General features: G+C 71.7%; 41 protein-coding genes, 1 pseudogene and 1 riboswitch (2 of these 43 cut by a window edge). Of the genes and pseudogenes, 16 read left to right on the top strand and 26 right to left on the bottom strand.

What is annotated here, in order from left to right:
• Positions 1–177 carry the beginning of a bifunctional methylenetetrahydrofolate dehydrogenase/methenyltetrahydrofolate cyclohydrolase gene (locus ACIRQP_RS08120; RefSeq protein ID WP_403885137.1) on the bottom strand. Its footprint begins 687 nt before the window's first position, so only the first 177 of its 864 coding nucleotides appear in the window; it begins with the start codon at positions 175–177; its stop codon lies beyond the left edge, outside the window.
• Positions 178–447: 270 nt separating this feature from the next.
• On the opposite strand from ACIRQP_RS08120, the gene ACIRQP_RS08115 reads away from it, so the two are divergent.
• A complete protein-coding gene (locus tag ACIRQP_RS08115; RefSeq protein ID WP_403885134.1) occupies positions 448–1056 on the top strand; it encodes a hypothetical protein in 609 nt (202 codons plus the stop codon).
• Between the two features lie 153 nt (positions 1057–1209).
• Here the strand turns inward: ACIRQP_RS08115 and purH are convergent, their stop codons facing one another.
• On the bottom strand, positions 1210–2796 hold the full coding sequence (gene purH / locus ACIRQP_RS08110; RefSeq protein WP_403885131.1) for a bifunctional phosphoribosylaminoimidazolecarboxamide formyltransferase/IMP cyclohydrolase: 1587 nt from the start codon (positions 2794–2796) through the stop codon (positions 1210–1212).
• A complete protein-coding gene (purN, locus tag ACIRQP_RS08105; protein WP_403885128.1) occupies positions 2793–3428 on the bottom strand; it encodes a phosphoribosylglycinamide formyltransferase in 636 nt (211 codons plus the stop codon). Before purN ends, purH begins: the two co-directional genes overlap by 4 nt.
• Before the next feature lie 270 nt (positions 3429–3698).
• Between purN and ACIRQP_RS08100 the strand changes: the two genes are divergently transcribed.
• Positions 3699–4697: a hypothetical protein gene (locus ACIRQP_RS08100; protein WP_403885126.1), complete on the top strand. Its 999-nt coding sequence runs from the start codon at positions 3699–3701 to the stop codon at positions 4695–4697.
• On the opposite strand, the gene ACIRQP_RS08095 is transcribed toward ACIRQP_RS08100, so the two are convergent.
• Positions 4687–6633, bottom strand: a complete 1947-nt coding sequence (locus ACIRQP_RS08095) for a DUF6350 family protein (protein ID WP_403885123.1) — start codon at positions 6631–6633, stop codon at positions 4687–4689. The genes ACIRQP_RS08100 and ACIRQP_RS08095 overlap by 11 nt on opposite strands.
• A 117-nt stretch (positions 6634–6750) precedes the next feature.
• Here ACIRQP_RS08095 and ACIRQP_RS08090 point away from each other — a divergent pair.
• A pseudogene (locus ACIRQP_RS08090) lies at positions 6751–6903 on the top strand (helix-turn-helix domain-containing protein); the annotation flags it as partial.
• Between the two features lie 513 nt (positions 6904–7416).
• Positions 7417–8271, top strand: coding sequence for an RNA polymerase subunit sigma-70 (locus ACIRQP_RS08085; protein WP_403885409.1), 855 nt, complete (start codon positions 7417–7419; stop codon positions 8269–8271).
• Positions 8272–8362: 91 nt separating this feature from the next.
• On the opposite strand, the gene sucD is transcribed toward ACIRQP_RS08085, so the two are convergent.
• The 6 genes from sucD to ACIRQP_RS08055 all read right to left on the bottom strand — a co-directional run bounded on the left by sucD (position 8363) and on the right by ACIRQP_RS08055 (position 16105).
• Entirely contained in the window at positions 8363–9247 is an 885-nt protein-coding gene (sucD, locus tag ACIRQP_RS08080; protein WP_403885121.1) for a succinate--CoA ligase subunit alpha, read from the bottom strand.
• 20 nt (positions 9248–9267) lie between these two features.
• The gene (gene sucC, locus ACIRQP_RS08075) at positions 9268–10443 is read right to left on the bottom strand and encodes an ADP-forming succinate--CoA ligase subunit beta (RefSeq protein ID WP_403885119.1); all 1176 of its coding nucleotides are present in this window, start codon (positions 10441–10443) and stop codon (positions 9268–9270) included.
• A 252-nt stretch (positions 10444–10695) separates the two neighbouring features.
• Positions 10696–11934, bottom strand: a complete 1239-nt coding sequence (locus ACIRQP_RS08070; RefSeq protein WP_403885116.1) for a VWA domain-containing protein — start codon at positions 11932–11934, stop codon at positions 10696–10698.
• The gene (locus ACIRQP_RS08065; RefSeq protein ID WP_403885114.1) at positions 11931–14378 is read right to left on the bottom strand and encodes a DUF5682 family protein; all 2448 of its coding nucleotides are present in this window, start codon (positions 14376–14378) and stop codon (positions 11931–11933) included. The genes ACIRQP_RS08070 and ACIRQP_RS08065 overlap by 4 nt, the downstream gene beginning before the upstream one ends.
• Positions 14375–15490: an AAA family ATPase gene (locus tag ACIRQP_RS08060; protein ID WP_403885111.1), complete on the bottom strand. Its 1116-nt coding sequence runs from the start codon at positions 15488–15490 to the stop codon at positions 14375–14377. Before ACIRQP_RS08060 ends, ACIRQP_RS08065 begins: the two co-directional genes overlap by 4 nt.
• Before the next feature lie 180 nt (positions 15491–15670).
• Positions 15671–16105, bottom strand: a complete 435-nt coding sequence (locus tag ACIRQP_RS08055) for an MmpS family transport accessory protein (protein ID WP_403885108.1) — start codon at positions 16103–16105, stop codon at positions 15671–15673.
• Positions 16106–16236: 131 nt separating this feature from the next.
• Here ACIRQP_RS08055 and ACIRQP_RS08050 point away from each other — a divergent pair, with 131 nt between their 5' ends.
• On the top strand, positions 16237–17592 hold the full coding sequence (locus tag ACIRQP_RS08050; protein ID WP_403885105.1) for an SWIM zinc finger family protein: 1356 nt from the start codon (positions 16237–16239) through the stop codon (positions 17590–17592).
• Positions 17593–17655: 63 nt separating this feature from the next.
• Complete coding sequence (locus ACIRQP_RS08045; RefSeq protein ID WP_403885102.1) at positions 17656–19386, top strand: DUF5691 domain-containing protein; 1731 nt, start codon at positions 17656–17658, stop codon at positions 19384–19386.
• Between the two features lie 25 nt (positions 19387–19411).
• Here ACIRQP_RS08045 and ACIRQP_RS08040 read toward each other — a convergent pair whose 3' ends face one another.
• Positions 19412–19900, bottom strand: a complete 489-nt coding sequence (locus ACIRQP_RS08040) for a cobalamin B12-binding domain-containing protein (RefSeq protein WP_403885099.1) — start codon at positions 19898–19900, stop codon at positions 19412–19414.
• A gap of 411 nt (positions 19901–20311) precedes the next feature.
• Between ACIRQP_RS08040 and ACIRQP_RS08035 the strand changes: the two genes are divergently transcribed.
• Both ACIRQP_RS08035 and ACIRQP_RS08030 read left to right on the top strand, forming a co-directional pair.
• Positions 20312–21235, top strand: coding sequence for an esterase/lipase family protein (locus ACIRQP_RS08035; protein ID WP_403885096.1), 924 nt, complete (start codon positions 20312–20314; stop codon positions 21233–21235).
• 248 nt (positions 21236–21483) lie between these two features.
• Positions 21484–23217, top strand: coding sequence for a M23 family metallopeptidase (locus tag ACIRQP_RS08030; protein ID WP_403885093.1), 1734 nt, complete (start codon positions 21484–21486; stop codon positions 23215–23217).
• Between the two features lie 35 nt (positions 23218–23252).
• On the opposite strand, the gene ACIRQP_RS08025 is transcribed toward ACIRQP_RS08030, so the two are convergent.
• Positions 23253–25817 (bottom strand): ATP-dependent DNA helicase, encoded by a 2565-nt coding sequence (locus ACIRQP_RS08025; protein WP_403885090.1) that lies wholly within the window; start codon positions 25815–25817, stop codon positions 23253–23255.
• Positions 25818–26102: 285 nt separating this feature from the next.
• Positions 26103–26266: riboswitch (cyclic di-AMP (ydaO/yuaA leader) on the top strand.
• Here ACIRQP_RS08025 and ACIRQP_RS08020 point away from each other — a divergent pair.
• On the top strand, positions 26265–27500 hold the full coding sequence (locus ACIRQP_RS08020) for an NlpC/P60 family protein (protein ID WP_403885087.1): 1236 nt from the start codon (positions 26265–26267) through the stop codon (positions 27498–27500). Its footprint overlaps the riboswitch before it by 2 nt.
• 119 nt (positions 27501–27619) lie before the next feature.
• On the opposite strand, the gene ACIRQP_RS08015 is transcribed toward ACIRQP_RS08020, so the two are convergent.
• Positions 27620–27973: a hypothetical protein gene (locus tag ACIRQP_RS08015; RefSeq protein WP_403885084.1), complete on the bottom strand. Its 354-nt coding sequence runs from the start codon at positions 27971–27973 to the stop codon at positions 27620–27622.
• A 247-nt stretch (positions 27974–28220) separates the two neighbouring features.
• On the opposite strand from ACIRQP_RS08015, the gene ACIRQP_RS08010 reads away from it, so the two are divergent.
• The gene (locus tag ACIRQP_RS08010; RefSeq protein ID WP_403885081.1) at positions 28221–29261 is read left to right on the top strand and encodes an NlpC/P60 family protein; all 1041 of its coding nucleotides are present in this window, start codon (positions 28221–28223) and stop codon (positions 29259–29261) included.
• Positions 29262–29434: 173 nt separating this feature from the next.
• Positions 29435–29812, top strand: coding sequence for a hypothetical protein (locus tag ACIRQP_RS08005; RefSeq protein ID WP_403885079.1), 378 nt, complete (start codon positions 29435–29437; stop codon positions 29810–29812).
• Between the two features lie 19 nt (positions 29813–29831).
• Here the strand turns inward: ACIRQP_RS08005 and ACIRQP_RS08000 are convergent, their stop codons facing one another.
• Positions 29832–30554 carry a LuxR C-terminal-related transcriptional regulator gene (locus ACIRQP_RS08000; protein WP_403885076.1) on the bottom strand — a complete coding sequence of 241 codons (723 nt, stop codon included), beginning with the start codon at positions 30552–30554 and terminating at the stop codon, positions 29832–29834.
• Between the two features lie 176 nt (positions 30555–30730).
• Positions 30731–32026 carry a PspC domain-containing protein gene (locus tag ACIRQP_RS07995; RefSeq protein WP_403885073.1) on the bottom strand — a complete coding sequence of 432 codons (1296 nt, stop codon included), beginning with the start codon at positions 32024–32026 and terminating at the stop codon, positions 30731–30733.
• Between the two features lie 153 nt (positions 32027–32179).
• On the opposite strand from ACIRQP_RS07995, the gene ACIRQP_RS07990 reads away from it, so the two are divergent.
• The gene (locus ACIRQP_RS07990; RefSeq protein ID WP_403885070.1) at positions 32180–33511 is read left to right on the top strand and encodes a PspC domain-containing protein; all 1332 of its coding nucleotides are present in this window, start codon (positions 32180–32182) and stop codon (positions 33509–33511) included.
• A gap of 156 nt (positions 33512–33667) precedes the next feature.
• On the opposite strand, the gene ACIRQP_RS07985 is transcribed toward ACIRQP_RS07990, so the two are convergent.
• The 3 genes from ACIRQP_RS07985 to guaA all read right to left on the bottom strand — a co-directional run bounded on the left by ACIRQP_RS07985 (position 33668) and on the right by guaA (position 37436).
• Entirely contained in the window at positions 33668–34186 is a 519-nt protein-coding gene (locus tag ACIRQP_RS07985; RefSeq protein ID WP_403885067.1) for a DoxX family protein, read from the bottom strand.
• Positions 34187–34435: 249 nt separating this feature from the next.
• On the bottom strand, positions 34436–35701 hold the full coding sequence (locus ACIRQP_RS07980; RefSeq protein ID WP_403885385.1) for a hypothetical protein: 1266 nt from the start codon (positions 35699–35701) through the stop codon (positions 34436–34438).
• 148 nt (positions 35702–35849) lie between these two features.
• Positions 35850–37436, bottom strand: coding sequence for a glutamine-hydrolyzing GMP synthase (gene guaA / locus ACIRQP_RS07975; RefSeq protein ID WP_403885065.1), 1587 nt, complete (start codon positions 37434–37436; stop codon positions 35850–35852).
• A gap of 176 nt (positions 37437–37612) precedes the next feature.
• On the opposite strand from guaA, the gene ACIRQP_RS07970 reads away from it, so the two are divergent.
• Positions 37613–38044: a chorismate mutase gene (locus ACIRQP_RS07970; RefSeq protein ID WP_403885062.1), complete on the top strand. Its 432-nt coding sequence runs from the start codon at positions 37613–37615 to the stop codon at positions 38042–38044.
• 552 nt (positions 38045–38596) lie between these two features.
• On the opposite strand, the gene ACIRQP_RS07965 is transcribed toward ACIRQP_RS07970, so the two are convergent.
• The 6 genes from ACIRQP_RS07965 to ACIRQP_RS07940 form a co-directional block, all read right to left on the bottom strand.
• Entirely contained in the window at positions 38597–40474 is a 1878-nt protein-coding gene (locus tag ACIRQP_RS07965) for a GMC oxidoreductase (protein ID WP_403885060.1), read from the bottom strand.
• Between the two features lie 114 nt (positions 40475–40588).
• Positions 40589–42241 carry a succinic semialdehyde dehydrogenase gene (locus tag ACIRQP_RS07960; RefSeq protein ID WP_403885057.1) on the bottom strand — a complete coding sequence of 551 codons (1653 nt, stop codon included), beginning with the start codon at positions 42239–42241 and terminating at the stop codon, positions 40589–40591.
• A gap of 153 nt (positions 42242–42394) precedes the next feature.
• Positions 42395–44098 (bottom strand): serine/threonine-protein kinase, encoded by a 1704-nt coding sequence (locus ACIRQP_RS07955; RefSeq protein WP_403885054.1) that lies wholly within the window; start codon positions 44096–44098, stop codon positions 42395–42397.
• Positions 44099–44140: 42 nt separating this feature from the next.
• Positions 44141–45901, bottom strand: a complete 1761-nt coding sequence (locus tag ACIRQP_RS07950) for a protein kinase (protein WP_403885382.1) — start codon at positions 45899–45901, stop codon at positions 44141–44143.
• Positions 45902–46183: 282 nt separating this feature from the next.
• Positions 46184–49489 (bottom strand): serine/threonine protein kinase, encoded by a 3306-nt coding sequence (locus tag ACIRQP_RS07945; RefSeq protein ID WP_403885051.1) that lies wholly within the window; start codon positions 49487–49489, stop codon positions 46184–46186.
• A 419-nt stretch (positions 49490–49908) separates the two neighbouring features.
• A complete protein-coding gene (locus ACIRQP_RS07940; protein ID WP_403885048.1) occupies positions 49909–51837 on the bottom strand; it encodes a protein kinase in 1929 nt (642 codons plus the stop codon).
• 160 nt (positions 51838–51997) lie between these two features.
• On the opposite strand from ACIRQP_RS07940, the gene ACIRQP_RS07935 reads away from it, so the two are divergent.
• Complete coding sequence (locus ACIRQP_RS07935; RefSeq protein WP_403885045.1) at positions 51998–53176, top strand: serine hydrolase domain-containing protein; 1179 nt, start codon at positions 51998–52000, stop codon at positions 53174–53176.
• Between the two features lie 94 nt (positions 53177–53270).
• Here ACIRQP_RS07935 and ACIRQP_RS07930 read toward each other — a convergent pair whose 3' ends face one another.
• Entirely contained in the window at positions 53271–54977 is a 1707-nt protein-coding gene (locus ACIRQP_RS07930) for a glycerol-3-phosphate dehydrogenase/oxidase (RefSeq protein WP_403885042.1), read from the bottom strand.
• Between the two features lie 264 nt (positions 54978–55241).
• Here ACIRQP_RS07930 and ACIRQP_RS07925 point away from each other — a divergent pair, with 264 nt between their 5' ends.
• Both ACIRQP_RS07925 and ACIRQP_RS07920 read left to right on the top strand, forming a co-directional pair.
• Entirely contained in the window at positions 55242–56504 is a 1263-nt protein-coding gene (locus ACIRQP_RS07925) for a nucleotide sugar dehydrogenase (protein ID WP_403885039.1), read from the top strand.
• Between the two features lie 93 nt (positions 56505–56597).
• Positions 56598–57092, top strand: a complete 495-nt coding sequence (locus ACIRQP_RS07920; protein WP_403885036.1) for a hypothetical protein — start codon at positions 56598–56600, stop codon at positions 57090–57092.
• A 115-nt stretch (positions 57093–57207) separates the two neighbouring features.
• Here ACIRQP_RS07920 and ACIRQP_RS07915 read toward each other — a convergent pair whose 3' ends face one another.
• On the bottom strand, positions 57208–57671 hold the final stretch of the coding sequence (locus ACIRQP_RS07915) for a GuaB3 family IMP dehydrogenase-related protein (RefSeq protein WP_403885033.1). Its footprint extends 661 nt past the window's final position; the window shows 464 of its 1125 coding nt (coding positions 662–1125); the start codon falls outside the window, past its right edge; it ends in the stop codon at positions 57208–57210.

The following is a 57671-nucleotide window of genomic DNA, read 5'->3' as shown; positions in this document are numbered from 1 at the left end:
CTGGGCGCAGTCGCGGTGCTTACCGTTCACGTACCACCGGCTGCCGGGGTCGTCACCGACCAGCAGCGTGCCGAGGCCGGGCGTGACACCCCTCGCCTTGAGGGCCGCCACGCGGGAGGTCAGATCGGTCTTGATCACGGCTGCGGTGGCCTTGCCATCGAGAATCTGGGCGCTCATACCCCCATCCTCGCGGATGACCCCTCCCCGGTTCCAATTCGCTGCCCGTCCTGAGACGACCTGGGGGTTCGCCCGTCCCGTCGCGGGCGCCGCGCGAGGTTGCGCTTGCACAACGCCCGCCCATGGCGACTGGACAAAAGTAAGAGGTAGATAACACGATTACGGGCGCAGTACGCGGCCGTCGACGGGGGGCAGACCGCTCACCTCTGAGAAGTTCCTCCTCCACGTGGGTCGCACCGTCCCCGCATTACCCAACGGAGGAACCCCGCCATGAGCTTCGGCGACCCCAACAACCCGTATGGCCAGCCGGCCCAGCCCGGACCCGGCCAGCCCCAGGGCCAGCCGGGCTACGGCTACCCGCAGGGCCAGCCGCAGCAGCCCGGCTACGGCTACCCGCAGGCGCCGCCGGTCCAGCCGTACGGCGGCGGTGGCTTCCCGGGCGGGCCCGGCGGCCAGCTGGAAATGCCGGGCGGGGTGAAGGCCGCGCGCGTCATGCTGTGGGTCCTCTTCGGGCTCAGCCTGATCGGCACGTTCATCTTCGGCCTGGCCGCCGCGGCCGTCTCCGCCGCGAAGAACGACGAACAGCTCCAGGACGACGTCCAGTTCCAGCAGCTGGCCGACTACTCGGGCAGCCTGCTCTGGGGCATGACCGTCATCGCCCTGCTGACCGCCGTGATCTCGATCTTCCTCGCCGTGAAGTTCGCCAAGGGCGGCAGCGGTGTCCGCGTCATGGCCATCGTGTTCGGCGTGGTCGTCGCGATCCTCGGCATCTACCCGTTCGTCGGGTTCGGCCTGATCTACACGGTCATGGCCATCCTGATCGCCGTCTTCGCCGGGAAGTCCGACGGTGCCGCGTGGTTCAACCGCCCGCGCTACTGACGCCACGCCAGTGCGTCTCTTAGCTCGCCGCACCGAGCAGCGCGTCGAGCAGCGCAATGAGCAGGCATGAAGGCCGTAATACCCGTCCCCCAGCGGGTTTTTACGGCCTTCCTGCGTTTCTGCCGTCCTGCTGTCCGCCGGCCGCTGAAGGGCTCAGTGGAAGAAGTGGCGCGTCCCCGTGAAGTACATCGTCGCGCCCGCCTTCCGCGCCGCCTCGACGACCAGCTCGTCGCGGACCGAACCGCCCGGCTGCACCACCGCCTTGACGCCCGCGTTCAGCAGGATCTCCAGCCCGTCGGGGAACGGGAAGAACGCGTCGGACGCGGCGTACGAACCACGCGCCCGCTCCTCGCCCGCCCGCTCCACCGCGAGCTTCGCGGAGTCGACGCGGTTGACCTGGCCCATACCGACCCCCACCGACGCCCCGCCCTTGGCGAGCAGGATCGCGTTGGACTTGACCGCGCGGGACGCCCTCCAGGCGAAGGCCAGTTCGCGCAGCTCGGCCTCGGAGAGCGCCTCGCCGGTCGCGAGGGTCCAGTTCGCCGGGTCGTCGCCGTCGGCCTGGAGCCGGTCGGTGACCTGGAGCAGCGCGCCACCGTCGATCGGCTTGACCTCCACGGACGCGGACGGGGCCTCGGGACAGCGCAGCACACGGATGTTCTTCTTGCGTGCCAGCACCTCGACCGCGCCGTCCTCGTAACCGGGCGCCACGATGACCTCGGTGAAGATCTCGGCGACCTGCTCGGCCAGCGCCACGGAGACCGGACGGTTGACGGCGATCACCCCGCCGAACGCGGACAGCGGGTCACAGGCGTGCGCCTTGCGGTGCGCGTCGGCGACATCGTCACCGATCGCGATGCCGCACGGATTGGCGTGCTTGATGATCGCGACACAGGGCGCGGCGTGGTCGTACGCGGCACGGCGCGCGGCGTCCGTGTCCGTGTAGTTGTTGTACGACATCTCCTTGCCGTGCAGCTGCTCGGCCTCGGCGAGGCCGCCCTCGGCGCTGGTGTAGAGCGCGGCGGGCTGGTGCGGGTTCTCGCCGTACCGGAGCACGTTCTTCCGCGTGTACGTGGCGCCCAGGAACTCCGGGAGCCCCAAGTCGTCGGGTGCGGCGCCGTCTTCATCAGCGGCTCCGCCGCGGGCATCCGCGAACCAGGACGCCACGGCCACGTCGTACGCGGCCGTGTGCTGGAACGCCTCCCCCGCGAGCCGCTTGCGCGTCGTCAGGTCGAACCCGCCGTCCCGTACGGCACCGAGGACATCCCCGTACCGCCCCGGGCTGGTGACGACCGCGACCGAGGGGTGGTTCTTGGCGGCTGCGCGGACCATCGAGGGGCCGCCGATGTCGATCTGCTCCACGCACTCGTCGGGGGTGGCGCCGGAGGCGACCGTCTCGCGGAACGGGTAGAGGTTCACCACGACCAGGTCGAACGGCTCGATGCCCAGCTCGGCGAGCTGCTCGCGGTGCGAGTCGAGCCGCAGGTCGGCGAGGATGCCGGCGTGGACGCGCGGGTGCAGCGTCTTGACCCGGCCGTCCAGGCACTCGGGGAAGCCGGTCAGCTCCTCGACCTTGGTGACCGGTACCCCGGCGGCGGCGATCTTCGCGGCGGTGGAGCCGGTCGACACCAGGGTGACGCCGGCCTCGTGCAGCCCGCGGGCCAGCTCTTCCAGGCCCGTCTTGTCGTAGACGCTGACCAGCGCCCTGCGAATGGGGCGCTTCGTACCTTCGGCGGTCACTGGATCGTTACCTTTCGTCCCTCAATGCGATAGCCGTGCCGGGCCAGACGCCCCACGACCTCGACGAGCAGGCGTCGCTCGACTTCCTTGATGCGCTCATGGAGAGCGTCTTCATCGTCCTCGTCCCGTACCTCGACCACGCCCTGCGCGATGATCGGGCCGGTGTCGACACCGTCGTCGACGAAGTGGACTGTGCAGCCGGTGACCTTCGCTCCGTAGGCGAGCGCCTCGCGCACACCATGGGCACCGGGAAAGCTGGGGAGCAGCGCGGGATGGGTGTTGACGAACCGCCCGCCGAAGCGCGCGAGGAACTCCTTCCCCACGATCTTCATGAAGCCGGCCGAGATCACCAGATCCGGTTCGTACGCCGCGGTCGCCTCCGCGAGCGCCGCGTCCCAGTCGTCACGGCTCGGGTAGTCCTTCACCCGGCACACGAACGTGGGAAGCCCGGCGCGCTCGGCGCGCTCCAGACCCGCGATGGAGCCGCGGTCCGCGCCGACGGCCGCGATCCGCGCGCCGAAGGCCACCGGGTCGTCGCCGATCGCGTCGAGCAGGGCCTGCAGATTCGTACCGGATCCGGAGACCAGGACCACGAGCCGGGCCGGGCGGGCGGAGGAGGACGGGGAGGCCACGGCGGGCGCCTTTCTGGAGCGAGCACAGCCTGTGTGAGCGGCTGCTTGAATCGTCGTACGGTTTTGTGTGGTCGTACAAACGAATCACGTCCCCCGATACGGGGAACTCTACGAAGAAGCCGACCGTCAGCAACGATACCGGCACACCGAGCGGCCCCCACGGGACGGGGGCTTGGCCGGGAGGTAGCGTCTGGGGACAGGGTTCGTCTCCAGGCGGGCCATACGAGACAAGACCCCCGCGACTGGGTCTGAGGGGAAGACGTTCACCTGATGCCGGACCGACGCCGCCGCACGGCACTCCACCTCCCGCCGCCCTCTGGGCCGGTGCTGCTGCCGCGGGAACGCCAGTCCTCCTCCACCGGACCTTCTGAGACCTCCGGGCACTCCGGACAGTCCGGGACGGACGCCCCCGGGACCTCGGGGACCCCCGGGGCCTCAGGGACGCGGGAGCCGGAGTCCTCGGGCGCCGACTCGTCGGGCTCATCGGGCTCGTCCTCGTCGGGCTCCGCCGAGGACAATCCGTTCGCGCCGCCGCCCGCGGGCAGGCCCGACCAGCCCTGGCAGCCCCGCCGTCCCGAGCACGGCGGTGACTCGTCGAACGACGGCTCCGGCCCGGGGCGGGGTGGCTGGGGCAGGCAATGGAGCAGCCGTCAGCCCGGCCGCTCCCAGGGCGGCTTCGGCAGCCGTCCGGGGAGCCAGAACGGACAGAACGGCCAGGGCTCCGGCAAGGACGGGCCCGAAGGAGGCCGCAGCGGACTGCGCTGGGACCCGACGGACCCGGCCCAGCGCCGTGCCCGCTACGCCCTGCTCTCCGGGATGTGGGCCTTCTTCTTCGCGCTCTTCGACTTCCCGGAGATCGCGCTGCTGCTCGGGGCGCTGGCGCTGTACTGGGGCATCAGCTCGCTGCGCAACAAGTCCAGGGGGCCGTCGCCGGACGCCGACGGCACGGCGGTCGGTGACTCGTCCCCGGCAGCGGTGCGGTCCGGCGGTACCGCGACGGGACAGCCGGCACAGCCGGCACAGTTCGGCGGGCCCGCTCAGCCCGGAGCGCCCGTCCCGGCGTCGAGCAGGCCGCAGACCTCCGCGGCGGTGAGCGGGCTGGTGACGGCCGTCATCGCGCTGGCGATCGTGGCCACGACCTTCACCGTGCAGTTGGTCTACCGCGACTACTACTCGTGCGTGAACGACGCCCTGACGACGACGGGTCAGCTCTCCTGCAACGACCTGCTGCCCGATTCGCTGGTGCCGGTCTTCGGCGTCAAGGAGTAACCACCCCCGGATCCTCGTCCGCGTCGGAGCCGCCTTTCCTGAGCGAGGGCGGCTCCGGTGTGAGCGGACCTTTGGCGCGCCGCTCTACGGGCAGCGACGGCGTGGACGGGAAATCGGCCATCAAGCCACCCGACGCCTCCTTGAACGCCGCCCATCGCGTCTCTCGCGCACCGCGCTCGTGCCATGACTTGGCCGGCAGGAAGTCATACGGCTCGAAGGCGGGGTCGAGCGCTTCCGGCCCCCCGGCTCCCGCACCACCCGTACCACTCGTACGGCCCACACCCCCCGCACCGGCGCTCGCCCCCACCCCCGCCCTCGCGTCCGGCCCGGCCTCCGCCACACCCAGCGTGTCCGGGATCTGCCGGCCGCCGGTCGCCTTACCCCCCTCGGACGCGGCGGGCGGTCCCGGCGTCGCGGCGCCCCCACCACGCCGCCGTCCCTCAGGTCTCCGCCAGGGCGCCCGCCACCACGCCTTTTCCGGAACACCGGACTCCGCCCTTCCGGCCCTCGCCCCGGTCCCGATCGCGGCCCCCGCCCCGCTAGCAGCCCCGCTAGCCGCCCCGGCAGCGGTCCGCTCCCCAGCAGCGGTCCGCTCCCCCTTCCCGGTCAGGGGGAGCGGTTCGGCCGCCGGTACGTCCTTCGGGCGCCGCTCCCGGAGCCGCCAGAACCGCAGCAGCAGCGCTGTCGGTACGCCGAGCACCACGGTCCACGCCAGCGCCGCGGCGCCCGTCAGCCACCACACGGGGCCGAAGGCCGCCAGTCTGCCGTTCCCCAGCGGCCCGCCCGCGAGCCCCGCCAGGACGGCCGTCAGCCCCGCGCACACGACGCCCCCGAGCGCCGCAGTGAGCGCCGTCCCCCGCGCGCTCCACGCCTCCTCCCGCAGGGCGTAGGGGGGCGCGGCCACCCGTACCGTGAACCAGGCGACCGCCAGCCCCGCGACGGCCGCGACCCCGGCCGCGGCCCAGTTCAGCGGCGTGCCGGGACCGTCCGGCACGGCGGCGAGCAGCGGGAAGGACGGCAGCGCGGGGGTCCCGACGACCCCGAGCGGAGTGGCCGTCGCTGTCGTACCGACCGCGAAGCCGGGCCCCAGGCCGTACGCGGCGCCCCAGACCGCCGCGTTCGGCACCAGCGCCAGCCCCAGCAGCAGCACGGCGACCCGCCCCGACCAGTCCTCCGCGAGCCGGAAGAATGAGGTGTGTGCCGGATCTCCGTGCCATACCAGCGAGGCCCCGACCAGCAGCGCCCCGCCGCCCACCAGCAGCAGGCAGGCCGCCGCGCCCGAGCGCCCCGCGACGACGACCCCCCGGCGCCCGGCCGGCGCCCAGACCGTACGGGCCAGCAGTCTCCGTACCGCCCCGGGCAGCCGCTGTGGCAGCGGGAGGCGCGGGGATCCGTGCGCCGTCCATGCCCCGGCCGCCGCCGAGAGCACTGTCAGCACGGGCAGCGTGAGCACCGCGCGCAGCGGATGCGCGGTGAGCGAGCCGCCCCCCGTGTAGAGCACGGCAGCGGCGCCGACCAGCAGATATCCCGCCGACACAGTGCATACGGCGCCGAGTCCCGTGAGCTGGGGCCGTCCCTCGTCGGGTTCGAGGGCGTCGCGCGCGGCGCGGTATGCCAGCCAGGCCGGCAGACCCATTAGGAGCAGCGGTACGACTCCGATGGGCGCGGGGGTCCCGGAGAGGGTGTCCGGCCGGACGAGCTCGACGCCATGGCCCAGCAGCCAGAGCCCGGCCGCGATACGCAGAGCACCGCCCGCACCGCTGTCCGGGAACGGTGAGGTGATCCACATCGCCATCACCAGCATGGCCATCGCGCAGAGCCCGAGGCACGCGGCGATGACTCCACGGAGAACGGCGGAGGTGAGCGCCGCGGCCCTACCACGCTCAAGGGCCCCGGCCGAGGACAACGGCGCACTGTGTTCGGTCAATTGGGTCACGACGTCATGCTGCCCACGACATCCACCTAATTCGCGCAACAGGCGAATAGTCGCCGTGTCGCCCAATAATACTTTTATGTGCTTTTTTGCCGAGAACCGTGCTGCGGGGAGTCCCAGATGACGCAGAAGGCCACGCAGAGCACCGCACGAGGCGCCAGGGCCGGCGCCCCGTCGCTGCCCGCCCCCGAGGAGCGGCGCAGACTGCGCGAGTTCAGGCCCATGACCGAGAAACAGGCCGCCGCCGCGGTGGGTGTCACGCGGTCGACGCTCAGATCCTGGGAGACCGGGCGTACGGCTCCGCGCGGGCGCAAGGGGGAGCTGTACGTGAAGCTGCTGGCCGGGATCGCGGCGGAGCTCCGCGAGAAGGCGGCGCAGGAGGAACGGGCCAGGAGGGAGGCGGCGAGGGCGGCCGCCCAGCGGTCCGCGGCGCGGAACCGAAGCGCGTCCGCGTCCAGGAGACCCACGGGTACGGCGAGGGCCTGGGGTAATGCGAGGACAGCGGCGGCACCCACCGCCGGCGCCGCACCTCCACCCGCGCCCACCACCGCCGGACGTGGCCGTGCGAAGGCGAGCGGGGTGCCCGCGAGCGCGGCGACAGCGAACACGCCCGCGACGAACCGGGTCGGAAAGGGCACGACCGGAGCAAATGCGACGGGAGCGAACAGGACCGGAGCAAACACGACCGGAGCAAACACGACCGGAGCAAACAGGACCGGAGCAAACAGGACCGGAGCGAACACGACGGGAGCGAACACGACCGGAACGGGTGAGCCCGCCGCTGATGTGCGCAACGTCGACTGGCCCGACCCGCCCGCCGTCGGGACCGAGCCCCGCACACCCGACGAGGCCTTCGACGCCCTGTACGCGTTCACCGCGCCCTCCCTCGTGCGCCAGGCGTATCTGCTCACCGGGCGGCGGGTCATCTCCCAGAAGTCCGTCGAGCGCGCCTTCCATCTCGCGTGGGCGCGCTGGCCCGAGGTCGCGGTCGACCGGGACCCGGCGGGCTGGCTACGGGCCGCCGCCTACGAGTACGCGATGTCGCCCTGGCACCAGCTGCGCAGCCGGCGAGAGCGCCCCGATCCGGTCGCCCGCGAACAGGAAGGGCCCGAAGGGCGGGCGCTGCGCGAGACGTTGCTGAGTCTTCCCGTGTCGTACCGCCGTACGCTGCTGCTCTACGACGGGCTCGGCCTCGATCTGCCGGAGACGGCGGCCGAGACCGAGGCGAGCACTCCGGCCACCGCCAACCGGCTGCTGCACGCGCGCGAGGCGGTCGCCGCGCAGCTGCCCGAGCTGACCGACACGCAACTGCTTCAGCAGCGGCTCGGCGCGCTCATCCGGACGGTGACACCACCCCCGATCGCGGCGGCGCCCGCCATAAGGTCCGGCTGCGAGCGGCGGGCCCGGTTCTGGACGCGGGCGGCCATCGCCTTCACCGTGCTGATCGTCGGGGCGACGGGGTTCACCCTGGCCACCGCTCCGACGCAGTACCAGCCGCCGCTGTCGCCGGGCGAGCGGGTCGGCGGCGTTCCGGGTACCGGCGGTCCGCCGAGGCTGAGCAAGCAGGACATGATGCTGCGCGACAAGCTCCGCCGGGCACCGGCGACCGGCCCCCACCGGCTCGTACCGCAACCGCTCTGACCGGCCGGTCGGACACGCGCGTGGGCCCGCACCCGGGAGAGGGTGCGGGCCCACGCGCGTGGTGCCGTACGGGACTGCGGGAGGCGGAGGCTCAGCCGGCGAGGATGGCGCGGGCGAGCCCGGCCGTCTCGGTCGGCGTCTTGCCGACCTTCACGCCCGCGGCCTCCAGGGCCTCCTTCTTCGCCTGGGCGGTGCCGGAGGAGCCGGAGACGATGGCGCCGGCGTGGCCCATGGTCTTGCCCTCGGGCGCGGTGAAGCCCGCGACGTAGCCGACGACCGGCTTGGAGACGTTCTTGGCGATGAAGTCCGCCGCGCGCTCCTCGGCGTCGCCGCCGATCTCGCCGATCATCACGATCAGGTCGGTCTCGGGGTCGGCCTCGAACGCGGCGAGCGCGTCGATGTGCGTCGTACCGATGACCGGGTCGCCACCGATGCCGACGGCCGAGGAGAAGCCGATGTCACGGAGCTCGTACATCATCTGGTAAGTCAGCGTGCCGGACTTGGACACGAGACCGATCCGGCCGGGCTTGGTGATGTCGCCCGGGATGATGCCCGCGTTGGACTGGCCGGGGGTGATCAGGCCGGGGCAGTTCGGACCGATGATCCGGGTCTTGTTGCCCTTGCTGCCCGCGTAGGCCCAGAAGGCGGCGGAGTCGTGCACCGCGATGCCCTCGGTGATCACGACGGCCAGACCGATCTCGGCGTCGATCGCCTCGACGACGGCGGCCTTGGCGAAGGCCGGCGGCACGAAGACGACGGACACGTCGGCGCCGGTCTTCTCGATGGCCTCGGCGACGGAGCCGAAGACCGGTACGGAGGTGCCGTCGAAGTCGACGGACGTGCCGGCCTTGCGCGGGTTCACACCGCCGACGATGTTGGTGCCGTCTGCGAGCATGAGCTTGGTGTGCTTCATGCCGGTGGCGCCGGTCATCCCCTGGACGATGACCTTGCTTTCCTTGGTCAGGAAAATAGCCATGGTGTTGGAGTCCCTGTCCCTTACTTCGCAGCCGCGAGCTCGGCGGCCTTGTCGGCCGCGCCGTCCATGGTGTCCACGCGCTGCACGAGCGGGTGGTTGGCGTCGGACAGGATCTTGCGACCCAGCTCCGCGTTGTTGCCGTCCAGACGCACGACCAGCGGCTTCGTGACGTCCTCACCCTTGGTCTTGAGCAGCTCAAGAGCCTGGACGATGCCGTTGGCGACCTCGTCGCACGCGGTGATGCCACCGAAGACATTGACGAACACGGACTTGACGTCCGGGTCGCCGAGGATGATCTCCAGGCCGTTCGCCATGACCTCGGCGGAGGCGCCGCCGCCGATGTCGAGGAAGTTGGCGGGCTTCACGCCGTTGTGCGCCTCACCGGCGTACGCGACGACGTCGAGGGTCGACATGACCAGACCCGCGCCGTTGCCGATGATGCCGACCTCACCGTCGAGCTTGACGTAGTTGAGGTTCTTGGCCTTGGCCGCGGCCTCCAGCGGGTTGGCGGCCGCCTTGTCCTCCAGCGCCTCGTGCTCGGGCTGGCGGAAGTCGGCGTTCTCGTCGAGCGAGACCTTGCCGTCGAGCGCGATGATCTTGCCGTCACCGGACTTGATCAGCGGGTTGACCTCGACGAGGAGGGCGTCTTCCTTGATGAAGACGGTCCACAGCTGCTGCAGGACGTCGGCGACCTGGTCGGCGATCTCGGCCGGGAACTTCGCGGCGGCGACGATCTCGGCGGCCTTCGCGGGCGTGCAGCCCTCGTTGGCGTCGACCGGGATCTTGGCGAGCGCGTCCGGGTTCTCCTCCGCGACGACCTCGATCTCCACGCCGCCCTCGACGGAGGCCATGGCGAGGAAGGTGCGGTTGGTGCGGTCCAGCAGGAAGGAGACGTAGTACTCCTCCGCGATGTCCGCGGTCTGGGCCAGCATCACCTTGTGGACCGTGTGGCCCTTGATGTCCATGCCCAGGATCTGACCGGCCTTCTCGACGGCGTCCGCCGGGTCGGCGGCCAGCTTCACGCCACCCGCCTTGCCGCGCCCGCCGACCTTGACCTGCGCCTTGACGACAGCCTTGCCGCCCAGCCGCTCGGCCACCTCGCGAGCCGCGTCAGGCGTCGTGATGACTTCACCGGCCAGCACCGGTACACCGTGCTTGGCGAAGAGGTCCCTCGCCTGATACTCGAACAGGTCCACGCGTGTCCGTCCCTTTGTTTTTGAAACCGCAGCCTGGTGATCGCGGGTTCGTTGTCTGCGTGGGCGTGCCGCGAAGGGCAACGTGACTGCGCTGTCACAGAGGGTGGCGTACCCGCTGTCCGGTACGCGGCATGTCCGTCTCGCAGGCTATCCCCGTGGGCGGTAGGTCCCTAAATCGAGGATCACAGATGAGCGGTGATACCTGTCACAGAGCGGTGATACCTGTCACACCCGGCGCGAAAGCCCCCCGTGTCACCGGGAGATCGCCCTGTTCGGCAGTTCCTTGTCCGGTATGGGAAGGGGGCGTTTCTCGATCGCCGCCGCCATCACCTCGGGGAAGAGATCGGGGGTGCAGGCGAAGGCCGGCGCACCGAGCGCGGCGAGGGCCGCCGCGTGCTCGCGGTCGTACGCGGGCGCTCCCTCGTCGGACAGCGCGAGCAGCGTGACGAACTGCACGCCCGACGCCTTCATCGCCGCGACCCGCTTCAGCATCCCGTCCCGTATCCCGCCCTCGTAGAGGTCGCTGATCAGTACGACCACGGTGTCGGCGGGCCGGGTGATCCGCGACTGGCAGTAGCTGAGCGCGCGGTTGATGTCGGTGCCCCCGCCGAGCTGGGTGCCGAACAGGACGTCGACGGGGTCGTCGAGCTGGTCGGTGAGATCGACGACGGCGGTGTCGAAGACGACGAGCCGGGTCGCGAGGGAGCGCATGGAGGCGAGGACCGCGCCGAAGACGGAGGCGTAGACGACGGAGGCCGCCATCGAACCGGACTGGTCGATGCAGAGGATGACCTCCTTCCTCACCGACTGCGCGGCGCGGCCGTAGCCGATGAGCCGCTCCGGGACCACCGTGCCGCGCTCCGGGAGGTAGTTCTTGAGATTCGCGCGGATCGTACGGTCCCAGTCGATGTCCCGGTGGCGCGGCCGGCTGAGGCGCGCGGACCGGTCGAGCGCGCCGGTCAGGGTCGCGCGGGTGCGGGTGGCGAGCCGCTTCTCGATGTCCGCGACCACCTTGCGCACGACGGCGCGCGCCGTTTCCCTGGTCGTCTCGGGCATCGCCTTGTTGAGCGACAGCAGTGTGCCGACGAGATGGACGTCGGCCTCGACGGCCTCCAGCATCTCCGGTTCCAGGAGCAGCGCGGCCAGCCCGAGCCGGTCGATCGCGTCGCGCTGCATGACCTGGACGACGGAGCTGGGGAAGTACGTACGGATGTCCCCGAGCCAGCGGGCGACGGAGGGCGCGGAGGCGCCGAGCCCGGCCGAGCGGTTGGTGCCGCCGGCGTTGCCCTTCTCCTTGCCCGTGCCGTAGAGGGCGGACAGCGCGCCGTCCATCGCCGCGTCCCTGCCGGCGAGAACGCATCCCGTCCCGTCGGCGCTCTCCCCGCCGAGCACCATCCGCCAGCGGCGCAGCCGCTCGTCGGCGGCGCGGTCCGTCCCGCCGATGCCGACGCCCTCGGTGCCTGCGCCGTCAGTGCCGATGCCGCCGCTCATCCCGCCACCTCCAGAAGATCGTCGCTGTGGTCGGCGCCGCCGATGCCCTCGGCTCCCAGCAACAGACGGAGCACCGGCAGTACGGCGTCCGCGCGCGCCTCGTCGAGCCCGGGGCCGAAGCCGGGCGCGGCGGCCTCCGGTGCCACCGGGCCAACGCTCGCGGGCCCGCGCCTGATCAGCTCGCCCAGCGTGCGCCGTACGCCCGGCTCGTACGCGGAGAACGTGCGGCGCAGCAGCGGCAGCACATCCGTGAATGCCTCGGCCGACACGCCGGTCAGCCAGGCGTCCACAAGGCCGAGGAGGCGTTCGTCGTGGACCAGGAGCATGCCTCCCGCGCTGCTCGCCGCCCGGTGGCGCCCCGCCCCGGACGCTCCGCCGACGAAGCCCTCGATCCAGGCGGCGGCGTCGGTCGGCGGGGTGCCGGGCGACAGCGCGAGGCCCATGAACCGCGCCGCCTCGTCCTCTTCGAGCCGTCCGTCGTCCAGCAGCAGCCGGGCGGACCGGCCCCTGATCACCCCGGGGACGGTGTCCCGTTCCGCGAGCATGTGCAGGACGGCCCCCCAGCGCCCGGCCAGATCCCGGCCGTCGCCGTCCGGGAGGAGACCGATCGCGGTATGGACGCTGTCGAGATACCCGCGCATCTCGGCCGCTCCGTCCGCGTCGAGCCCGGCGCAGGCGGGCGGCAGCCCGACGCAGATCCGCTCGGCGAGCCCCGCCGCCACTTCGCCGAGCGCTCCGGTGTCGGTGGAGCGCACGTCGCCGTACCGCAGCGAGCGGGCCAGCGCGGGCAGCGCCTGGGCGAGCCTGCCGACATCGGCGTCGAGCGCGGCGCGGTCGGCGAGGGCCCGCATCACCAAGGGCAGCGCGTCGGGAAGCGCGGCCAGCAGACAGCGCTCGGCCAGCGCCGTGACCTCCGCGAGCGCGGTCGCCGAGAGGGCCTCCGACTCGGCCTTGGCGGTGGCGGCGGAGAGCACGGTCGTGCCCCACACGCCGGCCTCCGCGACCCGTACGTACAGCTCGGGCTCCCAGCGCAGCCGCCAGCTCTCCCGGAACGTGCCGGTGCTCACCCGCGCGATGAGCGGTTCGCCCCAGTCGATGCCGAGCAGCCGCAGCCGGTGCAGGAGCCTGCCGCGCTCGGCGTCCAACTCCTTGCGGAGGTCCAGGTCGAGCTCGCGCTCCAGCGCCTCCGGCTTGAGCCGCAGTGTGCGCTGGAGCGCGGTGAGATCGCGCTGGAGCGGCACGGCGGGGGCCGTGTCGGGGACCTCACCGAGCACCTCGCCCACGATGAGCCGGTCGTGGATGAGGTCGAGCGGCACATCCGATCCCTCGCACATCACCGCCCGGACCGCGTCGGTGGTCTCGGTCAGACCGGCGAGCGGACGCCCGCGCATGGCGGCCAGCGTCTCGGCGAGCCGTACCGCCTCGATGACATGAGCGGGGGAGACGGTCCTGTCCTCCTCCCGGAGCAGGCGGGCGACCTTGGTGAGCCAGCGCTCCACGGGGCGGTCCGGCACGCCGAAGAGATGTCCGTACCAGCCGGGCGAGTCGATGCCCGCGCCGTAACCGCTGTGCCGGGCGAGCCTGCGGTGGGTCCAGGGCACCCACGTGATCCCGGTCCTGACCTTGGGCAGCCCCTTCAGCAGCGCGCGGTCCGCGGCGACGGTGGTCTTCCGGCCGAGCGCGGGCACATGCCAGGCGCCGCAGACCACGGCGACGCCGTCGTCCCCGAACTCCTTGCGCGCGGTCCTGAGCTGGAGCCGCATATGGGCCTCGCGGACGAGATCGCGCCGGGGTCCGCCGTCGCCGTACTCCTCGCGCAGCGCGCCCATCGCCCCGGCGACCGCCACGAACGGCGCGAAGGGGTCGTCCGCGCGGCCGGGGCCGCGGTGCTCGATGACGTCCTCCCACCACCGCTCGGGGTCGTCGTACCCGGCTGCCTCGGCGAGGACGGCGAGCGGATCGATCCGCACGCTCTCGTCGCGCCGGGATCCGTCGCGGGATCCGTCGTCCTCGGACTCGTCGTCCCGGGATCCGTCGTCCGCGTCCCGGGATTCGTCGTCCGCCGCCGCGAGCGCCAGCGAGTGCGCCGCGGGCAGGTCGATGAACCGCGCCGGTACGTCGTGCGCCAGCGCCCAGCGGATCGCGACCCACTCCGGCGAGAACTCGGCCAGCGGCCAGAAAGCCGCGCGCCCCGGATCGTCCACCGCGTGCGCCAGGAGCGCGACGGGCGGGCGCATCGCCTCGTCGGCGGCGAGCGCCAGCAGCGCGTCCCCCTCGGGCGGGCCTTCGACGAGGACGATCCGGGGCGCCGCCGCGTCAAGGGCCGCCCGTACCGCGCGCGCGGACCCCGGTCCGTGATGCCGGATCCCGAGCAGCAGCGGTCCGCCCGCGCCGGATCCGCCCCCAACCGCCGCGCCCGCGCCCGGCGCGCGCGTCGTGGTCACGCGCTCACCTCGCGGCAGGCGCGGTAGAAGTCCTTCCAGCCGTCGCGCTCGCGGACCACCGTCTCGACGTACTCCTGCCAGATCACCCGGTCCGCCGCCGGGTCGCGGACGACCGCGCCGAGGATGCCGGCCGCGACATCGCCCGGCCGCAGCACGCCGTCCCCGAAGTGGGCGGCGAGCGCGAGGCCGTTGGTGACCACGGAGATCGCCTCGGCCGTGGAGAGCGTCCCCGAGGGGGACTTGAGTTTCGTACGGCCGTCGGTCGTGACGCCGTCGCGCAGTTCACGGAAGACCGTGACGACCCGGCGGATCTCGTCGATGCCCTCGGGCCCGGTCGGCAGATCGAGCGAACGCCCCATCTGGCCGACGCGCCGGGAGACGATGTCGACCTCGGCCTCCGGGGTGGCCGGCAGCGGCAGGACGACGGTGTTGAAGCGGCGGCGCAGCGCGCTGGAGAGGTCGTTGACCCCGCGGTCGCGGTCGTTGGCCGTGGCGATCAGATTGAACCCCCGGACAGCCTGCACCTCTTGGCCCAGCTCGGGGACCGGCAGCGTCTTCTCGGACAGGATCGTGATGAGCGAGTCCTGCACATCGGCGGAGATACGGGTCAGTTCCTCGACGCGCGCGGTCATGCCCTCCGACATGGCCCGCATCACGGGGCTGGGCACCAGTGCGTCGCGGCTGGGGCCGTGGGCGAGCAGCTGCGCGTAGTTCCAGCCGTAGCGGATCGCCTCCTCGGGCGTGCCGGCCGTGCCCTGCACGAGCAGGGTCGAGTCACCGCTGACGGCCGCCGCCAGATGCTCGGAGACCCAGGTCTTGGCGGTGCCCGGTACACCGAGGAGCAGCAGCGCCCGGTCGGTGGCGAGCGTCGTGACCGCGACTTCGACGATCCGCCGCGGCCCCACGTACTTCGGTGTGATCACCGTCCCGTCGGGGAGCGTGCCACCGAGCAGATACGTGGCCACGGCCCACGGCGACAGCCGCCACCTGGCGGGCCGCTGCCGGTCGTCGGCCGCGGCCAGCGCCTTCAGCTCGTCGGCGAACGCGTCCTCGGCGTGCGGGCGCAGCACCTCCTCGGTCCCAGCGGGCGTGGTGATTTCGGGCACGGTCATGGATCCCCCTCCAGATCGGTCGACCGGATGTGAGTTCCACGGTGCACCACGCCACTGACAATCGGCCGTCGTCCAATCGGCCGTCGTCACGGGCCTGGCAGGGCAGGGCGTCGCGGACGCGCCCGCGTACGAGGGGAGTTGCCCGGCGACCGTTGCCCGACGACTGTTACCCGGTGATCGTCACCCGGCGATCGGGGAAACCGCGATGCAGCCGCCCGCCGCGGCCTTGCCCGCGTCCGTCTCCTCCTTGATGACCTCGCCCTTGTAGATGATCTTGCACGTGACCTCGGCGCCGGACAGGTCCAGGGCGGTCGGCATGACGCCGGGCGGCATGATGCCGCGCAGCGTGACCGTCTTCGTCCAGGGCAGCGTGGGGTTCTCGACGGTCTCGATCTTGGGCTCCAGGGCCTCGCCGCCCCCGCCGTGGTAGTCGATCGTGTCGATGTTCTTGCCCGTGACCTCGTAGGTGACCTCGTAGGTCTCGTTGACGGCCTTGTCGACCTCGTCGGTCACGGCCTTGTCGACGCGGTCCGCGGCCTCGGAGCAGGCTCCGAGGCCCAGCGCGAGGCCGGTGACGGCGAGGGTGGTGAGGGCTGCGCGGACGGTGCGGTTCATGAGTGATCCCCCGGATCGTGGCGTAGGAAGCTCGCACGATATAGCAAAGGCAAAGTAACGTCATTCTGCCCGTTGTTCGTTGAATACGCAGGTCAGAGCGATTGTCAGTGGGGCGCTCTAACGTCGTGGACATGAATCAAACGGGGGTGCGCTGGACAACGGAACAGGTGCTCGCTCTGGCTCCTGACGAAGCGTCACGTAAAGCGGGCAACAAGCTGGGCACGGCCGGGCCGTGGTCGGATGCGGGCAGCGGCCCCGCCGGGGCCGTGTGGGGCCTGTGCAAGGGCAGCGGCGGCAAGCCGTATCAGACCATTGTGGACACAACGGGCCCTGCTTACAAGTGCAGTTGCCCGAGTCGGAAGTTTCCGTGCAAGCACGCGCTGGGGCTGCTGCTGCTCTGGGCGGTGGACGAGCGCTGCGTGCCGGAGAGGGCGGAGGAGCCCGGCTGGGCCGGGGAATGGCTCGAAGGGCGCCGGAATCGTGGCGGGGAGCGGCCCGCGGCGGAAGCCGGCACGGCCGGATCCGGGAAACCGGCCGATCCCGAGGCCGCGCGGCGCAGGGCCGAGCGCAGGGCCACCAGAATCAGCGCGGGCGCCACGGAGCTTGAGCGGCGGCTGACGGATCTGCTGCGCGGCGGGCTGGCCACGGCGGAGCAGTCGGGGTACGGGCTGTGGGGGGAGACGGCGGCCCGGATGGTGGACGCGCAGGCGCCGGGGCTCGCGGGCCGGGTGCGGGAGCTGGGAGCGATCCCCGGCTCGGGCCCCGGCTGGCCGGTGCGGCTGCTGGAGGAGTCCGCGCTGCTGCATCTGCTGACCACGGCGTGGCTCGGCCGCGACCGGCTGCCGGAGCCGCTGGCGACGACCGTCCGTACGAGGATCGGCCTCCCGTCACCGGCCGCCGGCCCGCCGGTCAGGGACCACTGGCTGGTCCTCGCCCAGTACGACTCCTCGGACGGCCAGCTCGTCACCCGCCGGATCCGGCTGCACGGACGGGACTCGGGGCGCTCCGCGCTGCTGCTCGCCTTCGGCGCGGCGGGGCGCTCCCCGCAACTGGGGCTGCCGGTGGGCCTGATGATCGAGGCGGAGATCACCCCGCACGGGGGCGCGGGGCAGCTACGGGCCGACTGGGGGCAGCAGTTCGGCGCCCCGGCCCCGATCCCGGGACCGCCGCGCGGCGGCTCCACGACAGCGGCGATCGAGGCGTACGGTGCGGCGCTGCGCGCGGATCCCTGGCTGGACGCGTGGCCGGTGACGCTGGCGGAGGTCATCCCCGTGCCGGCACCCGGCGGCGGCTGGCAACTGGCCGACGCGGACGGGGAATCCGCGCTGCCGATCACGGACTCGGCCCTCTCGCGGCCCGGTCTGTGGAAGCTGGCCGCGCTGTCCGGCGGCGGTCCGGTCACGGTCTTCGGTGAGTGCGGCCACCGCGGTTTCCATCCGCTCGCGGCCTGGTCCGAGGACATACGGGGGACGGTCCCGCTCACCTGACGGTCCCGCCTAGCGGACGGTCCCGACGGGACCTGGCCGACCGCGCCGACAACGGAGGGCTCCATGACGGACACGACTCGCACCATCGACCCGGCCGGCCCCACCGGCACGACCCGCGTCACGACGCTCTGGGAAGGGCTCGTCACCTCGGCACTGCTCGGTACGGAGCGCCGCACCCCGCCCGCGGAGATCATGACCCCGGGCAAGGAGGCGCCGACGGCCCTGCTGGACGCCGCCGCGTTGCACACCGTACGGCGCAGGGCGGGGCTCCTTCCCGCGCGCGCCGCCGCCCGCCCGGAGCCCGCGCCCCATGACGGCCGCGCACAGCTGCCGGAGGCGGCCGGAAGACGGCTCAGCCAGTTGCTGGCCGACCGGTCGGCGTCCTCCGGCGGCGGAGGGCGCCGCGGCGCGGCGCCCGACCTCACCGAACTGCTCCCGCAGTGGCTCGCCGCCGCCAATCAGCACGGCTATCGCGCGCCCGCCGCCGTACTTCCCGCGCTGCTCGACGCCGCCCGCGCGCGTACCGATCTGCGGCCGCAGGCGTTGACGTTCGCCGGGCCGCGCGGGCTCTGGCTCGCCCGGTTCAACCCGGAGTGGAAGTTCGCGCTGCGGGGTGCGTCCGGCGGCGCCCTGCTGCCCGACCCGCGGGACGGCGAGGCTGTCCGACTGCTCTGGGAGGAGGGCCTGTTCGCCGAGCGGGTCGCGCTGCTCGCCGCCGTACGGGCCCAGGACGCGGAGGCTTCCCGGGCGCTGCTCGCCTCGACCTGGTCCACGGAGCGCGCCGAGGACCGGCTGATGTTCCTCGACTCGCTGCGTACGGGGCTGTCCGGGGCGGACGAGCCGTTTCTGGAACGGGCCCTGTCGGACCGCAGCCGCAATGTCCGCCACACCGCAGCCGAGTTGCTCTCCGCGCTGCCGGGCTCCGCCCTCGCCGGAAGGATGGCGGCCCGCGCGGCGACGTGCGTGAGCATGGACCGTACGGGTGGCGGGCAGGTCATCACGGTCGAGGCGCCGCACGAATGTGACGCGGACATGCAGCGTGACGGAGTGGTCCCGGCCCCGCCCGCCGGCCGGGGCGAACGGTCCTGGTGGCTGGGCCAGTTGGTCGAGGCGGCCCCGCTGGCCACCTGGCCCGCCAGGCTCGGTGGCCGTACCCCGGAGGAGATCGTCGCGCTGCCCGTCCTGGACGACTGGGCCGACGAACTGCACGGCGCGTGGTGCCGGGGGGCCGTACGGCAGCGGGACGCGCGGTGGTCCACCGCCCTGCTGGGCGCTCCCGCCGCCTCCCCGGCCGCCGGTCCCGGCACCTCGTCGCTGGCGGAACGGGCGAAGCTTCTCGCCACGCTGCCGCCCGCCGAACGGGCCTCCTGGGTGGCCTCGTTCATCGCCGCCCATGGTCTCTCCGAGGCGTTCCAGCTGCTCGGCGTCTGCGCGGTGCCCTGGGCGGAGCCGCTCGGCCGGGCGGTCGTGGACGCGCTGGACATCGCCCGGGACGCGGGGAGCTACCCGTGGAGCTTCAGCGGGGTCATGGGTCTCGCGGAGCGATGCCTCGACCCCGCGGAGGCCGGCCGGCTGGAGCTGCTCACCGCGGCACAGGACGAGCCGGAGGACGCGTCACCGGGCGCGGGCGGCTACTGGTCGGAAGCCTTCCGACGGCTGGTCTCCACGCTGCGTCTGCGCGCGTCGATGCTGGCCGAGATCGAGGGGCACCACGGGCTCAACGAGTACAACGGACTCAACGACCCCCATGACCTCGGCCAACTCACCGAACTCACCGAACCGGCGGCGCCATGAGCGATGCCACGGGCGACGGCACGCGTCACGCGTCCGCGGGCCGGCGGACGTTGGCGTGGACCCACGCGACGATGGAGGTCGTCGTCGCCCCCGGGGTGAAGATCTCGGCCACACCCAGCTCCTTGAGCGGGGCGATGTCCGCCTCCGGGATGATGCCGCCGCCGAAGACCTTGATGTCCGCCGCGTCCCGCTCCATGAGCAGCGCGATCACCTTCGCGAAGAGCGTGTTGTGCGCCCCGGAGAGGATCGAGAGGCCGATCGCCTCGGCGTCCTCCTGGATCGCGGTGTCCACAATCTGCTCGGGGGTCTGGTGGAGCCCCGTGTAGATGACCTCCATCCCCGCGTCCCGCAGCGCACGCGCGATCACCTTGGCCCCACGGTCATGTCCGTCGAGCCCCGGCTTCGCGACCACCACCCGGATCGGGCCACCGGCCGCGTGCGCTCCGCTCGTCCCGTCCTGGCTCCGCGACTGATTCTCCGGACGCTGATTCTCCGGATGCCAAGCCACACCCATCACTGCCTCCACATACCGACCGCACTGTCTTTGGCACGGGTCCCCGCGCCCCGGTCCGGTCGGGACCGGGCCCACGGAGGTGAACGAACGTTATCCACAGCATCCCGCACGCGGCCGTTTCGCGGAGGTCCGCGAGGGGGAAATCACACGTGGGACATGTTCGCTTTGCGTCGTTCCGGTATGACTCGGCCCACCCGGCCGGGTAAGGGGCGACCGCGAGGGGAGCCGCAAAAGGAGTCGCCACACGGGCGCCGTTCCACCGTGCCGCCAGCCGCGCGGCGCGGTGGCACGGCTCGTGTATACCGACCCCGGCATTTCGGTGTGCCGGCAGCCATCCGACCCGCCGGGCGGCGCCCCGTGAGGGCACGCGGGGGCCAGAGCCGCCCCCCGGGTGCCGTTCGGAGGTCGGCCATGAATGTTTCGCCGTTCTTGCCGCTTTTTCCCTTCGTTTCGCCGCTTCTCCGCCAGGCCGGCCGCGTATGGCACGCCACGCTCCCCGCCGACGCACTCCGTGCCAACGCGCTCGACCTGGCGGTACTCACCGGCCATCTCGTCCTCTACCCGGCCGGGATCGTCCAGGAGCGCCGCGCAGAGCCCCTGCCGCCGGAAACCGCCCAGCCGCCCACCGAGGACCTCGCCCACCCCCCCGTCGTCCTGCTCCACGGCCTCGTCGACAACCGGTCCGTCTTCGTCCTGCTGCGCCGCTCCCTCGCCCGGCACGGCTGGACCCGTCTTGTATCGCTCAACTACTCGCCGCTGACCTGCGACATCCGTACGGCCGCCGAGCTGCTCGGCCGGCATGTCGAGGAGATCTGCGCCCGCACCGGCCACCGCCAGGTCGATGTGATCGGACACAGCCTCGGCGGCCTGATCGCGCGGTATTACGTACAGCGTCTGGGCGGTGACTCACGGGTACGTACGCTGGTCACGATCGCCACGCCGCACGAAGGCACGGCTGTCGTCCCGCTGGCCAACGCCCACCCCGTCGTACGGCAGATGCGGCCGGGGTCTGACCTGATCGAAGAGTTGCGGCTGCCCGCGCCCGGCTGCCGTACGCGATTCGTGAGTTTCTGGAGCGATCTCGACCAGTTGATGGCGCCGGCCCTCACGGCGCGCATCGCGCATCCGGACCTTCAGGCGCAGAACGTGCTGGTGAGCGGGGTCGGACATCTCGCCATGACCGTGCACCCCGGAGTCGCGGCCGACATCCGGCACGCGCTCGAATCCCCCGGACTCACAGGCGAATCCGGCCTGGACTCCGTCAACTCCGGCCCCGTGCCAGAGGAATCCACGGAGGACGACCCGCGCTTCGAGGGCCCGGCGTCCGTCGCCTGACGCGCGGGACTCGTCGAAATCCCCCTACCGTCTCGAACACGTTTCGAACGTAAGGCCAAGTCTGCGCCCGTCGTCCGCCGAAACACGGCCGAATGCCCGTTTCAACGGAACGCAAAACCTGCCGAAGATTGTCGCCGTCCTATACCGCCGGGTACAGTCGCGGCCACTGCTTTCCCTCAGGGACCGTGTCCGTCGGACAGGGGCCCGGAGGGAACCCTGGTTCTGCTGCCGAGGCGAGAGAGAAGTTGGTGAACGACCAGCACGCCCACGCCGGGTACGCCGCATACGACGGCTACCAGAACGGCAGCTTCGAGACCGACCCGCTCTTCGGCACCCTCCCGGTCGGCTCGGGCGGCTATGACAGCCCCCAGGCCACGACGGGCCAGTACGACAACACGCAGTGGGACACCGGCGCGCATCAGACGACCGGGTACGACGCGTACGCCGCGCCGCAGTACGGGCAGTACGACACCAGCGGCCAGTGGGCCACCGTCACCACCGCGCCCGACAGCGGCTATCAGCAGCAGACCCCGGGCATCCCGGGCCAGTCGGCGGAGCCGGATGTCACGGGCCAGTGGGACGCGGACGCCTGGAACCAAGCGAACCTGGCGAACCACGCGAACCTCGCGCAGCAGGCCGACCAGCTGAACGGAACCGCCGCAACAGGCCAGTTCGACGCCACGCAGTTCGCGTACGGCATCTCGGACCACACCGTCGCGGCGCCGTTCGACCCCGCCGCACCGTTCGCAGGCGCACAGTTCGAGTCGGCGCAATTCGAGTCCGGGCAGTTCGAAGCTGCACAGTTCGAGGCAGCGCAGTTCGGGTACGACGCGACCGCGCAGTGGGCGGCGCCCGCGTTCGACACCGGCGCGTACGACGCCACCGCCTGGAACTCGCCCGGCACGATGGCCGACGCCCCGCACGACAACGCCCACGAGCAGTACGGCCAGGACGGCGGCCCGTACGAGCAGTACGACCTCGCCCCCGGCGCCGAGTACGGCGCCCCGGGGCCGGAGCCTGAACACGCCTTCGACGCGGAGCCCGGCTACGAAGCCGAGACCGGCACGGGGACCGACGCGCACCCCGGGGCCGCGGAGCCCGGACGCGAAGGCGATACGGACACGGACTCCGCGCCCGAGGCCGACCCGCTGCACATGGCAGCGACGATGACGACTCCCACGGTGAACCTCCCGCCCCGCGGCGAACGCAGGACCGGCGGCAGCCCGAACGGCGGCCGGGGCCGCCGCCGCACCCCCGCCAAGCGCTCCGCGCTCCTCACGGTCGCCGTCCCCTCCGCGTGTGTGATGGGCGTCGCGGGTGTCGCCGCCGCCTCCGTCAGTGGCCTCGGCGCCGGCGAGGAGGCCCAGGCCGACAAGACCACGACCGCCTCGGCCGCCGATCCCGGCTCCGTGAAGCCCGTGGCCGCGAACAACAAGCTGGACACCCAGCTCGCCGCGCTCAACGCCGACGCCCGTGACTTCGGTGACCGGGCCAGCCGTACGCAGGAGCGCATCGACCTCCAGGCGCGGCAGGAAGCGGAGAAGAAGAGGCGTGACGCGGAGGCGGCCCGCAAGGAGGCCGAGCGCCCCAAGTTCGTCCTCCCCGTCTCGCAGCACGGGCTCAGCGCGCGATACGGCCAGGCCGGCGTCAACTGGATGTCCATCCACACCGGGATCGACTTCCCCGTGTCGTACGGCACGCCGGTGATGGCCGCGACCGACGGCACCGTACGCACGCAGTACAACAGCGCCTACGGCAACATGGCGATCGTGACCGCGCCCGACGGCACCGAGACCTGGTACTGCCATCTCAGCACCACGAAGATCCGCTCCGGTTCGGTCAAGGCCGGTGACGTGATCGCGTACTCGGGGAATTCGGGCAACTCCACCGGACCGCACCTGCACTTCGAGGTACGGCCCGGCGGCGGCGCCGCGATCGACCCGCTGGCCTGGCTCCGCAGCCACGGCGTCGACCCGACGTAACGGGCGCCCCGCCGGGGCCCGTTACGTCGTCGTACTCACAGCTTCTCGACCGGCGCGTACCGCAGCAGCAGCCGCTTGGGCTTCGTGTCCCCGAAGTCGACCGTCGCCTGCGTGTCCGCGCCCGTGCCCGTCACCGCCATGACCGTGCCGAGGCCGAACTGGTCGTGCGTGACGCGGTCCCCGACCGCCAGCGCGATCACCGGCTTGTCGGTGGTGCGCCGCGTGGCGAAGCCCGAGGGTCCGCCGCCCGCCCTCGACCGCGAGGCGGCCGACAAGGACGACGACAGCGAGGACGCGATCCCGGACGTGGGCCCCGCCGGGATCTGCGCACCGGTCCGCTTCCACTCCAGGTGCTGTCCCGGGATCTCCTCCAGGAACCTCGACGGCGGGTTGTACGAGGGCTGGCCCCACGCGCTCCGCATCGACGACCGGGTCAGATAGAGGCGCTCGCGGGCGCGCGTGATGCCGACGTACGCCAGCCGCCGTTCCTCCTCCAGCTCCTTCGTCTGGCCGAGGGCGCGCATGTGCGGGAAGACGCCGTCCTCCATGCCCGACAGGAACACGACGGGGAATTCGAGGCCCTTGGCGGTGTGCAGCGTCATCAGCGTGATGACACCGGAGCCGTCCTCGTCCTCGTCGGGGATCTGGTCGGAGTCGGCGACGAGCGCCACTTTCTCCAGGAATTCGGCGAGCGTACCGGTCGTGGCGGCCGTACCAGTCGTGGCGGCCGTACCGGCAGTGGTCGCCGCGTCCGTCGTACCGGTGGCGTCGGCAGCATCCGCGCCGTCGCCCGCCGCCTCCGCGGCGGCCGCCTGGCCGCGCTCCTGCTCGAACTCCAGTGCCACCGCGGCCAGTTCCTGGAGGTTCTCGATACGCGTCTCGTCCTGCGGGTCGGTCGATGCCTGCAACTCCGCCAGATAGCCCGTCCGTTCGAGCACGGCCTCCAGGACCGTCGCGGGCCCGGCGCCGGACTCGACGACCGTGCGCAACTCCTCCATCAGCGCGTTGAACCGCTTGACGGCGTTGGCCGAGCGGGCGGCCATTCCATACGCCTCGTCCACGCGCCGCAGCGCCTGCGGGAAGGTGATCCGCTCGCGCAGCGCGAGCGCGTCGATCATCGCCTCCGCGCGGTCCCCGATGCCGCGCTTGGGCACATTGAGGATGCGGCGCAGCGGAACGTTGTCCTCCGGGTTGGCCAGAACGCGCAGATAGGCCAGCACGTCGCGGACCTCCTTGCGCTCGTAGAAGCGCACTCCGCCGACGACCTTGTAGGGCAGGCCGACCCGGATGAAGATCTCCTCGAAGACACGGGACTGCGCGTTCGTACGGTAGAAGACCGCGACATCGCCCGCCTTGGCCTCGCCCGCGTCCGTCAGCCGGTCGATCTCGTCGGCGACGAACTGCGCCTCGTCGTGCTCCGTGTCCGCGACGTAGCCGGTGATCTGGGCGCCCGCGCCGGCCTTCGTCCACAGATTCTTCGGCCGACGGCTCTCGTTCCGCTCGATGACCGCGTTGGCGGCGCTGAGGATCGTCTGCGTGGAGCGGTAGTTCTGCTCCAGCAAAATAGTCGTCGCGTCCGGGTAGTCCTCCTCGAACTGGAGGATGTTACGGATCGTGGCGCCCCGGAAGGCGTAGATCGACTGGTCGGCGTCACCGACGACACACAGCTCGGCCGGGTCGTGCCCCTCTCCGGAGGGGCCCACCAGCTCGCGTACGAGCGTGTACTGGGCGTGGTTGGTGTCCTGGTACTCATCCACCAGGACGTGCCGGAAGCGCCGCCGGTAGTGCTCGGCGACATCGGGGAACGCCTGGAGCAGATGGACGGTGGTCATGATGATGTCGTCGAAGTCCAGCGCGTTGGCCTCGCGCAGCCGCGCCTGGTACATCCGGTACGCCTCGGCGAGCATCTTCTCGAAGCCGTCGGTGGCCTGGTCGGCGAAGGTCTCCTCGTCGATCAGCTCGTTCTTCAGATTCGAGATCTTGGCGCTGAAGGACTTGGGCGGGTAACGCTTGGGGTCGAGGTCCAGATCGCGGCAGACCAGGGCCATCAGACGCTTCGAGTCGGCGGCGTCGTAGATGGAGAACGAGGAGGTGAACCCGAGCCTCTTCGACTCGCGCCGCAGGATCCGTACGCAGGCGCTGTGGAACGTCATGACCCACATGGCGTTGGCGCGCGGGCCGACGAGCTGGCCGACACGCTCCTTCATCTCGCCCGCGGCCTTGTTGGTGAACGTGATCGCCAGTATCTGACCTGGATGGACGCCGCGCGTTCCCAGCAGATGCGCGATCCGGTGGGTCAGCACCCGGGTCTTGCCCGACCCGGCCCCGGCCACGATGAGCAGGGGCGAGCCGGTGTGCACGACGGCCGCGCGCTGCTCCTCGTTCAGCCCTTCGAGCAGCGCGGCGGGGTCCACGACCGTGCGCGGGGCGCCGTCGCGGTGGTACTGGTCCCGCGCCGGGGGCGTGTCGTAGGCACCCTGGAAGAGGTCGTCGGGCACCTGCTCCGGTGCGTGCTCGGCGTCGTCCTCGGGCGGCGGGGGATGCTCGTCGCCGGAGGGCTGGAGGTCCGCCAGGAAACTGTCGTCAAAGAGGCTGCTCATCGCTGTCCGAGTCTAGGCCGCCGCACTGACAGACCGCGCCCGCCTTCGGAATTCCCCGGCCGCATCCCCGGCCGCATCCCCGGCCACCGTCACCATCACCACCGGCGGCACCATGGTCACCCACCGTGATGAACGGGCGCCAGCGGCGCGTTCCGCACATCGCACGCGCAAATGGTCACGAAAATGTATCGGGCATATCGGCCATCGACCTTCACACCAGCACCACACCTTGGCTAGCGTGCTCGATCAGGCAGCCCGTACCCCCAACGGCGACCCACGCCAAGCGGGCGGCCCACGCCGAATTCGGGCTTTCCGGAAGGAAGTTCGAAACCGGGGACCCACACTGCACAACCGGGGTGAATCGGGCCTTTCGCTCAAGGCCCGTAGGGCAGCCTTCCGTTCCGCCCGAACCCGACAGCTAACCCGGTAGGCGGTCCACGGAAGGAGATGCCGACCTTGGCGTCGCATCGCAAGCCGCGCAGCCTCAGCGGAGTACGTACCGCCTCTCCCGCCGTCGGGATCACGACGGCCGCGCTCGCCTCGGTCACGTTGCTCACGGCGCAGAGCGCGAGCGCCGCGCCCGTCGAGCCGAAGCCGTCCATGGAGGAGGTACAGAAGAAGGTCGACGATCTGTACCGCCAGGCCGGCGGTGAGACGCAGAAGTACAACAGGGCGAAAGAGGCCACGCAGAAGCAGAAGCGCGCGGTCGACCGGGTGCTCGACGAGGTCGCCAAGCGCGCGGACAAGCTGAACGAGGCCCGGCGTACGCTCGGCTCGTTCGCGGCCGCGCAGTACCGGGAAGGCGCGGTCACCTCGACCGCCGCCCTGCTGTTCGCGGACAGCCCGCAGTCGTTCTTCGAGCAGAAGCAGGTGACGGACCGGCTGACGGAGCGTCAGCGCGGGGTCCTCGCCGACTACCAGACGCAGCAGGCCGACGCCGCGAAGAAGCGGCAGCAGGCGTCCAAGGACCTGGAGTCTCTCACCGCGTCGCAGACCGCGCTGCGCACCAGCAAGCAGAACGTGCAGCAGAAACTCGGCGCGGCGCGTGCGCTGCTGTCGAAGCTGACCACGGAGGAGAAGGCGCGGCTGGCCGCGCTGGAGCGCAAGAAGGAAGAGGAGGCCCGCCGCAAGGCGGAGGCACAGGCGAAACAGGAGGCCCGCGCGAAGGCCGAGGCCGAGCGCAAGCGCAAGGAGCAGCAGGCTCAGGCCCCCTCGACCGGTACGGGCACCGGCTCAGGCTCCGATACGGGCACAGGCACGGGCTCAGGTGATACCGGCACAGGAACAGGTACCGGCACGAGCGGCGGCACCGGCGCCTCGGACGGCAGCTACGCCACCAAGGCCGCCAAGGTCCTCTCCTTCGCCCGCGCCCAGATAGGCAAGCCGTACGTCTGGGGCGCCACAGGACCCAGCTCGTACGACTGCTCGGGCCTGACCCAGGCGGCCTGGAAGGAGGCGGGAGTGGAGCTGCCGCGCACCACCTGGGACCAGGTGAAGGCCGGTACGCGCGTCGCGACCGAGGATCTGCTCCCCGGTGACCTGGTCTTCTTCTACGACGACATCAGCCATGTCGGGATCTACATCGGCGACGGCATGATGATCCACGCCCCCAAGCCGGGCGCGAACGTCCGCGAGGAGTCGATCTACTACATGCCGATCTACGGAAGCGTCCGCCCCGCCTGACGGGCAGCGTGCCGCACGCGGGAGACGGCCCCCGGCCCCCGAACCGCAGACCGGGAGCGGGGGCCCGGACCGAGGACCGGGAGCAGGGGCGGACCCGAGGACCGGGCCCCGGGGCCGTGTCAGGTCCAGAGCGTGGCGATGAAGATGTTGGCCACCGTCAGCCCGCCCACCATGCCGAACAGCTGCTTCGGGGCGGTCTCGTCGTCACGCTTCACGTACACCACGGCCAGGATCACGACCAGCACCGCGAGCTTGATGCCGATCTTGATGTTGTTCACCGTCTGGTCGTCGGCCTGGTTGAGGCCCACCAGGGCGACCCCCGTGACGAGCATCGTCAGCGCGCCGTGCAGCATCGCCTTGTTGAAGCGGGCCGTCCCCGTGCTCATCGACTTCATCTGGGTGAGAAAGCCGCCGAGCAGCGAGGCTATGCCGATGATGTGAAGCGCGACGAAGACATTGATGAGTACGTCCATGCCCGGAGCCTATCGAGGGCCATATCACCACCGGCGGCGAGGTGGGGCTCGGTTCCGATATCGGTCGGGTCCGGACGAAAAGGGGTTCCGAGGCCACGATCATGCCGGTCACAAGACGGTCCTGTTCTGCCACCTCTCGCCAATACCGGCCTTGCCGAGGCCGGACTGTGACCTTGCGCCTTAGCGTCCTTCTCCTGGCGACCGGCCATGACCCACCGTGACCGACTAGGGAAGAGGATCCACCCCCGTGGCAGCGCACCGAAAGCCCAGACAGCGCACGCTCACCGGCCCCGCCGGCCGTACCGCCGCCACCCTCGCACTCGCCGGGGCCGCGACAGCCACCGCCTTCGACGGCCCCGCACACGCCGAGCCCCGGCTCACCCCGGCCCAGGTCAAGGCCAAGGTGGACGCGTTGTACGAGCAGGCCGAGACCGCCACCGAGCAGTACAACGGGACGAAGGTGAAGGCGGACAAGGCGCGTACCGCGCTCACACATCTGCGGGACGAGGCCACGCGCAGGACGGAACGGCTCAATAGCTCGCGCAACGCGCTCGGTTCGATCGCCTCCGCGCAGTACCGGGCCGGCGGCCTCGACCCCGCCGTACAGCTCGCGCTCAGTTCCTCGCCGGAGGAGTACCTGGAAGGGGCCTCGCTCGCCGAACGGGCCGGTTCCCGGCAGGCCGCCAGGATCGCCGCGATCCGCAAGGAACTCGCCCGCATCGCCGAACTGCGCACCCGGGCCGACGGCCGGCTCACGGAGCTGAGGGCCTCCCAGTCCGAGCTGGCCCGGCACAAGTCCGCCGTCCAGGAGAAGATCGGCTCCGCCGAGCGGCTGCTCGACCGCCTCACCGCGCCGCAGCGCGCCCAGTACGACCAGCGGGGCGGCCAGGACCAGCCGGGCGCCACGTCCATGGCACCCGGCGCGGTGCGGGCGCCGAACGCCCGTGCCGCCGCGGCCGTCGCCTACGCCTACGGGGCGATCGGGAAGCCGTACGTCTGGGGCGCGACCGGGCCCGGTGCCTTCGACTGCTCCGGGCTCACCCAGGCCGCCTGGCGCTCCGCGGGCGTCTCCCTCCCCCGTACCACCTACACCCAGATCAACAGGGGACAGCGGGTCTCACGCGACGCTCTCGCCCCTGGCGACCTGGTGTTCTTCTTCTCCGGCATCAGCCATGTCGGGATCTATGTCGGCGGCGGGCAGATGATCCACGCCCCCCGGCCGGGCTCGGCGGTCCGGCTGGCGCCGCTCGACCAGATGCCGTTCGCCGGCGCCAGTCGGCCCGTGTGAGGACAGTCCCGCCCGCCGCAAGGACAGTCCCGCCCGCCGTAGGGAGGACGGTCCTGCCCGCGTAACGACAGTCCCGCAACTCCGGCGTCGCCGAACGGCCCACACCAGCGTGCCGGTTACCCCTTCCCGGGTCACGATGGGCGCAGCATCCCGTCTGCCCTGAAGGGGGAGCCGTGAGACGAGCCACCGCCGTCAGAGGAACGGTTCTCGCCGTCGGCGCACTTTTCGTCCTGGCGCCTGTCGGCCTCACTCCGCGGGGGTGCGGCGATCTTTCCGGCGGCCGGCTCTGTATCGAGGGCCCGGTGGGCGGCGCGGGACCGTTCACCGTGCGCTACGACCAGTACCACGGCCACCGCAGTGTCGCCGTACGCCTCGGTTACCAGCGCAAGGACGACCGCATCACCGCGTTTCCCGGCTGGCTCGGCACCCAGCAGACCTGGCACGGCCGCGCCGAGCGGACCGGCAGGCTCGACACCGCGCCGGGCGAGTGCATCCGCGGCGTGATGGAGTACCGGGACCGGACGTACGTCACCGAGTGGCACTGCTCGTAGAGCGGACGGGCGCGCGGTCTCAGACGAGCCTGCGCGCCGTCGCCCAGCGCGTCAGCTCATGCCGGTTGGAGAGCTGGAGCTTCCGCAGCACCGCCGAGACATGGGATTCCACGGTCTTCACCGAGATGAAGAGCTGCTTGGCGATCTCCTTGTACGCGTACCCGCGTGCGATCAGCCGCAGCACCTCGCGCTCGCGCTGCGTCAGCCGGTCCATGTCCTCGTCCACCGGCGGGGCGTCCGTCGAGGCGAAGGCGTCCAGGACGAAGCCGGCCAGCCGGGGCGAGAAGACCGCGTCGCCCTCCTGCACCCGGAAGATCGAGTCGACCAGGTCCGTGCCGGTGATCGTCTTGGTGACATAGCCGCGGGCGCCGCCCCTGATGACCCCGATCACGTCCTCGGCCGCGTCCGAGACCGACAGCGCCAGGAAGCGCACCGGATTCTCGCCCGCGCCCATCAGCGGCGCGCAGCGGCGCAGCACCTCCACGCCGCCGCCGCCCGGGAGGTGGACATCGAGGAGCACGACCTCGGGCCGGGTCGCCATGATCACGGTGACCGCCTGGTCGACATCGGCGGCCTCGCCGACGACCTCGACGCCCGTCTCCTCCGTACGGCCGATCTCGGCCTGCACTCCGGTACGGAACATCCGGTGGTCGTCGACGAGCACGACCCGTACGCGCCGGCCGTTCCCCGCCGGGCCGCCGCTCTCCGCACCGGTGGCCCCGGCCTGTGCGCCCTCGCTCATGGTCTCTGTCCCTCGCCCTAGTCGTTCGTCGCTGATACGGACCGCCGGTACACGCCGCTCGCAGCCGCTCGCGCGGACCACCCGCACGAACCACCCGCACGAACCAAGCCGTACGGACCGGCCCTACGGCCGCTCGGACCGGCTCCCGGCCCGGTCCCGGGCCCCGGCACCCGCCCTCAGTCTGCCCGTTCCATCTCCAACTCGACCTCCGTGCCGTTGCCGGGCACCGAACGCAGCCGCGCCGTGCCGCCGTTGCGCTGCATCCGGCCGATGATCGATTCCCGTACACCCATCCGGTCGGCCGGCACCGCGTCCAGGTCGAAGCCGGGGCCCCGGTCCCGTACGGAGAGGAAGACCGTACGGCCCTCCACCTCCGCGAAGACCTGTACGGCGCCGCCCTCGCCACCGTACTTGGCGGCGTTGACCATCGCCTCGCGTGCGGCCTGCATCTGCGCGGCCAGCTTCTCGTCGAGCGGGCAGTCGCCCACGACCACGACCTCGATCGGGACTCCGTGGTAGTCCTCCACCTCCGCCGCCGTGCGCTTCACCGCCTCGGCGAGGGTGGTGGGTTCGTCCTCCTCGTCCTTGCCCGTGCCCTCGGGTTTGTAGAGCCAGGCGCGCAGCTCCCGCTCCTGCGCGCGGGCGAGCCGGCGGACCTCGCCCCCGTCGTCGGCGTTGCGCTGGATGAGCGTGAGGGTGTGCAGCACGGAGTCATGGACATGCGCGGCGACCTCGGCCCGTTCCTGCGCGCGTATACGCATCAGCCTCTCCTCGGAGAGGTCCTGCATCATCCGTACGAGCCAGGGCCCGGCGAGCAGGGCGACACCGGCCACGACCGCGATCGCCCCGGTCAGTACGTTGCCGAGCTGGGTCGCGGCGCCGCGCACCACCATGAAGACGGCCAGGCCGAGGCCGACCAGCGCGACGCCCGCGAAGCCGCGGGCGAGCTGGAAGATCCGGCGGCGTCTGCCGACCTCCGTCCAGCGGGCGCGGCGGGCGTTGTCCGCCTGTCGCCAGACCAGGACGACACCGGCGCCGATCAGCAGGGTGGGCCATATATAGCGGTCGGCCTGGCTCCGGCCCAGATTGACGTTGCCGACGAAGACGGACGCGCCGATCGCCAGCGCGATGAGCGCGAAGATCTGGCCCTTGTCGGGTTTACGGAGGCGGCGCCGGCCGTCCGGGCTGGTCTCGAAGAGGGAACGCGGTTCGGCCGCCGTACCGCCGACACCGAGCGGTACGACGATCCAGAAGACGGCGTAGAGCAGCGCGCCGAGGCCCTGGGCGAAGAAGAGACCGAGGAAGACCAGCCGCACCCAGACGACCGGCAGCCCGAGATGCCCGGCCAGCCCGCGCGCGACACCGCCGAGCATCCGGCCGTCCGCGCTGCGGTAGAGCTTGCGCGGGGCCTGTTCCTCGGGCAGAGGGGCGCGAGAGGCTGAGGGCGCGGCGCGTGGCGGGGCGGCTGGCATGCCATCGATGGTCACATGGCGCGGCGTGCGGGGACATCAGGGTCGTGCCCCTGAGGCGACCCTGATACCTAGGGCGTGCCGTGAGCCAATATCAGGGACAGACCGGGGTCGGGGCCGCTGGAGCCCGCGCCCGCGCGCCGTCACCATGGACGCATGACCCAGCCGCCCCCCGCGCCGCCCGCCGCGCCGCCCCCGGCATCGGCCCCCGGCCCCGTGTCGTCCCGTCCCCTGCCCCCGGACCTGCGGCGCAGCCAGCGTCGGAAGACGGTCGCCGGGGTGTGCGGCGGCCTCGGGCGGTACTGCGACATCGATCCGGTGATCTTCCGGATCGTGATCGGGGTGCTCACGGTGACGGGCGGTATCGGGCTGATCTTCTACGGCATCGCCTGGCTGGTGATCCCGCTGGAGGGCGAGGACGAGAACGAGCTGCGCAGACTGCTGTTGGGCCGGGGCGACGGCTCGTCGCTGATCGCCGTGCTGCTCGCGCTGGTCGGCTGCGGACTGTTCCTGTCCATGCTGGGCGAGGACGGCACGCTCTCCTTCGCCGCGATGCTGTCGATCGCGGTCGTGGGCTCGGCCGTCTGGTCGCAGCGTCGCCGCGTCGCCGCGTCCGACGGCGCGTCCCCCGCCTCCGCGACGGCGCACACCGCGGCGGAGGCGCCCCCCGAGACCAAGGCGCCGCCGGCGCCGGGCGCCACCCCCTCGTGGTGGCGCGACCCGATCGTCAAGGACGGCACCACGGGGCGCCCGGCCGAGACGGCCTATCTGTGGGGTCCGCGGGAGGCCGTCGAGGAGCCCCGGGAGCGGCGCGGCGGCACGACCCCGCTGCTGGTACGGACGCCGCGCCCGCGGGGCCCGCGCAGGATCGGCGGCGCCGTATTTCTGTTCGCCCTGCTGGCGGGCGGGCTCGGCACGGGCCTGACGTGGGACAGCCATTCGTTCGGCCCGAGCCTGGAGATCGGTCTGGCCGCCGCGCTCGCGGTCTTCGGTCTGGGGCTGGTGGTCAGCAGCTTCCTGGGCCGTACCGGCCTGGGCACGATCTTTCTGGCGGTGGTCACGGCCGGGCTGCTCGGGGCCAGCGCGGCGGTGCCCAAGGACATCACCGAGGGGTGGGGCCGCCCGCACTGGACCCCCGCTTCGGTCGCGTCCGTGGAGCCCCGGTACAGGCTGGGCTCCGGCATCGGCACCCTCGATCTGGCCGGCCTGGCCGTCCCCGAGGGACAAACGGTCCGTGCGTCCGCCGAGGTGGGCGCCGGGCAGCTCAAGGTCGTCGTACCGGAAGGAGTGACAGTGCAGGTGCATGCCACGGCCGGTCTCGGGGACATCAGGCTCCCCGGGGAGCCGCCCAACGACGTGGACATCTCCCCGGACCAGTCACGGAAGCGCACACTGTCGCCGCGCGCCGGGTCCGCTCCGGCGGGCACGCTGGAGCTGCGACTCGAAGTCGGCCTCGGCCAGGTGGAGGTGACCCGTGCTACGTCATGACCTCAGGCCGGGCCGGCTCGTGGTGGGGCTGACGGTGCTCGGTACGGCCGTCCTGTACGCGGGCGACGGCGCGGGCACCTGGCACACACCGTGGTACGTAGCCTTCCCGCTGATCTTCGGCGGCCTCTTCCTCGCGTCCGTGGTCGCCTGGACGCACTACCGCATAGTCCGCCGCCGGTTGGCCAGGGCGGCATCCAGCGAGAACATCGGCGCACCGGCCAGCACGAGCGGCAGCCAGGCCATGAGATAGGCGAGGTCGTTGCCATAGTAGTACGGCGTGCTCTGCCAGCTGACCGTCAGCCACAGGCTCAGCGAGATCAGGGCGCCGCCGAACGCGGCGAGCCGGGTGAGCACCCCGAACAGGGTGCCCAGACCCACGGCGAGTTCACCGATGGCGATGGCGTATCCGAACCCCGAGGGGCTCTTGAGCGCCAGATCCACCAGCGCGGGGACGGCCGAGCTGTCCCGGACTGCCCGCATCATCTCGCCGACGGACCCCGCGCCGGTCGCCGAGAAGAATCCGCCCTGGGTGAGTTTGTCGATCCCCGCGTAGATGAAGGTGACGCCGAGGAAGATCCGCAGCGGCAGGAGCGCGTAGCGCGAGACGCTCTCGCGCCGGCCCGTCCGCTCGTCGCCGAGCCGCCCATAGGTGTCCGTCCGGTAGCCGTGCGTCATAGCTGGTCCGCCTCTCCCTGTCCCACGCCGCTGCCGCGGGGGCGAGTGTCCCCGCGTGCCTTGTCCATGCATACGCATCAGGACACGTCCGGCACTCAGTGAACCAGCCATCAGCCTGTCGGAATCGGACAGTCATCAACAGACTCTGAACGGTAAGCGGCCGAATCCGTTCACTACCTGACCCGACCGTTCACACCTGAAGGGACCTCCCGCTCGGCCGAGAAGGGGCCCCACTCGACCGAACAGGACCTAATCCATGACCTCGACGATCACTCGGTTGGTCTCGATTCCGGCCGCCGTCACGACCTGTACCTCGACGGGGCCCGGCTCCACATCCACCGGTACGGGCACGGTGAGCGAGGTGTCCGACGGATTGGCGAAGCCGCCGGGGACCGGCACCAGCGGGACATGGACATGGACCGCGCCGATCCTGACGACCATCCGGGCCAGCCGGTCCGGGATGCCCGCGCCCGGCGGTACGAATCCGGCCCCGCGAATCTCGATGTCGTCGCCGGTACGGATCGGGGCGTCCAGATCGCCCGCCTCCCTGGCCCGTACCACCGACAGGACGACGGGCCGCCCGCCCTCCGCGTACTTGCCCGCGAAATAGGTGGCGGCGGAGACCGCGACCAGCAGCGCCAGTGCCCAGGGCAGATCGGGCAGTTGCTCGGGCCGGCGGGCCAGCCGGACCGCCGAGAAGATCACGGCGACGGCGCTCACCAGCGTGTACTGCACATCCGTGAAGCTGCCGCGCCCGGCGTCGTCGCAGAGCAGATCGGCCGGCCGCGGCCGATCCGCCCGTACCTTCTGGAGCCGCTGGCCCAGGACCCGTACGGCCACCACCCGGCGTACGACGACGGCGATGGCGCACACCACGGCCAGTACGGTCACCATGCCCGCGCCCCGGGCCAGTTCGAGGCCGGCGATCAGCTCGTCACGCCGGGCGGGCCCGGAGGCACCCGCCAACTGGAGGGCGAGGACGAGCACGGAGAAGACGGCGAGCAGGACCCAGGCGGAGGCGACGGTCCGTGAGGTCGACAGCCGGTTGTCCTCGCCGATCAGCGGCGCGAGCAGGCCGCCGCGGCTCCGGTGCAGCCGGGCGGCGGCGGTCAGCAGCCCGGCGACGACGAGGGCGGCGAGCAGTCCGGCCGTACGCGCGAGCGTCCAGCCGGCACCTATCGCGGTCGCGGACTGGACCAGCGCGAGCAGAACGACCCCGCCCCACACCACCAGCAGCGTGCGCCGCCGGACGGTATGCAGCCAGGCGTCGCCCGCCTCACGGCTGCGGTCGGCCACCGCGTTGGCCGACTGGGTGAGTTCGTCGGAGACCCACTGGCGGGAGGCCCCGGCCGAGTGCGCCACCGCGGCGGGCAGCCCCTGTCCCGCGGCCAGTTCGTCCCGCTTCACCAGGAACGCGGCCACCGCCCGCCGGTGACCCTCCCGCGCTCCGTGCGGGCAGTCCCCGCACGTACAGCCACCGCCGTGCGCGCCCTGCCTCGCCTCTTGCACCGCCACGCCGAACGCCGCCTTCCCCGCCCCATCCACCGAACTTCCTTGCAACGCAAGGGAATTCTGCCGCACGGAGGGCAACCCGCGCGCCGTAGAGGCGCCCCGGACGGGTGACAACAGCGTTACGGTGTTGATGCCAGAGGCGCGCTACCCGTCACTCCCACTCGATGGTGCCCGGCGGCTTGCTCGTCACATCGAGGACCACGCGGTTGACCTCCGCGACCTCATTGGTGATCCGCGTGGAGATCCGCGCCAGCACGTCGTACGGCATCCGCGTCCAGTCGGCGGTCATCGCGTCCTCGGACGAGACGGGCCTGAGCACGATCGGATGGCCGTATGTACGCCCGTCGCCCTGCACACCCACGGACCGCACATCCGCGAGGAGGACCACCGGGCACTGCCAGATGTCCCGGTCGAGCCCGGCCGCGGTCAGCTCCTCGCGGGCGATCGCGTCGGCCTCGCGCAGCAGGTCGAGGCGCTCGCGCGTGACCTCGCCGACGATCCGGATACCGAGGCCGGGTCCGGGGAAGGGCTGGCGCTGGACGATCTCGTCCGGCAGCCCCAGCTCCTGGCCGACCATCCTGACCTCGTCCTTGAACAGCTTGCGCAGCGGCTCGACGAGCTCGAACTCGATGTCGTCGGGGAGCCCGCCGACATTGTGGTGCGACTTGATGTTGGCGGTGCCGGTGCCGCCGCCGGACTCGACCACGTCCGGGTACAGCGTGCCCTGGACGAGGAACGCGACGTCCTCGCCCTCCGCGCCCGCCTCGGCGACGATCTCGGCCTGCGCCTGCTCGAAGACCCGGATGAACTCACGGCCGATGATCTTCCGCTTCTGCTCGGGGTCGGAGACCCCGGCCAGCGCGGTGAGGAAGCGCTCCTCCGCGTCGACGACCCTGAGCTGCACTCCGGTGGCGGCGACGAAGTCCTTCTCGACCTGCTCCGTCTCGCCCTTGCGCATCAGCCCGTGGTCGACATACACACAGGTCAGCTGGGAGCCGATGGCCTTCTGGACGAGGGCCGCGGCCACGGCCGAGTCCACCCCGCCCGACAGCCCGCAGATCGCGCGCTTGGTGCCGACCCGCTCACGGATGAGGGCGACCTGCTCGTCCACCACATTGGCGGTGGTCCAGGTCGGCTCGATACCGGCGCCGCGGTAGAGGAAGTGCTCCAGGACCTGCTGGCCATAGGTGGAGTGCATGACCTCGGGGTGGTGCTGCACCCCGTACAGCTTCTTCTCGTCGTCCTCGAACGCGGCGACGGGTACGACATCGGTGGAGGCCGTGACGGTGAACCCGGCGGGCGCGGCGGAGCAGGCGTCGCCGTGCGACATCCAGACGGATTGCTCCGCCGGGGTGCCCTCGAAGAGGGTGGAGCCGGTCTTGGAGACCCGCAGCTCCGTACGGCCGTACTCCCGCGCTCCCGTGTTGTCGACGGTGCCGCCGAGCGAGGTCGCCATCAGCTGGAAGCCGTAGCACATGCCGAAGACGGGGACGCCCGCCTCGAAGAGCGCGCGGTCGACGCTCGGGGCGTTCTCCGCGTACACGGAGGACGGGCCGCCGGAGAGGATGATCGCCCGGGGGTTCTTGGCCAGCATCTCGGCCACCGGCATCGAGGACGGGACGATCTCGCTGTAGACCCGTGCCTCGCGGACGCGGCGGGCGATGAGCTGGGCGTACTGCGCGCCGAAGTCGACGACGAGTACGACGTCGGGAGCGGCGGCGGGGGGTGCTGCTGGCACGGGGGCGGCCTTCCGGCGGTGATGGAACGTGGAGTGTCGTGGTCCCAATTCTAACGGCGGGCGAACACCGGCCGAGGACAGCTGCTCGTCTCACCATCCGAACCCGCTGTGCCCCGCGCGGCCGCGCGGGGTCCATACTGTCCGTATGCACACGCAGCTGACCTTCGTCTTTACCTATGGCACCGGCCCGTCCGGCTGCCATGGTCGTGCTGCTTGAGCTGACAAGCGACTTCCCAGGCGCCCCGGGCCGACAAGGCCCGGGGCGTCTGTCGCGTTCGGGGCCCTGTCGCCGCCGGGGCCGTTCATCCCCCGAGAAGGAACCCCGAATGACTGTCACGGAGAACACCGGCGCCCGTACCGAAGAGGCCGCCACGCTCATCGGAGACGCGCGCGAACGCGTCGACGCGCTGGACGACCGGATCATCGGTCTCGTCCAGGAACGGATGGCGGTCTCGGCCGTCATCCAGGACGCCCGGATCACCTCCGGTGGACGCCGGGTGAACCTCTCCCGCGAGATGGAGATCCTCGGCCGCTACCGGGAAGCCCTCGGCAAACCGGGTACGGCGCTGGCGATGACCCTGCTGGAGCTGAGCCGGGGCCGCATCTGAGTTCGGGTGCCGCTCTCACCCGTACGGCGCGTGACCGGTTCCCGCGAGGCTTCGTTGGACCGTGCGTCCATGCCCAGCCAGGGCCGTGGGCGTGCGGGAAAGACTGAGAACAGAGAAAAACCACGCGTGGCTCCGCCGGGGCGTGCGGCGTACCGCAGGTGCGTCGTGGGACCTCGCCCCGGCGTTCGTGACCGGTCGGCAGGGGACAGCAGCCCGGTCACCCAGGGGCGGTCGGTTCCGGGGACGCCCGGAGCCGACCGCCCTTCGTGTCCGCTCCCACAGGCTCATCCCTGTGACGCAGGTCACTTGAAGATTCTGTGAAGAACGCGGCAACCATTCCCGCATGTCACGGGTCTTGCTTGCGACATCAACGGCCTCACCCGTGACCCCACACCTGGGAAGCTCCGCGGGAGCGACGCCGCCGTGTAACGCGCGCACGGACTCAGTGGGGCGCTGCACTCGGAGGGGGGTGCAGCGCCCCGCTGCGCATCGCCGCGTCTGCCTCTGCCTCCGCCCACCGTCTCTCTCACACCTGCTTCGGCGGAGTCTCTCTCACTCCCGCTTCGGCGGAACCTTCGGCATCGCCACGAACGGCAGCCTCAGCGCCCCGAACGCCTCCTCCGGCACGGCCGGGGACACCGGCGCGACCGGGTCCTGCCTGACGTACGCGGCCCCCTGCTCGGGCCGGGGGTCGGGCTCGCCCTTGTTCGGCCAGAACGACATCGCGCGTTCGGCCTGGGCCGTGATCGTCAGGGACGGGTTCACCCCCAGGTTCGCCGAGACCGCGGAGCCGTCGACCACCGAGATGCCGGGGTGTCCGTACAGCCGGTGGTACGGATCGATCACGCCCTCCTCCGCCGAGGCCCCGATGACGCAGCCGCCCAGGAAGTGCGCGGTCAGCGGCGTACCCATCAGCTCGCCCACATTGCTGCCCGCGAAGCCGTTGATCTCCTCCGCGATCAGCGTCGCGGCCCGGGTCGCCTCGGGAATCTGCTTCGGGTTGGGGGCACCGTGCCCCTGGCGCGCGGTGAGCAGCCCCTTTCCCACGCCGCCCGGTTTCCGGTAGGTCGTCAGGGAGTTGTCCAGCGACTGCATGACGAGGCCGATGATCGTCCGCTCCGACCAGCGGCGGTTGGAGAGCGAACGGAGCGCCGCCATGGGATGCCTGGCCGCGTTCCCGAGCCAGCTCCGCACCCGCCGCTCGCTGTACGGCACCTGAAGGAGCGTCAGCGCGCCCATCGCGTTGGAGCCCTTGCCGTAGCGCACCGGCTCGATATGGGTGGTCTCGTTCGGATGGATCGAGGACGTGATGGCGACGCCCCGGGTGAAGTCGGCCTTCGCCGCGCCGTGCCGCGCGCGGTAGCGCCGGTCGTCGGTCTGCGCGCCCACCAGAGCCTCGGAGTTGCTACGGGTCAGCTCGCCGAGCCGGGCCGAGAGGCGCGGCAGCAGTCCGCGGTCCCGCATGGTGTGCAGCAGGGTCTGGGTGCCGTACGTACCGGCGGCGATCACGACCCGGCGGGCGCGCAGGACTCTCGTCCGGCCTTTCTGGCGGCCCTTCCCGCGCACCTGGGTGGGGACCGTCGTGACGCGGAGGCCGCCCTCCCCGTCCTCCGTCACGGCAACCACCGAGGTCATCGGGTGGACGACCGCCCCGGCGCGCTCGGCCAGATACAGATAGTTCTCGTTGAGGGTGTTCTTGGCGCCGTGCCGGCAGCCCGTCATGCACTCGCCGCACTGCCTGCAGGCGGTGCGCGAGGGGCCCGCCCCGCCGAAGTACGGGTCGTCCACGGCCGCCCCGGGCCGGGTCTTCGCCGTACCGTCCGCGTCCTGGCCGTCCCCGAAGAAGACGCCGACCGGCGCGAGATGGAAGCTGTCGCCGACGCCCATCGCCTCGGCCGCCGCCTTCAGATGGACGTCCGAGGGGGTCATGGTCGGATTGAGCCGTACGCCGAGCATGCGGCGCGCCTGGTCGTAGTACGGCTTCAACTCCTGCTGCCAGTCGGTGATGGCCGCCCACTGCGGGTCGTTGAAGAACGCGGCGGGCGGTACGTACAGCGTGTTGGCGTAGTTGAGGGAGCCGCCGCCGACCCCGGCGCCCGCCAGCACCATCACATTGCCGAGGAGATGGACGCGCTGGATGCCGTACAGCCCGAGGGCGGGGGCCCACAGGTAGTTCTTGAGGTCCCAGGAGTTCCTGGGGAGGGTGGCGCGGGTGAAGCGGCGGCCCGCCTCCAGGACGCCGACCCGGTACCCCTTCTCGGTCAGCCGCAGCGCGGAGACCGAGCCGCCGAAGCCGGAGCCGACGACGAGCACGTCGTAGTCGTACGCGGCGTCGTCGTATTCTCCGTCGCGGACCGCTGATTTTCCGTCGCGGGCCGCCGCGCGGCTTGGCCGTTTGCCCTGATTCCGGGCCTGGTTGTCCTGTGCCACTGGCTCTCCTCATCGAGACCGTGTGCTGAACTACCGCGTGCCGAACCGCGTGACGACCTGGCGCTCAGGAACCGGCGCTCACGAACCGGCGCTCATGAACCGGCGTGTCCCGGACTACCGCAGCCGCAGCGCCTTCATGACCCGCAGACCGTGGCTGATCACAGCCGCGTACTTCTCGTCGTCCATCCCCAGGAACGGCGCCATGGGCAGGATCCGCTGCTGCGCGACCGTCTGGGCCTCGGTGAACTTGAGGATCCCCTCGGAGCCGTGCCGCCTGCCGAGACCGGAGTCCTTCATGCCGCCCATCGGCGACCGCACGCTGCCGTACGTCGGCGCGTATCCCTCGTTGATGTTGACCGTGCCGGTGCGCAGCCGGGCCGCGACCGCGTGGCCGCGCCGGGAGTCCTTCGTCCACACGCTCGCGTTGAGGCCGTACGGCGTGGCGTTGGCGAGGCCGATCGCCTCGTCCTCGTCGCTGAACCGGTAGACGGAGACGACCGGGCCGAACGTCTCCTCCGCGCACACCGCCATCGGCGCGTCGACCCCGTCCAGGATGGTCGGCTCGTAGAAGAGCGGCCCGATGTCGGGACGCGCGACGCCGCCCGCGACGACCGTGGCGCCCTTGGCGACGGCCTCCTCGACATGGCGGGTGACCGTCTCCAGCTGGCGTTCACCCACCAGGGAGCCCATGTCGGCGCCGTACGCGAGGGAGTTGCCGAGCCGCATGGCCTTCGTACGGGCGGCGAACCGCTCCAGGAACGCGTCGGCGACCGCGTCATGGACGTACAGCCGCTCGATCGAGATGCAGAGCTGTCCGGCGGAGGAGAAGCAGGCACGCACCGCGCCCGCCGCCGCCTTCTCCACATCGGCGTCCGCGAGGACCAGCATGGCGTTCTTGCCGCCGAGTTCGAGCGAGACGCCGACGAGCCGGTCGGCGGCTCCCCTGGCGACCTCGCGGCCGGTACGGGTCGAGCCGGTGAAGGAGACGTAGTCGGCGTGCCTGACGACCTCCGGGCCGATGACCGGTCCCTCGCCGAGGACGACAAGGAAGACCTCGGGCGGCAGCCCCGCCTCGATCAGCAGATCGCGGGCCCACAGCGCGGTGAGAGCGGTCTCGGTGTCGGGCTTCATCACGACGGCGTTGCCCGCCACGAACGCGGGCAGCGCGTCGCCCGCGGACAGCTCCAAGGGGTAGTTCCAGGGCGCGATCTGGCCGATGACCCCGCGCGGCTGGCGCAGCTCGGTGACCTTCGTCAGGGCCGGTACGACGCCGGTGTGGCGCTTCGGCCGGAGATACGACGCGGCGGCGCGCCCGTAGTGCCGGGCTTCGATGACCAGCCCCTGGACCTCTTCGTGTGCGTGCAGCCTGGCCTTGCCGGTCTCCAGCTGGATCAGATCGAGCACCTCGGCCTGGCGCTCCAGCACGAGATCGTGGAAACGGAGCAGTACCTCGGCCCGCTGCCGGACGGGAAGCGCCGCCCAGAGGGGCTGGGCCGCGCGGGCGCGCTCGAAGGCCGCCGCCACGTCCTCGGGGGTGGACTCGGGAAGCTCCGCCAGCCGTTCCCCGGTGAAGGGTGCGTGGTTGGCGGTACGGCCCGAGCCGACGACACCGCGCGCGAGCCGGACGACCACCTCGGGGGTGACCACATCGGCCGCGGTGCGCGCACCGGCCGGCGCGGCGGCCACCGGATTGGTCCCGAGGCTCCCGGGGGCCCCGGTGGTGTCATGGACGGTGGTGGGGGTGGCGGGAGCCTGCGAGTCCGTCATGATGGCGAGCGTATTCCGCGATCCCGGCTTTGGGTACCCGTCGGTAACAGCTTTTCGCCAGGCACCCACCACGCCGGCGATCACTGGCACATAACCCCTGATCAGCGGTGTACGGCGGGCCGGGACGGCTGACCGTGCGCAGGTGTCTCCTGGCTACGACTGCCCGAGGTCGAGATGGTCGGCGACCGTCGCGTACAGCTCCTCACCGTCCTTCAGTGCCGCGCCCTGGGCGGGCATGGCCACCCTCAGCCGCAGATAGGTGTCGTCCTTGCCGGGGATGACGAGTTCGTGCCAGCGGTAGCGGACGGGAAAGTCGTCCGAATCGCTGTAGTCGGTGAAGTCGGTGACCATCTCGAAGCCGGGCTTGCCCTGGTGCTCGACATCCTCGCTGGTGACCTTGGCGTCCTTGATCTCCGTACCGTTCACGCCACCGCGCTCGTAGTGGGTCTTCCAGACGTCCGCCTTCGGCTCCAGCAGATCGTTGTCCGGCAGCCTCTGGTTCCGCTCGATGAAGATGCCGAAGACCCCGCTGGGGTCGTTGTAGGTGACGCCGGTGTCATCGGTCGTCTGCTCGCGCCGGTAGTCGTCGGGGACCCCGACCTGGGCGCGGAGGATCTCGTTCTCCGGACGGATCCCCCAGCCCTCGGGGAGCCCGCCGCCGCCGAAGGGGTTGGCGAGGAGCAGTACGAGGGCGACGGCCACGGCCAGTACGCCCGCGCCCAGGCCGTACCGCGCCGGACGGCTCCGCCGGAGCACCGGGGGGACCCAGCCGCCGAGGCCCGTGGCAGCGGGCCCGGGACCGGCTCCGGAGTACGGCCGGGTAGTGGCCGGCGGGCGCGCCACCGACTCCAGGACCGCCCGGATCTCCGCCGCGTCCGGCCGCGCCGCCGGATCCTTGCGCAGCAGCCGCATCACGAGCGTGCCGAACGCCCCCGAGCCGCGCGCGGGCATCTGCGGCTCCGCGGACAGCACGGCCTGGAGCGTGGCGGGGACATGGGAACGGCGGTACGGCGACATGCCCTCGACCGCCGCGTACAGCACCACGCCCAGCGACCACAGGTCCGACTCCGGGCCCGGCTGCCGGCCGAGCACCCGCTCGGGCGCTATGAACTCGGGCGAGCCGACGAACGCGCCGGTCTCGGTCAGCCCCTGCTCGCCCTCCACCTGGGCGATCCCGAAGTCGCTGAGGACGACCCGGTCGCCGCGCCCGAGGAGCACATTGTCCGGCTTGACGTCACGGTGCAGTACGCCCTTCTCGTGCGCGGCCGTGAGCGCGTCCAGTACGGCGAGTCCGATACGGGCCGCCTCGCGCGGGTCGAGCGTGCCCTCCTGGAGCCGGTCGGCGAGCGACTGACCGCGCACCAGCTCCATCACGATCCACGGCTTGGCGTCCTCGATCACCACATCGTGCATGGTGACGACGGCGGGGTGGTCGATCCTGGCGGCGGCGCGGGCCTCGCGCTGCATCCGCAGATACACGCGCTCCCGGTCGCGCTCGCCCACATTGTCCGGAACCCTCGGCTCCTTGATCGCCACATCGCGGTCCACGACCTCGTCGTGAGCCAGCCAGACCGTGCCCATCCCGCCGTGTCCGAGCCGGGACACCAGCCGGTAGCGGCCACCGAGCACGCGCCTGGCGGCCGGATCGGCGACGGACCCGGGCGCGGGGGCGGGGGCGGGGGCGGACCCGAGCACGGGCCCGGACCCGGGCACGGGAGCTTGCGGGACCTGGGCATCCTGCGTGGGCGGGTATCCGGTGTCCCCCGGCCCCGCGTTCTGTGGCGGCACCCGCGGTGCGTCCGGCGGCCTGAGTTCGTAACTGGTGGGCTCGTTCACCCGTCCCCCGTCATAGGTCATGTACGTATCCTCACGAAGCGCGGCCGCGATCGCGAAGCCGTTTCACCGGCCGGTATCGGTCGGTGGCGCCTGCCAGCTGCGCAGTACGGCGTCGAACTGCTTGCGCGTCGTCGCCCAGTCCTCCTCGGGACCGGCCATGTAGATCGCGTACTCCGTACCGCTGTCGTCCGAGTAGTAGAGCTGGTCGATCGCGTGCCGCTTGCCGGGGTTTCCGGTCTTCTCGGTCCAGGTGAACTCCCAGATGGCGGACTTCACCTGATCGCGGTAGGTGTTCGGGGCCAGCTTGAGCCTGGCGTAGTCCGGGAAGTTCTGGACGGTCTGCTCCATGCTCAGCAAGTGCATGTACGGATTCTCGAAATCGGGCGTGCCGACGCTGATCCGTATGAGATGACGGCCGTTGTCCGGGGTGTAGTCGATCTGGTCGCCGTCCATCTGGCGTTCCCAGCCCTGAGGGACGTTGAGGCTGAAGCCCTCCTCGGCCTCGACATGGGTCCAGCCCTCGGGCGTGGTCCCGCTGCCGGCGCCTTCCTCGCCCGCCGTACTGCCGGCCGTGCCGCCGTCCGCCGTACCGTCGCCCTTCGTACCGCCGTCTGTCGGGGCGTCGCTCGCGGACGAGCCGCCCCCGTCGTCGGTGGAGGCACCGTTGTCGGTGGGGGCACCGTTGTCGGCGGAGGCACCCCCGTCGCCGTAATTCAGCGCGGCGAAGCCGATGCCGCCGCCGAGGACGGCCGCCACGACCACGGCCACGAGCGTCGTACGCCAACGGCCCCGGCGGCCGGGGCCCGAGGGCGCGGCCTGCGGCACCGGAGCGGTCACGGAGCCTGGAGCGGGACCGAAGGCGGGTGCCGGGCCGGTGGCGGGTGCCTGGCCCATGGCGGATGCCTGGACGGTGGCACCGGGCGCGTAGGGCGCCCCGGCGAACGGCGGCTGCGCGGCGGCCATCTGCCGCTCTCCGTACGGCAGATGACGCGTCGGCTCGTGCTCCTCGGCCCCGGCGGACGTCCGGCCCTCGGCCACCTCGCGCAGCATGTGCTGGCTCTGCTCCGCGCCGGGCCGTCCGTCCTGGTCCTTGCGCAGCAGCGCGGCGATGACGGGCGCGAGCGGGCCCGCCTGGTCGGGGTAATCGGGCTCGTCCGTCACCACGGCCTGCATGGTGGACAGCGGCGAACTCCGGCGGAACGGCGAGCCCCCCTGCACCGCCGTGTAGAGCGTCACCCCGAGCGACCAGAGGTCGGAGGCGGGGCCGGGATCGCCGCCCCGTACCCGTTCGGGAGCCAGATAGTCGATGGAACCGATGAGTTCACCGGTCCTGGTGATGGTCGAGTCGCCCTCTATCGCCGCGATCCCGAAGTCGGTGAGCAGCACCCGGCCGTCGCGCGCGAGCAGGACATTGCCGGGCTTCACATCGCGGTGCAGCACCCCGGCCGCGTGCGCGGCGCGCAGCGCGTCGAGGACCGCGAGACCGATCCTGGCCGCCTCGCGGTAGTCGATCCGGCCGGACTCCTTCACGGCGTCGGCGAGGGAGGGGCCGTCGACGTACTGCATGACGATCCACGGCCGGCCGTCGTGCTCCAGCACATCGTGGACGGTGACGACACCCGGGTGACTGATCCGGGCCGCGGCCCGCGCCTCCTTCTGCGTCCGCTGGTGCAGTACGGCGCGGTCGGCCTCGGAGACATAGCGCCCCGCGGTCAACTCCTTGATGGCGACGATCCGGTGGAGCACCTCGTCATGTGCCCGCCACACCTTGCCCATGCCGCCGCTGCCGATGGATTCGGCCAGCCGGTATCGCCCGGCGAGCAGCGGCCCCGCGGCCGCCGCGTCCCTGCCCGTTCCCGATCTCGAACCGGATCCCGTTCCCGATCCCGCGCCCGTGCTCGTTCCCGTGCCCTGTGTCTGCTCCACGTCCCAGCCCCGTTCCTTGGGATCACAGATTACGGAGGGGACATACGGACGCGGAACCTCGGGTCGCTCACGGAAACCGCACTGTGATGCGTGACCAGCGTTGCAGAGGGCACAAGTTGGGACGCATGCCTCAGAGGCCGCGCACAGGTGGGGCGGTGTCGCGTGCCGATGGGCGGCGCCTCAGCCGGTGACCCGGTAGGCGCCCGACGCCTGCTGGTAGATCTCGTCGACCTTGTCCCGCTGCCCGTCCGGGCCGATGACCTGGATGATGTGGTAGCGACCGTCGACGATCATCGCGAGGTTCCGTACGAACACCGCGCGCCCGCTGCTGTCCTGCCAGGTGTACTGGCCCTCCGCCATGGCCTGCCGGCCCACATCGATCCGGCGTACGCCGGAGGCGCTGGACCAGGACGAGTCCCGGAACGGCTGGAGTTCCCGCTCCTTGTCGCGCTGATAGGCGACCGGGTCGCCGCCGTTCTCCGCCACACTGTCCCGGCCGGGAACGACGATCAGCGTGAAGTCGCCTCCGACATAACGGACTTGCCCGCTGTCGTTGATGGGGCGCCGCTGCCAGCTCTTGTCGACCCCGATCCGGAAGCCCTCGGAGTCCGTGCGCAGGGCATAGCCCTCGGCGAGATCGACATCGGAACCCGAGGTCTGGGGGGCCGAGGCATTGGGCGATGTCGATCCGGAGTTGCCCGGAGCCAGTGCTTCCGGCGCGGTGGACGCGCTGGGGTTCGCCTCGCCGACGCTCTGGCCCTGCTGCGTATCCGCCTTGGGCAGGAACATCACGGCGTAGACGATGGCCGCCACGAGCAGCAGCAGGATCAGGATCAGCAAGTTGCGGCCGAGGGAACGGGGGCCGCGTCCGGCGCCCTTCCCGCCCCTGTCCGTCCGGTCCGGACCGTCGAACCCGTCGGACCTGTCGGACCCGTCGGACCTGTCCGAGCTGTGGAACCTGTCCGTCCTGTCGAATCTGTCCGTCCTGTCGAACCGCTCCGACCCCCCCGGCCGCTCGGGGCCGTCCAGCAGCCGGTCCAGTCCTTCCGTTTCCTCATGGGGCGCGTCGGCCCGGAGCGCGTACTCGTTCTCGCGCTCATGCTCCCGCTCGTACTGGCGTCGCTCGTCGAGGCCGGCCCGGCCGCCCTTCTCCTTGCGCTCCTTGCGCTCCTTGCCCTTCTTGTGGCGGTGGCGTCCGCCCAGGTCGCGGCCACGCCCGCGGCGCCTGCGCACCAGCTCACCCCGGCGGCGCACGATCGGCAGCCGGGTCTCGTCCGCCGGCAGCTGTACGACGTCCAGACCGGCCTCCGGCTCGGGCGCGGACCGTACGAGCGAGCGCAGCCAGCCGCGCAGCTCCTCGAAGTCCGGCCGTTCGGTGGGGTCCTGACGCAGCAGCGACTCCACGACGGGACGCAGCGGTCCGCACTCCTCGGCGAAGGCGGGCGGTTCGGCGCAGACGAGTTGCACCAGCTCTATGGCGCTCTCTTCGGGGTACGGGGCATGGCCCTGCACCGCCCGGTACAGCAGGGCGCCGAGGGCCCACAGGTCGGTGGCGGGCCCGATGGGCGGTGCCAGCTGCCAGTTCTCATGGACGGGACCGGCCTGTTCGGGCGCCCAGCGCTCGGTGACGGCGCCGACGACCGCGATACGGGCCTGCCGGGCACGCTCGGCCGCGAGTGGGGTGGCGGGGCCGCGGTACGCGGGCACCGGGCCGCTCGCGACTATCTCGTCCCAGCGGCCTGCGCCCGCGCCCTGCCCGGTGACGGCGGGCAGCTGGGCGGACTGGCGCTGGGAGTCGGCGCGGAACGCGTCGCGCGCCCCGCCGGCCTGCCAGTTGCCGCTTCCTCCGCCGCTGCCGCTGCCGGGTCCGGAGTACGGGGTGTCGCCGCCACGGGCGACGAGGGCACCGGAGTCGGCGCCTGAGCCCTGCCCGGAACCGGAGCCGCCGGATGGCAGCGCGGGAATGCCGGCCGTACCACCGGCGGATGTACCACCGGCGGACGTACCACCGCCGCTCGCGCCGGAGCCGCCGCCCGAGTGACCGCCGCCGAAGGGGCCCGCCGAGTCCGGACCGTACGGGCTGCCGCCCGCCGGTACGGAGCCCGAGGCGTCGTTCCAGGGGGCCGGGCCGTCGCGCCAGACACCGGCCAGGTGGGCGCGGTAGGGGGTGGGCGGGTCGTCGTCCTCGTCCATGTCGGCGTCCGCTTCCGCCTCCGCGAAGGTGCGCGGGGGCGCCCACCAGTCGGGGTCGAGGCTCGCGCCCTGCGGGCCGCCGCCGGGACCGCTCCGGGGCGGCTCCTGCGCACCCGCACCGGTGGTCGTGCCGCCCGTACCCGCCGGGTGGCCTGTACCCGCCGTACCGCCCGAGGCTCCCGGGACAGCGGGGACGCCCGTACTGCTCGTACCACTCGCACCGCTCGTCCCGGAGCCCTGGTCCTCCGTGGCGCGCGCGGCGGCGCGCGCTCCCGCGCGGTACGCGGCGATGGCTCCGGCGCGCGCGGCGCGGATGTCGCCCGAGGCGCTTCCGCCCGGCAGCGCCGGCTGGCCGCCGTACGGCGCCGGGATGCCGGGGGTGCCGTGGTGCGGACGCGGCATCGCGCCGGACGTACCGGACGAGGTGCCGTCGTCGTACGGACTGTCCGTGCCACGGCCCGTCCCCAGCGCGGCGCGGCCCGGCGCACCGGGCACCCCCGCCGTCGGCCCGGGGTCGTACGGCAGGGCGGCCGTCGGCGAGCCGGACAGCCCTTCCGTCGGCGCGTACTGTCCGGGCGGGCCGAGCCGCTCGTAGGACCCCTGCTGCTCCCGCGCCCCCAGTTCCTCGTGCGGCGCGTGGGTGTCATGGAGTCCGTGCTGCTCCCGCGGCGCCTGGTGGTCCGGCTCCTCGAACCGGTCCGGCGGCTCGGGCACCGGCGCGTAGCCGCACAGCGCCTCTTCCGCCGCGCCCGCCGCGAGGCCGGTCAGCACCACGCGGCCGTCGTCGCAGACGAGCACCGTACGGACGGTGATGTTCCGGTGGGTCCAGCCGTGCGCGTGCACCACCCGTACCGCGGTGAGCACGTCGGAGGCGATCTCGGCGGCCCGGAAGGGGTTCAGCGGACGCTCGGCGAGCAGCGCGGCGAGCGGTCTGGCCGCGACGAGTTCACTCACTATCCACAGCGAACCGGCCTCCGCGAACACGTCGAAGACCTGGTCGAGCCGGGGGTGATCGGGGATCTGGGCGGCGCTCTGCGCGGCCTCGATGGCCCGCCGCACCGCCGGATCCGTATGTCTGCGCGCCGAACGCCCCGAGGCCCGGCGGGGCGCCGCGGCGCCGTCCGCGTCCACCACCTCCGCGTCCACAACCTCAGGCAACGGCACCTGCCTGACGAGGACTTCCTGCCCGCTGTACGTGTCGAAGGCGCGGGTCTCGACGAGTTCGTACTCATCGGAGGGCGGCAATGGCAGGCGATAGCGGTCGGCAAGCACCCGTCCCGCGTAGTCGTCCACAACGCCTCCCCACCACACGCCGTCTCCCGGTCCCGGAGACCCGCGAAACCGCCAATTCCGGTCGTTTACCGGCTCATTGTGGATGCGTACGGTTCGCGAGTTCTCACGATACGTGGCCGCGGGCCAACATGCCGCCGGGTCGCGGCAACCCGCTGCGTATCGTTAAGTTCTCGTACGCCGACCTACCCACCACAGCGGCCGGAACTCATCGCTCCGCCCACTCGATGCTCTCGATCGTCGGCTGATCAAGGCGGGCCGATTCAGGCGGGCCGATTCAGGCAGACCGTTTTAGGCGGACCGGCTCGGGCGGACCGGCTCGGGCGGACCGGCTCGGGCGGACCGGCTCGGGCGGACCGGCTCGGGCGGACCGGCTCGGGCCGTCGCCGAGGCGTCACTCGGGCCGCCGCCGAGGCCGCCGCTCAGGCCGTCGGCTCAAATGTCGCGAACGCCGTCTCGCGCAGCGTCTCGCACTCCGTGTCGCTCCACTCGCTCGCCTTGCAGCTGACCATGATCGAGTAGCCGCGCTTGGCGTCGATCTTGAAGCCCCGGTTGAGGACCCTGATGCGCTCGCCGCTCTGATCGCGCTCGAACTCCCAGTCGGCGACGGTCTGGTAGCCGTTGTAGTCGACCTTCTTGATGCCGCGCAGCTTGTAGTTGTTGCTGCTGCCCTTGACCGCCGACTGGAGCGCTTGCCAGGCGAGCACCGCGTCATCGGTCGGACTGTCGTTGAAGTCGACCTGGACCCTGGGGAATCCGCCGTCGGCGCTGTAGATACCACCCGAGTTGGCTCCGGCTATGCCGGTTCTCTTAAACCCCTCGGGCATCGCCATCGAGAAGTGGAACCGGTCGTCGTCGACCTTGGCGTAGCCGTCGGGCAGCGCGTCGCCCTGTGTTCCGCCGTCTCCCTTCCCGTCGTCGGAGCCGCCCGACGAATCGGAACCGGAACCGGGATCGGCCCCCTGCCCGTTCGTGGTGGCGGTGTCCCCCTCGCCGTCACCCGCCGCGCTCGTGTTCGGCGTCGGGGCCGTGGCCTTGCCGTCGCCCGATCCGTCGCCACCCGCGGTGGCGCCCGCCGAGGCGGTCGAGGGGTCCTTGCCCTGGTTGCTCCCCGACGCGTCGTCGGAGTTCCCGTTCAGGGCGACGATCAGGACCGTGGAGATGAGCGCGAGCGCGGCGACGACCGCGATGATCACCAGCGTGCGCCGGGGCACCACATCGGTGAGCGACGCGCGCGGCGGCGCGGGCCGCTGCGGGACCGAGGGCTCCGGGGCCGGCCGGGGCTCGGACGTGCCGGTCGCCGCGTTCCGTACGGAGCGCAGCGCGCCGCGCACCCGGTCCGCGCCCGCGTCCCCGGCGGAACCCCGCGCGGGGGAGACGGCCGGGGCCTCGCTCGGCACCGGCGGCAGCGGCACGACGCGGGTCGCGTCCGACTCCGGTTCCGGAGCGCGCCGGGGCTGCTCGGGCGCGTCGATGATGTCCTGGAGGAGCGCCCGCGCGCCCGCGTCGTCGAGCCGCTGCTCGGGGTCCTTGGCGAGCAGCCCGTAGATGACCTCTTCCAGCGGGCCCGCGTTCTTGGGCGGGTCGAGCGGCTCGGTCATCACGGCGGTCAGCGTGGCGATGGCGGAGCCCTTGTCGTACGGAGGGCAGCCCTCCACCGACGCGTACAGCAGCCCGCCGAGCGACCAGAGGTCGGCCGCGGGTCCTGGCTTGTGGCCGCGGGCCCGCTCCGGCGAGATGTACGAGGGGGCGCCGACGAGCATGCCCGTCGAGGTGACCGACGGGTCGCCCTCGACCTGCGCGATACCGAAGTCGGTGAGGACCACGCGCCCGTCCTCGGCGATCAGCACATTGGACGGTTTCACATCGCGGTGCAGGATGCCCTCGCGGTGCGCGGAGCGCAGCACGTCGAGGATCGCGAGCCCGACCTCGGCGGCCCGCCTGGGCGTCAGCAGCCCGTCCTCCCGGACGGCTTCGGCGAGCGACTTGCCCTCGACGAGCTCCATGACGATCCAGGGCCGGTCGTCCTCGTCCACGACGTCATAGACCGTCACCGCGCCGCTGTTGCGGATCCGCGCGATCGCCTTGGCCTCGCGCAGTGTGCGCGTGATCAGCCGGCGCTTCTCGTCTTCGTCGATGCTGGAGGGAAAGCGCAGTTCCTTCACCGCGACCGTACGGCCGAGCGTCTCGTCGAGCGCCCGCCAGACCGTGCCCATGCCACCGCGCCCGAGCACCCCGTCGAGCCGGTACCTGCCCGCGAGCAGGCGCCCTTCCGGAGTGCCGTCGGCGCTCTTCCGCGCGTCCTGCTGGGGCTCCTGCGCCGTGTCCCGCGACTGCTCCGACTGCGACATGCGTCCCCTCTGCGATCCCTGATCCTGGCCCGCGACTCCACCCGCCCGCGCGGTGCCGTAACGCGCCCTGGCAGAGGCTTCATTGTCCCTCACTCCGGGACCGTCACCGCTCCCGGGTCCGGCGTCCGTCAGGATGGTGCCGAAGGAAGGAACCCCCACCATGCCACTACCCCGGGCCCGGTTGACCGCCCTGCTGGTCATAACCCTGTTCGGGCTAGGTACATCTGTGCCAGGTACCGGCGTTACGGATGTGCCGGGCGGGGCGGATGTGGCACGCACCGAAGCGGCCCGTCCCGCAGCCTCCCTTACGGAGAAACCACCCGCCTCGTCTCAGCCCTCGCCCACATCCGATGTCCTCCCCCTGCTGGTCTCCGACGGCCGCGCGCCCGGCGCCGCCCTGGTCTCCCGCACGTCCTCCTCCTCCCGGTTCGAGTCCGCCGGCTCCGGAATCCGCCGCGCCGACCGCTTCCGGGCCGGCAGCACCACCAAGACGCTGGTGGCGACGGTCGTCCTCCAACTCGCCGCCGAGGGGCGGCTGCGCCTGTCCGACACCGTCGAACACCATCTGCCGGGACTGGTCCGCGGCCACGGCAACGACGGCCGGCTGCTCACCCTGCGCGCACTGCTGAGCCACACCAGCGGGCTGTACGACTACACCGCCGCCGCCTCGGCGCCCGCCCCCACCACCCCCCGGGCGGCGCTCCGTATCGCGCTCGCGCACGCACCGGCGCCGCTCGGCTCGTATCTGTACTCCAATACGGATTACGTCCTGCTCGGCCTCGTCGTCAAGAAGGTGACGGGCCGTTCGTACGCGGCCGAGGCCAAGGACCGCATCATCGTTCCCCTCGGTCTCACCGGCACCTCCTTCCCCGGCGACCGGACCACGCTCCCCTCCCCGCACGGCCGCGCCTACACCCGGGATCCCGGCTCCGGCGGCCCCCCGCGCGATGTCACCGATCTCGACCCGCGTCCGGCGGGCGCGGCCGGCGAGCTGATCTCCACGCTCGATGATCTCAACCGCTTCTACTCCGCCCTGCTCGGCGGCCGGCTGCTCGCCGCGCCCCAGTTGCGCGAACTGCTGGACACCGCCGCCACGCACGGCGTCTACGGTCTGGGCATCTACCCGGAGCGGCTCTCCTGCGGCCGCACCGTCTGGGGCCACAACGGCCGGATTTCCGGCAGTTACGTCCGTACGGCCACCACCGCCGACGGCCGACTCACCCTCACCTTCCGCGTCAACACGGACACGCTCCCGGACGAATCCCTCGAACCGACCGAACGGGCCCTGCTGGAAGCGGAGTTCTGCCGTTCCGGAAGGGCCCCTCGCATTCGCTCCTGAGCGGGCCCTTCCGGCCCGGCACCTTCCGGCCCGGCACCGGCCACGGCGCGTCGATCAGTCGGACGGCGCCTCGGACCGCACGTCGGACGGCGCGTCAGATCGGCACGATGTCCGGCGCACCGAGCCGCGCCGCGTCCGCCGTCTGGTCGTCCGGCTGCCGCTGCGACTCCCGCTCCGCCTCCACCCGCTTCTCGTAGTGCTCGACCTCCCGCTCTATCCGGTCCTTGTCCCAGCCGAGGACCGGCGCCATCAGCTCCGCGCACTCCCGCGCGCTGCGCGTGCCCCGGTCGAACGTCTCGATGGAGATCCGGGTACGCCGGGTCAGTACGTCGTCGAGATGGCGCGCCCCTTCGTGCGAGGCCGCGTAGACGATCTCGGCGCGCAGATAGTCGTCGGCGGCGGCCAGCGGCTCACCGAGCCCCGGGTTCGCGGCGATCAGTTCGAGCAGCTCCTCGACGAGCGTCCCGTACCGGTTCAGCAGATGTTCCACGCGGGCGACATGGATCCCGGTCCGCGCGGCCATCCTCGCCCGCGCGTTCCACAGCGCGTGATAGCCCTCGGCACCGAGCAGCGGCACGTCCTCGGTGACGCACTCCGCCACCCGCTGGTCGAGGCCGTGCACCGCCTCGTCCACCGCGTCCTTGGCCATCACCCGGTACGTCGTGTACTTGCCGCCGGCGACGACCACCATGCCGGGCACCGGATGGGCGACCGTGTGCTCGCGCGACAGCTTGCTCGTGGCGTCGGACTCCCCGGCGAGAAGCGGGCGCAGCCCCGCGTAGACCCCCTGTACGTCGTCCCTGCTCAGCGGCGTGTGCAGCACCGAGTTCACATGTTCGAGCAGATAGTCGATATCGGCGCTGGAGGCCGCAGGATGGGCCTTGTCCAGATCCCAGTCCGTGTCCGTGGTGCCCACGATCCAGTGACGGCCCCAGGGGATGACGAACAGCACCGACTTCTCGGTCCGCAGGATCAGTCCCGTCGACGAGTGGATCCGGTCCTTGGGCACGACCAGATGGATGCCCTTGGAGGCCCGGACATGGAACTGACCGCGCTCGGCGATGAGGGCCTGGGTGTCGTCCGTCCAGACCCCGGTGGCGTTGACGACCTGCTTGGCCCGGATCTCGTACTCCCCACCGGCCTCCACATCCCTCACCCGCGCCCCGACGACCCGCTCCCCTTCCCGCAGGAAACCGATGACCCGCGCCCGGCTGGCGACATGTGCGCCATAGGTCGCGGCCGTACGCACCAGCGTCGCCACATAGCGCGCGTCGTCCATCTGCGCGTCGTAGTACTGCAACGCCCCGACCAGCGCGTCCTTCTTGAGGCAGGGCGCCACCCGCAGCGCGTGGCGCCGGGAGAGATGGCGGTGGACCGGCAGCCCGCGTCCGTGCCCGGACGAGACGGACATCGCGTCGTACAGCGCGACGCCCGAGCCGGCGTAGAACCGCTCCCAGCCCTTGTGCCGCAACGGGTAGAGGAACGGCACCGGCTTCACCAGATGGGGAGCCAGCTTCTCCAGCAGCAGCCCGCGTTCCTTGAGGGCTTCGCGTACGAGCGCGAAGTCGAGCATCTCCAGATAGCGCAAGCCGCCGTGGATCAGCTTGCTCGACCGGCTGGAGGTGCCGGACGCCCAGTCGCGCGCCTCGACGAGGCCGGTCGCCAGCCCTCGGGTCACGGCATCGAGGGCGGTCCCCGCTCCGACCACGCCCGCGCCTACTACCAGCACGTCCAGTTCACGCTCGGCCATCGCCGCGAGCGCCTGGCCGCGCTCCGCAGGTCCCAGTGTCGCTGTTCTCACCGCTGCCTCCCGTCGTCCCCCGTGTGGTCGGGCTCACATCATCGATTCTGTCCGCACTCCACGACTTCAGCCACTGCCTGTGGATAACACCGGTCACACAGCTGTCGACGAATAACGCCGTCCCTCTCGCGAAACGGGCTCCCCCGGCCACGAAATGCCACATAACGGTCATATTTACGCCTAGTCTGACATTGCGCGTGCCCATTCTGTCCACAGGGCTTGCGCTCTCTGTCCACTCCGGCTAAGGGAAGGGCGGTCATCGCCGTGCCCGCAGATCTCGCCGTCATCGGACTCGGTCATCTCGGCCTGCCCCTCGCCCAGGCCGCCGTGGCCGCCGGTATCGACACCATCGGCTACGACACCGACCCTCGGCCCGTCGCGGAGCTGGCCGCCGGCCACTCCCCGGTCGACGGACCGCTCACCGCCTCGGACGTACGCCGGATGCTCTCGGGGGGCTTCCGGCCGACCACCAACCCGACCGATCTCGGCCGGGTCCGTACCGCCGTCATCTGCGCTCCCACCCCCCTCGGCGCCGACCGCACTCCCGATCTGACGGCGGTCGGCGACGCGGCCCGCGCGCTGGCCGCCCGGCTGCGCCCGCACACCACCGTGCTGCTCGAATCACCCGCCGCCCCCGGCACCACCGAGGGCTTCCTCCGCACCGTCCTGGAAGAGGGCTCCGGGCTGCGCGCCGGACGCGACTTCCATCTCGCGTACTCCCCCGGCCGGCTCGACCCCGGCAACCGCACCCACGGCTTCGCCAACACCCCCAAGGTGATCGGCGGTCTCACCCCCGCCTGCACCGAATCGGCGGCGGCCTTCTACAGCCGCCTCACCGACAAGGTCGTCCGGGCGCGCGGCCCGCGCGAGGCCGAGACCGTCAAGCTTCTCGAAACCAACTTCCGGCACGTCAATATCGCCCTGGCCAACGAGATGGCCGTGCTCTGCCACGACCTCGGCGTCGACCTCTGGGACGTCATCCGCTGCGCCGAGACCAAGCCCTTCGGCTTCCAGGCCTTCCGGCCGGGACCCGGCGTCGGCGGCCACGGCGTACCGATGGACCCCAGCTATCTGCCGCACGCGGGCCGCACCCCGGGCCATCCGCTGCGGATGGTCGGCCTCGCCCAGGAGATCAACTCCCGGATGCCGCAGTACGTCATCCAGCGCAGCGCCACCCTCCTCAACGAGCACGGCAAATCCGCGCGCGGCGCCCGCGTACTGCTCCTCGGCGTCACCTACAAGCCCGACCTCGCCGACCAGGAGAGCTCACCGGCCACCGAGATCGCCTGCCGGCTGATGGATCTCGGCGCCGTCGTCAGCTACCACGATCCGTACGTCCCGGACTGGCGGGTACGCCAACTCCCCGTGCCGCGCGCGGACTCGCTCTACGAGGCCGCGGCCGACGCCGATCTGACCGTGCTGCTCCAGCACCACCGCACGTACGACCTGCAAGGTCTGGCGGTCAAGGCGCAGTTGCTGCTGGACACCAGGGGGGCGAGCCCAGCGGGCGCCGCGTACCGCCTCTGAATCCGGTATGTGGCTGTCTGAGCTGACTGCTACTGTCCAGGGCCATCGAGCGCAGGTCATGCGCACGACACTTTCCCTGGGGGGATTCTCAGCATGAGCCAGTCCGTTCCACCACCCGGCAACCCCTTCGCCGGCGGAGCCGTCCCGCCCGGCCCGTACACCCCGCCTCCGCCGCCCGCGCCCGTGCGCGACAATCTCGCGCTCGGTCTGGTCACGGCCCTGGTCGCCGCACTCGTCGCCGGCGGGGTCTACGGCGGGATCGCCGGGGCCATCGAGCGGGAGATCGGCTGGGCCGCCATCGGCGTCGGCTTCCTGGTCGGGTTCGCCGCGGGCAAGGTCGGCGGGTCCAACCCCGTGCTGCCGATCGCCGGAGCCGTCCTGTCCCTGGGCGCGGTCTACCTGGGCCAACTCCTCGGCATCGCGATCATCGTCGCCAAGGAACTGAACGTATCCGCGACGGACGTCTTCCTCGACAACTTCGGCCTGCTGACCGAGGCGTGGAACGAGGGCAAGGACGTCATGACGTTCCTGTTCTTCGCGCTCGCCGCCTTCGCGGCCTTCTCGGGCGCCAAGAAGGCCGCCGAATAAGGCAGCTGACCCAGGCAGCCCCCGCGAGAGACAGCAACAGACAGCGGGAGACAGCGAGATGCCCCGGACCGCGCGGTGCGGCCCGGGGCATCTCGCTGCATGAGTCCGGCGATCGTCAGCGGCGGTGCTGCGAGTCCGCCACCGTCACCTCGACGCGCTGGAACTCCTTCAGCTCGCTGTAGCCCGTCGTCGCCATGGCCCGCCTCAGCGCGCCGAAGAAGTTCATCGACCCGTCCGGGATGTGCGAGGGGCCCGTGAGGACCTCCTCCGTCGTCCCGACGATGCCCAGATCCACCAGCTTGCCGCGCGGCACGTCCTCGTGGACCGCCTCCATGCCCCAGTGGCGCCCCTTGCCCGGCGCGTCCGTCGCCCGCGCCAGCGGCGAGCCGATCATCACCGAGTCCGCGCCGCACGCGATCGCCTTGGGCAGATCGCCCGACCAGCCGACCCCGCCGTCCGCGATGACATGCACATATCGGCCGCCGGACTCGTCCATGTAGTCCCGGCGGGCCGCCGCCACATCCGCGACGGCGGTCGCCATCGGGACCTGGATGCCCAGCACATTGCGGGTGGTGTGCG

Origin of the sequence: Streptomyces sp. NPDC102274 (genome assembly GCF_044766385.1) — a bacterium.
Lineage (GTDB): Bacteria > Actinomycetota > Actinomycetes > Streptomycetales > Streptomycetaceae > Streptomyces.
This window is presented reverse-complemented; position numbering and strand designations above follow the sequence as displayed.

Excerpts from the sequence above, each read along its gene's own strand:
- ACIRQP_RS08100 (WP_403885126.1), top strand. The coding sequence starts at position 3,699 with ATGCCGGACCGACGCCGCCGCACGGCACTCCACCTCCCGCCGCCCTCT.
- ACIRQP_RS07985 (WP_403885067.1), bottom strand. The coding sequence starts at position 34,186 with ATGACGCACGGCTACCGGACGGACACCTATGGGCGGCTCGGCGACGAG.
- ACIRQP_RS08055 (WP_403885108.1), bottom strand. The coding sequence starts at position 16,105 with ATGAACCGCACCGTCCGCGCAGCCCTCACCACCCTCGCCGTCACCGGC.
- ACIRQP_RS08020 (WP_403885087.1), top strand. The coding sequence starts at position 26,265 with ATGCCGACCTTGGCGTCGCATCGCAAGCCGCGCAGCCTCAGCGGAGTA.
- ACIRQP_RS07990 (WP_403885070.1), top strand. The coding sequence starts at position 32,180 with ATGACCCAGCCGCCCCCCGCGCCGCCCGCCGCGCCGCCCCCGGCATCG.
- ACIRQP_RS07970 (WP_403885062.1), top strand. The coding sequence starts at position 37,613 with ATGGCACCGGCCCGTCCGGCTGCCATGGTCGTGCTGCTTGAGCTGACA.
- ACIRQP_RS07920 (WP_403885036.1), top strand. The coding sequence starts at position 56,598 with ATGAGCCAGTCCGTTCCACCACCCGGCAACCCCTTCGCCGGCGGAGCC.
- ACIRQP_RS07955 (WP_403885054.1), bottom strand. The coding sequence starts at position 44,098 with ATGACCTATGACGGGGGACGGGTGAACGAGCCCACCAGTTACGAACTC.
- ACIRQP_RS07940 (WP_403885048.1), bottom strand. The coding sequence starts at position 51,837 with ATGTCGCAGTCGGAGCAGTCGCGGGACACGGCGCAGGAGCCCCAGCAG.
- sucD (WP_403885121.1), bottom strand. The coding sequence starts at position 9,247 with ATGGCTATTTTCCTGACCAAGGAAAGCAAGGTCATCGTCCAGGGGATG.
- ACIRQP_RS08040 (WP_403885099.1), bottom strand. The coding sequence starts at position 19,900 with ATGGGTGTGGCTTGGCATCCGGAGAATCAGCGTCCGGAGAATCAGTCG.
- ACIRQP_RS08000 (WP_403885076.1), bottom strand. The coding sequence starts at position 30,554 with ATGAGCGAGGGCGCACAGGCCGGGGCCACCGGTGCGGAGAGCGGCGGC.
- ACIRQP_RS07935 (WP_403885045.1), top strand. The coding sequence starts at position 51,998 with ATGCCACTACCCCGGGCCCGGTTGACCGCCCTGCTGGTCATAACCCTG.
- ACIRQP_RS08045 (WP_403885102.1), top strand. The coding sequence starts at position 17,656 with ATGACGGACACGACTCGCACCATCGACCCGGCCGGCCCCACCGGCACG.
- ACIRQP_RS08115 (WP_403885134.1), top strand. The coding sequence starts at position 448 with ATGAGCTTCGGCGACCCCAACAACCCGTATGGCCAGCCGGCCCAGCCC.
- ACIRQP_RS07960 (WP_403885057.1), bottom strand. The coding sequence starts at position 42,241 with ATGACGGACTCGCAGGCTCCCGCCACCCCCACCACCGTCCATGACACC.
- ACIRQP_RS08060 (WP_403885111.1), bottom strand. The coding sequence starts at position 15,490 with ATGACCGTGCCCGAAATCACCACGCCCGCTGGGACCGAGGAGGTGCTG.
- ACIRQP_RS08070 (WP_403885116.1), bottom strand. The coding sequence starts at position 11,934 with ATGAGCGGCGGCATCGGCACTGACGGCGCAGGCACCGAGGGCGTCGGC.
- ACIRQP_RS08015 (WP_403885084.1), bottom strand. The coding sequence starts at position 27,973 with ATGGACGTACTCATCAATGTCTTCGTCGCGCTTCACATCATCGGCATA.
- ACIRQP_RS08035 (WP_403885096.1), top strand. The coding sequence starts at position 20,312 with ATGAATGTTTCGCCGTTCTTGCCGCTTTTTCCCTTCGTTTCGCCGCTT.
- ACIRQP_RS07995 (WP_403885073.1), bottom strand. The coding sequence starts at position 32,026 with ATGCCAGCCGCCCCGCCACGCGCCGCGCCCTCAGCCTCTCGCGCCCCT.
- ACIRQP_RS08050 (WP_403885105.1), top strand. The coding sequence starts at position 16,237 with ATGAATCAAACGGGGGTGCGCTGGACAACGGAACAGGTGCTCGCTCTG.
- ACIRQP_RS08025 (WP_403885090.1), bottom strand. The coding sequence starts at position 25,817 with ATGAGCAGCCTCTTTGACGACAGTTTCCTGGCGGACCTCCAGCCCTCC.